A 46288-nucleotide genomic window follows, 5' to 3' on the forward strand; every position below is an offset into this window, starting at 1 on the left:
GTAACTTATTAAAGATAATATAGTTGACAAAAGTATACATAATATTTTTTTTTCATTCGAAAAATTTTCAAAAAAAGATCTAGCAAAAACAATCACTGGTTGATGCCAAAGATATAAACTAAAACTAATTAGACCAATACCAGCCAGTAATTTAATGGATAAAAATTTTTTTAGATAACAATCATTATCGGTAAATAATATTATTAATGCAGTTCCTAGAGTTGGAAATAATGTGTAAAAAGAGGGGTGAAGTGTTTCATACTCAAATAAAAATATTGAAAATAAAATTGATAAGAATCCCAAGGTAGAAAAAAAATTTTTCCAGAATTTTTTAATTGATATTTTATTATATAAAATTAAGTATGCACAAATAGATCCTAATAATAATTCCCAAGCTCTACTAAATGTGAAGTAAAAGTTTAATATACCCGATGTTTTTAATTCAGTAATATGGCAAAATAATAAGCTTGTAGTAAATAAAAATATAAAAAAAATAACAATATATTTTTTTAAATATTTATTTAATAAAATTAACACTAATGGAAATATGATATAAAACTGTTCTTCAATTGAAAGGCTCCAAGTATGGACTAAAGGTTCATTTTCATATAATTCTTTTACATATGGTGTGTGTTTCCAAAAATAAAAATTAGAATAAAATAATAATGAAGGATTTATACTTCTGAAAAAATAATACACATCATATTTTGATAAAAATATAAAAGATAATAACGAAGTAATTAATATTACGAATATTAATGTAGGTAAAATTCTTCTTGCTCTTCTCTCATAAAATTTTTTTAACGAAAAACTTTTATCATTAAGTTCATTAATAATTAAATTAGTAATTAAATATCCACTTATGACGAAAAAAATATCTACCCCTACATATCCTCCTTGAAAAATTTCAAAACCAGCATGAAAAAAAATTACAGGTAATACTGCCAATCCTCTTAAACCGTCAATTTCTTCTCTATATTTAATCATATTTTATAATATAAACACTAACCATACTCGAATTTGAAGAGACACAATAAATTAGACACTGTGAACAAAGAAAACGCAAGTAAACTCTGGAAAATTATTCAGGAAGCTGGCGATTATTTGGTGGAATAGAGGGACACCCTAGTACACACTACCTCACACTAGTAGACACTAGTTATGCAGATAATAGAAAATTGATTTAAAATAAATCGTAGAAAGACTCATCTATTTAATCAAAAAACTTGATGTCAAACTTGTAGAAAAAAAGATAAATCAAATAGTCTTTTTTTAAGCAAATAGACTCTCTGTTCAGGATTTGGTAATCTTGGATTATGAAAAAAATATTAATTGTTATCTTAACTTTATGTTTTTGTTATTCTAGTGCATTTGCTGGTCTTTTAGATATTGGATTTAGCGATAAATTAAAAAAAATATCGCCGGGTGATAATATTTCTATTGTAGAAAAGAAACTTGGAAAACCTGATGGTTTTAAGGTTAGAGGTGAATTTACAGTATACCACTATAACCACAAACTTATAAGTAAATGGGCTTGGGACAGAGCAGACTTTCATGTAATTTTTAAAAATAGTAAAGTTACTGAGTATGGAATGGGAGAGGTTAGAGAAAAAGATGTTGGAGGAGTTCAAACTCTATTCATCTACGCTTACTAAATTGTTTGAGATATTGATTGCCTTGGAGCTTGCATTTTTAACTTATAAACTTTTATATGATTAATTTAAAAAAAATCTTCCTCACTATTCTGTTCACCTTGGTTCTAAGTGGGGGTGCTTTTGCTGAAGAGCTAACATTAAATTGCAAATTTATTTCAGGTGAAGAAACAAATGAACGATATCAGAGTCAAAAAAAATTAAATAATGAAATGGATGTTACATTAATTTTGAATACAAAGTTAAAAAGAGTTCTTAAGGCGCCATATCATTATGGAGCCAAAAGTGGTATGTGGTCAGATGATTTGTCTCATGGAAAAGACAATTGGAGTGATACAGAAATTTCTTGGCAACATTTTAGTAGATTAAAAAAAGATGAGAAAATACAATTATTTTATTCGGCAAAATTAAACAGATATAGCGGTCAAATGGAAACTAAAAAGCTATTAAGATATCCAAATAGTGATGACCATATTGGAACTGATAGTATGTATCAATGTTCAAAAAAAGATAAGTTATTTTGATGAAAACATTTAAGAAAACATTCAACTTTTATGTAACCGATAATGTAATTGATAATTACATACATAGTATTTTACAAGGACCTCAAGTTGATCCAGAAGATGAAATTGAAGTGGAAGTTGATAGGGATAATTATAATTGTTATGTGACTTTGAGCATTTTTGATAGAGTGTTGCATTGATAGAATTTTTAGACAGGGTTTTGAACTAAATGGTTGAAATTGCTGCGTTCATAATAGTTGCTTATGTGTTTTTAGTAATTTTAGGAGCAATGATTGAAACAGGGTGTCTTGGTGGTATATTGAGATTTTTTGGTATCATAATTATAGGGTTAATTATTTTTGTCATACTTTAGTTTAAATATTAATTAAATTATTAAATTTATGCTTGAAGTAATAATAGCCATAGAACTTGTAGCTTTGGCTTATGCAATATATTCTAGTAGCCAATGAAAAAAATTCTATCGATCTTGGTTTTAGGTTATAGGATTATATAGGACAACTTGTAGAATACTTGTAGAGAAAAAGATAAAACATAATTTAAAGCATAGTGAATAAAGAAAACGCAAGTAAACTCTGGAAAATTATTCAGGAAGCTGGCGATTATTTGGTGGGGCAATTACCTGACCATCCAAATCATCCAAAAGGAAGAAACCCCTATGCTCATGTTGCTATCTGCGTAAAAAGTAAATTCAATGCAAGTTATAGGGATATTCCAGACGAACAGTTTGATGAAGTGATAAATTATATTAAGTTTTTAAAAGAAAATCCTAGTTAGCTTCAATTGTATTTAACAATTCATTAACATCACTATCTTTAGTATTCCAAGCAGCAACCAATCTTACAGCTTTACCATCCAATTCTTCTTCATTCATTTTGTAACCATTTGAGTTTAGATGTTCTATTTTTTCTCTTGGAAATTTTGCAAAAACTTCATTTGCCTCAGTTGGGTAAGCAATTTCAATATCATTATGTTTACTTAAACCATCGCTTAATTTTTTACCCATTGCATTTGCATGCTTTGCATTTCTCAACCAAACATCATTTGAAATATAAGCATCTAACTGTGCAGATACAAAACGCATTTTAGACAATAAGTGCCCAGCTCTTTTCATTAAAAAGGCAATATCCCCTACTAATTCTTTCTTAAAAAATATGATTGCTTCAGCTGCTAAACATCCATTTTTAGTTGCTCCAAATGACAATACATCAACCCCTGACTTCCAAGTCATTTCAGCAGGAGTTACATCTAAAGATACCAATGCATTAGCAAATCTAGCACCATCCATATGTAAATTTAAATTATATTTGTGAGTGACTTCTGCAATTTTTTTGATTTCATCTAATTGATAAACCTCTCCTGTTTCACACACTTGAGTAATGCTAACTGATGAAGGTTGAGTGTGATGAACAATACCTTTTCCACCTATAGATTGATGTAATTCTTCTGCAGTTATTTTTCCCATTATTCCAGTTAAAGGGATTAATTTTCCACCTCCTGTATAAAATTCAGGTGCACCACATTCGTCAGTATTAATATGGGACATTTTATGACAATAAATATTTCCATACGAAGGTGTCATCGTAGATAAAGCCAAAGCATTAGCAGCTGTACCTGAAGCAGTTGGAAAAACAATTACCTCTTTTTCAAATATTTCTGAAAACTTATCTTGTAATTCAGTTGATAAAGGATCATTTCCATAGGGAGTACTATCTCCTTCATTTGCTTTAATGATTGCCTCTAATACTTCAGGGCAAGCACCCGCAATATTATCTGATGCGAATTTAACTCGCTCTCTTTTTGTTTTTATTTTAGCCATTGTTATTGTTTTGGAAAATAATCTTTTAAAGTGCCTTCTCTATATACATCTGCTGTACAACAATGAAGTCCTCCACCAAAAGCATAAGCATCTCTAAGCTCTACTGGTACTACTTCCATTCCTAATTTATCTAACTGCTCAGCTTGATAAGTTTCACTTTTCTCTACACAAACTGTTTTAGGATCTAAAACTAAAACATTCATTGATAACCAAGTTGAAGAATAACATAGTGGTGGTGGTTCGTTATGAGCTGGTTGAGCACTATCAACAATTTCCCAACCATTATCTTCAAAAAGTTTTCTTTGTTCTTTTGGCAATCTTCTTTGAGGATTATTGATAATTAAACCTTCTTTTATTGGGGTAAAGGTTGCATCAATGTGAATAGGATATGGATCTCCTGGAAAATTTACTGCATGTACTCTGTGATCTTTATAATGTCTCTTTAGCCAATCAATTCCTTTTAAATTAGTTGTAAATCCATGTTGAACAACCAAGTCTTTTCCAAATCTCAATACATCTGCTGCATCAAACAATGGCTCTTCTTCAGTAGTTACAAAATATTTTTTTTCAGTCCACTCTAATCTTTTTTGAACCCCAATTTTATCTGATAGATAATCTTTTCTATAATCTGCATCTGTTAGTCTTGGCTTTGGAGCAGACTCGTGTCTCATGTTAGGATCTTGATTGTAATAATCTTTAAGTAATGGTCGGTAACATAGATATTCAAACCAACGACATCGATAACTCATTGTTGCTTCTAAAATTTCATTACCAACAGTTAACAAAACATCTCTTGGAGGCATACAACCAAACATAGTTTCTGCTTCCCAATCTGGTGTTGATGTTTTTTGATTAAAATCAATTGGTGTTGGTCGATCAACTTTAATGCCTCTTTTTTGAAGCATGTTTGAAAAGTTATCTAATAATTCATTTGCCTTATCGACGGTGTCTTTGGTTCTTGGACCAAACTGTCCTCTCATATCACTATCTTCAGGAACTTTTGCATCTAATGCTGGCTCTGGTGCTGGAATACAAGTACCATCCGCTCTCCCAACTATAACGTGTTTTAACGGATCCCACTCATTCCAACTATTAACAATAGTTTTATTCTCACTCATAAAGATTAGTTTTTTATAATATTATGCTCAGGGCCGAAAGGAAATTTTGTAATATTTTCTGCTCCATCTTTACCAATCACTAATATATCGTGTTCCCTATATCCACCAGCACCAGGATTACCTTCTGGGATCATGATCATTGGCTCCATAGACACCACCATATTTTCCTCAAGAACAGTATCAATATCTTCTCTTAATTCTAAACCAGCTTCTCTTCCATAAAAGTGAGAAAGCATACCAAATGAATGACCATAACCAAATGTTCTGTACTGAAGATAACCAAGTTCTGCAAATAATTCATTTAGCTCATGACAAATGTCTGAACATTTAACACCTGGTTTGATTAATTCTAATCCTCGCTTATGCACTTTAACATTTGCTTCCCAAGCTTTAAGTGATGAATCATCTGCATGATCCAAAAACAAAGTTCGCTCTAGTGCAGTATAATATCCTGAGATCATAGGAAAAGTATTTAAAGATAAAATATCTCCTTTAACTAATTTTCTATTAGTCTTTGGATTGTGAGCTCCATCTGTGTTGATACCAGATTGAAACCATACCCAAGTGTCCATGTATTCTGCACCTGGATAACTTTTAACAATCTCTCTTTCCATTCTATCTCTTGCTGCTATTGCTACTTCGATCTCAGTGTTATCTTCTCTAATATTTTTAGCTATTTCTTCACCACCAATGTCTGCAATCCTTGCACCATTTCGAATGATCTCAATTTCTTCATCAGATTTAATCATTCTAAGTTTCATTAGATCTTTTGAAACATCACTAAATAGAGAGAAAGTAAAAATAGATCCTATTTTTTCTCTCATATCTAAAGTGACATGATCATTTTCAATTCCAATGTTTTTTGGAGGCTCATCTCTTCCAATAATTGATACAATTGCTCTTAAAAAATTATCTCTTTTCCAATCAGTATAAATTACATTATCACAATGAGATCTACGCCAAGGTTGACTTGCATCAATATTAGCTGAAATTGTTGAGATTTTATCCTGAGTAATGACACATCCGTATGGTCTACCAAAAGAACAATAAATAAAACCTGTATAATATGCAACGTTATGCATGGATGTTAAAATAATCATATCTAAATTATTTTTATCCATCACTGATCTAAGTTTACTTACTCGATCGTTATACTCTTTATCTGTAAATGGTAATTTTACTTTTTCACCATTTTTAAGTTCAAAAAAATCAGGTCGTTCCATTATAATTTAATTTAATGCTATGTAGCGTTTATTCCATCTCATAATTAAACTGTAGTAGAATAAAGATACAAACAGAAAAAAACCTCCAATAATTGTATTTGTTGATGGCACTTCGTTAATTCCTAAAATTGGTAACCAAACCCAAAATATTCCACCCACAACTTCTGTTAAAGATAACAATGTTAACTCAGCAGCTGGAATAGCTTTTGAACCAATTGAATATAAAATTAATCCTGAACAAACTAAAAATCCATGTAGTGAAAATAATGAACTATTATAACTTGTAGCAAAGAATGCTTGTCCAGTAGACAAAATCATAATTGATGCAAACACAAAACAAAAGAAACCAGCAAAAGCAACTGTTGTAAACTTAGGAGTTTCTTTTCTCCATCTTAGTGAAACTGAAAATACTGAAAAACCTATTGAAGAAGTTAATCCAAATACAAAACCAATTAAAGATTTTTCACCAGTATTACCAATTGCCATTATCAATATACCAGCTGAAGCAATTATAATTGATATCCAAACATTAAGTGAAATTCGTTCTCTAAGAAATAAAAATGCCAAAAGAGCTGTAAAAAAAGGCATTGCAGCTAAACAAAGTAAAGTAACAGCAGCGCTGGTGTTTGTTATAGAATAAATAAACGTGATCATTGCAACTCCAAGACCTGAGCCACCAACAATTCCTGATAATCCTATTTTATAGTAATTTTTGTAGAAGTTTTTTCCTTCTTCAAAATACAGATAGAGATTAAGTAGAATAAAAATAGTTAAACCTCTTCCAAATATATACTGCCAAGGAACAAGATTGGGACTATCCATATACCTTACAACCAAAGGTCCAAATGACCATAATATGCCAGCAAACAGTACAATTGGGACAGCAAGTTTTGGATTTCTTAACTCTAACATTTGTAGAAATCTAATTCTAAAAAGATTTTTCTACAACAAAAATACGTTTCTAAATCAAAGATTGATTAGAATGGTTGGGGAAAAAACAATCTAAGATATCCCCTTTTTTAAATTTTGATTTCCCCGCTGGCAACAAAGACCAAATGTTTGATTTAACAAAAGACTTTACTCTAAAAGACTCTTGCCCTTGCAAAATCTCAACTTCTATTTTTCCATTTTTAGTTGTGCTTAATTTGCTTTTTGCAAACCTTGTAAAATTCTGCTTTTTTGAAAAGCTGTTTTTTAAAGTTGCCCTAATAGGATGTTCTTCACTTAGCCCTAAAATGTTTTCCATAAAAGGAATAACAAAAAATCTAAAGCAAGCAGATGACGACATTGGATTACCTGGAAGTCCAAAGATTGCCTTTTGTTTTCCTTTAATTTTTGCAAATAAAATTGGTTTTCCTGGTCTGATTGCTACACTTTTAAAATAATTGGATAATTTAAATGTTCTAACAATACTTGGAATATAGTCATATTTTCCAGCAGAAACAGCGCCTGAAGTTATCAATATATCAGTATCACTATTTATAAGTTTCTTAATTTGTGATTTATAAATATTTAGATGATTGTCTCTAAGTATTCCACCATTTTTAAAATTGAATAAAAAATTTTCTTTAAGATTTTTTATATAATGACTATTAGAGTTTCTAACTTTCCAGTTTGGTATATTGTCTTGGTCAGTAATTTCATTTCCTGTTGAAAAAAATAAAATATTAATTTTCTTTTTAACTTTAATCTTTTTTATCCCCAAAGTTTTAAAAGCTAAAATATGATTTGGTTGAATAATTGTATTTTTTTTGACAACCATCTCACCTTTTTTAAAATCTGAACCTGTGAATCTTACATGGTTAAATTTTTTAATTTTTTGATTAACTAATATGTATTTTTTATTATTTTTATTTGGATAAAAAACGATTTGTTCTATTGGAATAATTGTATCAAAACCTTTTGGAATTATACCACCTGTCATTATTTCAACAGCATCATATTTTTTAATTTTTTTATTTAATGATTTTGTTCCTGCTGCAATAGATCCAATTATTTTAAATTGTTTTGGTGAATTTTTCTTAATTCCATTAGTATCTTTTGATTTAACTGCAAATCCATCAAATGCAGCGTTATCTCCTGATGGATAATTGATCTTTGAATAAATATTATCTGAAATCACTCTGTTAAGAGAATTTTCACTTAATATAGTTTCATCTTTAATTTTAATTTTTGCTTTTTTTAAAATTTTTCTAGATTGATCGTAACTAATCATTTTTTTAATAATTCTTTAGCTTGTTCTAAATCTTCTTTTGTATTGATATTAAAGAAAGGATCTTGATTTGGAAACTCCATATTAATTGTTTTAACTCCAATACTATTAGCCCACAATTCAACTTTTCTAGCTCCTTTTTCTAGATCATTTTCTAATTGATCTAATAAATTCATCGACCATAAACCAAAGATGTTATGCCTGGTATTTTTTGATTTTATAAAAAATAAACTACTTTCATTTTCATCAATTTGATTAATGAATTGCTCTAAAATTTCTTTTTTAAAAAAAGGAGTATCTACTGGAAAAGTTGCTATCCATTGATAGTTTTTATTATGATCTGTTGCCCATTTCATTGCTGAAAGAACTCCGCCTAGAGGACCAAGATCTTTTTTAATATCTCCAATTAGTGAAATTTTATCTGAATTAATAAACTTAATTGAATTATTAGATACTATTAATACTTCCTTAAATTCATCAATTATTTCTGCCAAAATGTAATCAATTAATATTTTGTCAGCTAACAATATCTGAGATTTGTCTTCACCAAACCTTTGTGACTTCCCGCCTGCTAGCACTGTTCCTAAAATATTGTTATGTTCCATTAATAAAATATAAAACATTCAAAGTTGAATTAAAGAAATTAAATGGATTTAAGAATTTTAGAAATCGCGTCTCACACAGAAAATAACAAAGTATTAGAAAACTTTACTCACAAATCAAAAAACAAAAATCCTATTTGTGGAGATGAAATGGAAATAAGCTTAATTGTCAAAGATGATGTTGTAAAAGATATGGGTTATCAGTGTAAATCTTGTATTTATTGCCAAGCATCTGTCAGCTTATTATCTAGAAAAATTAAGGATAAAAACTTAAATGAAATAAAAGATTTTGTTACAGCTGGTGAAAAATTGTTTGAAGATGTTAAAGTTAGTCTAGAAAAACACTGGAAAGATTTTAAAGAAATTTTAGATAAAAAAAATCTTTCAAGGAAAGAATGTTTGCTTTTACCTTTAAGAACAATTGTTAAAGCATTAAAAATTTAAATGATCAAAATCACAAAACCATTATTACAAAAAGCATTGATTGCAGGTTTTTTTTCAACAATCACTATAGGGGTACTTACAGTATTAACTTACAAAAGTACTCTTGGATATTTTATTGCAGCATCATTTGGCTCATCTATGGTTTTATTGTTTGGATTTCCTGAAAGTCCTTTTGCTCAACCAAAAAATGTTTTCTTTGGACATTTGTTAACTGCTTTAGTGGGGGTGTTATTTGTTAATTTTATTTCACTTCCAATTTATATGAGTATTGCATTTGCAGTAGGTATAGGAGTTTTCTTAATGATTTTATTAAATGTTGTTCATCCACCTGCAGGAGGAAACCCAATAATTGTAATTATTGGTAGTGCTTCTTATGATTATTTAATTAATCCAATTATTTTTGGATGCATCATAATTTTATTACTAGCGATCATAATCAATAAATATTTATTGCAAAGAAACTATCCTTTAAAATAATTATGAATTCAAAATATAAAGTTTTAAAGTATTCATCTAATAATTTTAAAGACGTTGAAGATTTAGTTTCAATTGAAGAACCATTAGAGATTTCTTTAAAGTATAAAGAAAATGATAATTGGGTTGAACAAACTTTATCTATTACAATGAGAACTCCTGGTAATGATGAAGATCTTGTAAGAGGATTTTTATTTAATGAACAAATTGTAAAAAGTTTAAATGATATTGATAGTATTGAAAGTTATGGAGACAAAGTTGGTCAATATAAAATTCAAAATAAAATACTAGCAACACTCAATAATTCAGAAAATGTAAATATATCAAAAATCAAAAGAGATTTTTTAACCAACTCCTCTTGTGGTGTTTGTGGCAAATCTTCATTGGATGCACTAGAGATAATTAAAACTACAAAGACAAATTCCTCGGAACCTAAAATTTCAAAAGATGTAATTATACAATCTCCGGATATTTTAAGAGAAGGTCAGTCTGAATTTAGCAAAACTGGTGGTATCCATGCGAGTGGTCTATTTAATAGTGATGGAAAATTGATAGCTCTAAGAGAGGATGTTGGAAGACACAACGCTTTAGACAAACTTATCGGTTGTGCTTTGGAGAAAAACCAATTTGATCCAAAAGACCAATTTATTACGTGTTCTGGGAGACTTAATTTTGAGCTAGTTCAGAAGGTTTTAATGACAGATATTGGTATTATGATTGGGGTTGGTGCGCCAACAAGTCTTGCTATCGATTTAGCTAATAAGTTTGACATTACCCTCATAGGTTTCGTAAAGAGGGACAGTTTTAATATTTACACAAATAACAAAAAAGTTAAGGTGGAATAATAAAAAAAGGGTAATTGTGTCAAAAAATATAAGTAATTTATCTGGAAGAATAGGCCTAAAAGACAATCTATTTAAGCAGATTTCAGAGAACACATTAAGTGAAAACCCTCAAGATATTAAAGAAATTGCAAAAAAACATAACCTTGGAGTTTCAACACTTCACGGTGCTGAATCTTTTTATGAATTTTTAAGACCTTCACACAGAGAAAAAAAAGCTTTCGTATGTAATGGTAGTGCATGCATGTGTGCTGGTACTCAAGACAAACTAAAAGATAAATTAAAAGAAAAATTAGGTGATGACAAAGTCGGAGAGATGTTTTGTCTAGGTCATTGTTATGAAAATCATGCATTTCACTATGATGGTGAAAATTATGCTGGAAAAGATATTGAAAAGATTGATCAAATTTTAAAAGGTGAAGAAATCAAACAAGAAAAATTTTTCTCTAAGAGCTATGCTACAACAAGTTTTTTAATGGATGATAAATTATCATCAACAGATCAATTTAAAGAACAACTAAGTAAATTTTTAAAAACAGATAAAAAAGAAATAGTAAAATCATTATTAGACTCAAACCTTACAGGAAGAGGTGGTGCAGGTTTTCCAACAGGAATGAAATGGGATTTCTGTAGTAAAGCAAAAGGTGATAAGAAATATGTTATCTGCAATGCAGATGAAGGTGACTCAGGAGCTTTTTCAGATAGATACCTGTTAGAAGATCAACCATTGAAAGTTATTTTTGGAATGGTGCTTTGTGGATTTGTAATAGGAAGTGATGAAGGAGTTTTATACATCAGAGGTGAGTATCCAAAATCTATTGAAGCGATCAATGGATGTATTAATGAACTTAAAAAATTAAATTTACTTGGTGAAAATATTTTAGGAACAGATTTTTCTTTTGATCTTGGAATTTGTATCGGTCAAGGTGCATATATTTGTGGAGAAGAAACAGCTTTGATAGCTTCTATTGAAGGAAGAAGAGCTGAAGTAGATGTAAGACCTCCCTTCCCGGTAACAGAAGGGTTATATAAAAAACCAACTGTAGTTAACAATGTTGAAACTTTAGCTGCAGCAACTGGAATTCTATTAAACGGATCGGAAAAATTTTCTTCAGTTGGAAATAAAAAGTCAGCTGGAACAAAATTAGTTTGCTTAGATAGTTTTTTTAACAATCCTGGTGTTTATGAAATTGATATGGGAACACCAATGAAAAAAATATTTAATGAAATTGGTGGTGGATACAAAGAACCTGTTAAAGCTTTTCAAATAGGTGGCCCTTTAGGTGGGGTTGTTCCTTTAAGTGAAATAGAGAATTTAAATCTAGATTTTCAAGAGTTTACTGGAAAAGGTTTTATGTTAGGTCACGCAAGTGTAGTTAGTATTCCAAAAGATTTTCCAATGGCTGAATATATTCATCATTTATTTGAATTTTCTGCAGAAGAGTCTTGTGGGAAATGTTTTCCTGGAAGACTTGGATCTTACAGAGGAAAAGAAATGTTTGATCAAGCTAAGAAGAAAACAGCTAAAATTCCTCTAAAATTACTAGAAGAGTTGTTGGTTACTATGCAAAAAGGCTGCTTATGTGCTCTATGTGGAGCAATCCCAACTCCTATTCAAAACATCCTAAAATACTTTGGTGATGAAATGAAAAATGATATGGTGAAAGATAATTAATGAGCTCTGAGAAAAGAAAAATTGCTTATATTGATGGAAAACCTTACGAAATAGGTCCCAATCATACATCTATTTTAAAATTTGTTAAAAGCTATGTTGGTGAAAAAAAAGTGCCAACTTTATGTGATGACCCTAACTTAGCGCCATATGGAGCTTGTAGAGTTTGTTCAGTTGAAGTTGCTTTAGAAAAAGATGGTCCAACTAGAGTAGTTGCATCTTGTCATACACCAGTTGCAGAAAACCAGCACATATTTACTTCAAACGAAGCATTAACAAGTCTTAGAAAAAATATTGTTGAGTTGGTTTTAACTGATCACCCTATGGAATGTGATACTTGTGAAGTAAACAATAACTGTGAACTTCAAACGGTTGCAAATGATTTAGGTGTTGCTGATCATAGATACAATAGTCCTAAGCAACATAAAGGAATTCCAAGAGATACTTCTCATGATTATATGAGAATGAATTTAGATAACTGTATTAACTGTGGAAGATGTGTCAGAGCATGTGATGAAATTCAAGGATCATTTGTTTTAACAATGAGTGGTAGAGGATTTGAATCTAGAATTACAACTGATAACGATATGATGTTTGGAGATAGTTCTTGTGTATCATGTGGAGCTTGTGCTCATACATGTCCAACGGATGCAATTTCAGATGTATTCCAATCTAAATCTGCAGCTGTAGACAAAAAAGTTAGAACAACTTGCTCGTACTGTGGTGTTGGTTGTAACTTAGAAGCATCTATTAAAGATGACAAGGTGGTTGCAATAGATACTCCTAAACAAACAGAAGTAAACGCTGGTCATACTTGTATTAAAGGAAGATACGCATTTAGTTTTTATGAACACCCTGACAGATTAAAAACACCGTTAATTAAAAGAAATGGAAAGTTTGAAGAAGCAAGTTGGGATGAAGCATATGACTTTATCAAAAAAGAAATGAATAGAATTACAAAAGAAAACGGACCAGATGCTTTTGCTGGAATTTCTTCTGCAAGATGTACAAACGAAGAAAACTATGTTTTCCAAAAAATGATTAGAGCAGCTGTTGGAACTAACAGTGTCGATTGTTGTGCAAGAATTTGTCATTCACCTACAGCTTGGGGTATGCAGCAAACATTTGGAACAGGTGCTGCAACTAATTCAACAGAAGATATTTATCATGCAGATTTATTTTTAGTTATTGGTGCAAACCCAACTAATGCTCACCCGGTAACAGGAGCAAAAATTAAACAGCAAGTGATGAAAGGTAAAAAATTAATTGTCCTTGATCCAGTAACAACTGAATTAGCTAAACTTGCAGATTATCATATCAAACTTAGACCTGGAACTAATGTTGCGGTTCTGAATATGATGTTACACTTTATTATTAAATCTAAACTTTATAATGCTGACTTTGTAAGAGATAGAACAGAAGGTTTTGATAATTTCTTAAAAGAAATTGAAAGACAAGATGTTGATCAGTTAGCAAAAGTTGCTGGTGTAGACAAACAATTAGTTAAAGAAGCTGCAATTGCTTATGCAACAGCTAGAAATTCAATGGAGTTCCACGGATTAGGAGTTACTGAACACGAACAAGGTTCTAAAACAGTGATGTTAATTGCTGATTTAGCAATGATTACAGGAAATATTGGAAGAAAAGGTGTTGGTGTAAATCCACTTAGAGGCCAAAATAATGTACAAGGTGCTGCGGATATGGGATGTCAGCCTCACCAAGGTGCAGGTTATTTTGAAGTAGCAGATGAAAACAATCAAAAATTTTATACTGAAAAATATGGTGTAACTCACCCTACTAAACCGGGTTTAAAAATCCCTCAAATGTTTGAGGCTGCAATCAGTAAAGAACTAAAAGGTTTATGGATTATTGGTGAAGATATAGTTCAAACAGATCCAAATAGTGCACATGTTATTGAGGCAATGAACTCATTAGAGCTATTGGTAGTTCAAGAAATATTTATGAGTGAAACTGCAAAACTTGCAACTGTAGTTTTACCTGGAACTACTTTCCTGGAAAAAGATGGAACTTTTACAAATACTGAAAGAAGAATTCAAAGAGTTAATAGAGCAGTTCCTCCATTACCAGGTACAAAACCAGATGGACTAATTGTAACTGAGATGATGCAAAAATTAGGTTTTGATCAACCATCTTATGATGCAGATCAAGTATTAGCAGAGATTGCTGATGTGGTACCATTCTTTAAAGGTGTTACTAGAGAGAGACTTGGTAAATTAGGATTACAATGGCCTGTAAAAGAAGATGGAACAGATACACAAATTCTACACACAGAAACATTTAAACTTGGAAAAGGAAGATTGAAAAACTTTGATTGGAAAGAATCTAGTGAGATAGAAGCTAATCAAAAAGATTATCCATTAATTTTAACTACAAGTAGAGTATTACAACACTACAATGCAGCAACAATGACAAGAAGAACAAAAAATATAAACATTGTTGATGAGGATGTATTACTAATTCATCCAAAAGATGCAGCTCATAGAGATTTAAATACGGGTGATATTGGAAGATTATATTCTGGAAGAGGAGAAGTTGCTTTAAAAGTTGAAGTAACAGACAAAGTTAAAGAAGGAATTGTATTTACAACATTCCACTTCCCAGAACATATGGTCAATATGGTTACTGGTCATGGAAAAGATGAAGAAACAATGTGTGCTGAATACAAAGTTTCATCTGTTGAAGTTCAAAAAATTTCTAATCAATTTAAAACAGAAGTTAAGCCAAAAGAACATCAAGCTGAAGTTAGTTAATTAAAATGACCATCGGTTGGCATTTTGATAATTCATATTCAAAACTATCAAAAACATTTAAAGAAGATATTAAGCCTACTCCAGTTCATGAACCTGAACTTGTTATTTTAAACGAAGAACTTGCTAAAAATTTAAATTTAAATTTTTCAGGTATAGATAAAAAAAAATTAGCTGAAATATTTTCAGGAAATAGTTTGCCTGATGGAACTAATTCAATTGCACAAGCATATGCTGGTCATCAATTTGGTCATTTCACGATGCTTGGGGATGGAAGAGCAGTTTTATTAGGAGAGCATATAGATAACAAAAATCAACGTTTCGATATACAATTTAAAGGTTCAGGAAGAACCTCTTTTTCTAGAGGTGGTGATGGAAGAGCAGCCTTAGGTCCAATGCTAAGAGAATACATAATTAGTGAGGCAATTAACGCTTTAAATATTCCAACAACTAGAAGTCTTGCGGTTGTTAAAACTGGAGAAAAAGTTGTTAGAGAAAATTTGTTAAATGGAGCAATTTTAACAAGAGTTGCATCCAGTCATATTCGAGTTGGCACTTTTCAATACATTGCAGCCACTCAAAATCTTGAGGATCTTAATACATTGGTCGATTACACAATTGATAGACACTATCCAGAAATTAAATCCTCTAAAAATAAAGCTTTAGATTTATTAAGTCTTGTAATGGAAAGACAATGTCAATTAGTAATCAACTGGATGAGGGTGGGATTTATTCATGGAGTGATGAACACTGATAATATGGCTATTTCTGGCGAAACAATTGATTATGGTCCGTGTGCTTTCATGGATCAATATGATCCAAAAACTGTATTTAGCTCTATAGATAAATTTGGAAGATATGCTTTTTCAAATCAACCACCAATTACAAAATGGAATTTAGCAAGATTTGCAGAATGTCTCATCCCACTAATTGATAAAGATGAGGATGCAGCAATTAAAATTGCAACAGAGTTAATTGATAACTTTCAAAATATTTATGAAGAAAAATGGTTAAATATGATGAGAGATAAACTTGGTTTATTTGGTGAAGATAAAAATGATCTAACATTAATTAATAAACTTTTAGATTGGATGAAAAATAATAATGCAGATTATACAAACACCTTCTGTCATTTAATGGGTGTTGGGTTTGATGATGAAGTTTACAAAAATGATGATTTTAAAAATTGGACCAATGAATGGGAGAAAAGATTAAAACTAAATAATTCATCTGATAAATACTTAGAACTGATGAAAAAAACTAATCCTGTTGTTATACCAAGAAATCAAAAAGTAGAAGAAGCTCTAGCAGACGCAGACAAAGGAAATCTAGAAACAATGAATAAGCTTTTAAAAGTTTTAACTAATCCTTATTCTGATCAAGAAAATATTATTGAATTTCAAAAACCTGCACAATTAGGCAATGAAAAATATCAAACTTTTTGTGGAACCTAATTATAAAACGTATGGCTCAGGCCTAGCGCTTTTTCCTAATACTCTTTCAACTGAAAAATCACTAATATCAATTGTCTGATACGAACCAGTTGTAATCAATTCAGTTAATGCCCTTCCAATCCCTGGGGCTTGCATTAATCCTCTTCCTGTAAAACCAGTGGCCATATAAACATTATCGTACTTAGGATGTTTTCCAACAACAGCATTATTATCTAATCTGTTACAATCGTAGTAACCTGCCCATCCTCCAGTTAATTTTAATTCTTCAAAAGCTGGTATTCTTTTTGCAAGTGCTGGCCAGACTAATTCTTCAAAATCATTCCATGCTGGTTCTAAATCTTTTGCATCAAATACTGATAATGGTGATCCTGCTAAATACTCTCCACCCTCAGGTCTCCAATAAACACCCGTAGTTAAATCACCAGTTAGAGGCATTTCTTTTATATATGTTGGACATTTTACTCTGAACACTGTGTGTTTTTGAGGTTCAACAGGAATGTCTTCTAATAATTCTTTCGTCCAGCAACCAGCTGCAGAAACAATTGTTTTAGCATTTATCTCTGAAAGACTTTTAACCTCTCCTTTTATAAATTCTGCTCCAAGTTCTATTGCCTTACTTTTCAGTGCACTATGAAACATAAAAGGATCAATCCATCCTTCACTTTGATTATCTGTGTAAGTAGCAGTCTCAACACCTTCATCATTTATATATGGAAATACTTTCGATAGCTCTGAGCCTTTAATATTTTTTGTACCTGCATCACATTCCTTATGATTTTCTAAAGCTTTATATTGTTCTTCAGCATGTTCGGGACCAAACATCAAAAGATAACCATTGGTTACCATACTTGCTGTTGGATTAGGATTTTTTTCAGTTTTTAACAATTCTGGTATTTGAAAAATAAATTCTCTTGCAAATTTACCAAGTAAGATATTTTCTTTTTGAAAAAATTGTCTTCTAAAACCTCCTAAAGACAAAGGAAATGAAGCTGTTTTGTATGTTGGATCTCTTTCAATAACATTAACTTTTCTTCCTTCTTTTGAGAGAAAATAAGCAGTTGCTGCCCCAATTATTCCACCGCCAACTACAACAACATCATCCATAATTAATTCAATATAATCAAACTAGTATTTAAAATTAGAGCAAAGCAACACCAAAGTAAATATGGAATCATTAAATACGAGCTCACCATTGTGACGCGTCTATATCTTATGATTAGATTGATAATAAATGCAATTAACACAACTAATACTAATAAAGCTAAAACCATATTGTGAAATACAAAGAAAACTATACTCCAAGTTGCATTGAAAACTAAATGAATAAAATAAATATAAACTGTATTCATCTCTTTACTTTTGGAATGCCAATACATCCAAATAGAAATTGTCATCAATAAATATAAAATTGTCCATACTGGACCAAACACCCAGTCTGGTGGATTAAAAACAGGTTTATTTAATAGAGAATACCAAGGCTCCTTGAAAGTAACTGTAGCTAATCCTCCAATTAATGAAGCTGAAAATGTAATGATAAGAAATAATATAAATGTTACAATTTTATTTTTTAACATAATGTTTATACATAACAAAAAATGAGCAAAAAAACTATTTGGATAACTGGTGGCAGCACAGGAATAGGTAAAGCCTTAGCAATTAAATTTGCAAACAAAGGATGGAATGTTGCGGTATCTGCGAGAAGAGTTGAACTTTTAGATGAACTTTCAAAAAATTATGAAAATATTTCATCATTTCCATTAGATGTTACTGACAAAGCAAAATGTATAGAAGTTTTCAATCAGATTAAAAATAAGTTTGAAAATATTGATATATGTTTTTTTTCAACTGGTACATGGAATCCAAAAAAAGAAAAAGAAATCGATGTTGAGCAAATGGAAGATGTTTTTAAAGTAAATTTTTTTGGAACAGTGAACTCCATTAAAGCAGTGGAACAATATTATAGAGAAAGAAAAAGTGGTATAATCACTATAGTTTCATCTATTGCTGGTTATAGAGGATTGCCTAATTCAACTGGTTATGGACCATCAAAATCTGCACTAAATAATTTAGCAGAAAGTTTATATTTTGATTTTAAAAGGTACAATGTTCGTGTTTGTTTAGTTTCTCCTGGTTTTATTAAAACACCTATGACTGATAAAAACGATTTTAAAATGCCATTTCTAAAAACACCTGAATTTGCTGCTGATCAAATCTATGATGGCTTGATTAATAAAAATGTTTTTGAAATACATTTTCCAAAAGCACTTACTTTAACTTTAAAGTTCTTTAGTTTTCTTCCGAGTAAACTTTATTTTAAATTAGTAGGAAAGATGACTAAGCATCAAAAGAAATAATTAATCTTTAACGAATACAACCGTTAACTCTGCTACCTTAAATCCAAACTTAGTCATTGTAGCTCTGTTGATTGCAACTCTTTCATCTTGCTTAAAGATCCAATCATCAAAAGTAATTTTTAATTCTTTTCCTTTAACTGGAACTAATAAAACATACTCAAATTTGAATGCTGGTCCGTAAGAATATCCTATTGCTTTTCCAACAACGTCCCCTGCTGTACCTTCATAATTATGTTCATCTATTTTAGTAATTGTCCACTCTCGGTCTTGAACCTCACCATCGTCCCAATTAAATTTTTCTTTTAAAATTAGTTGTTTGCCATCCCATGTTCCGTCTAAATCGGCTGAGAATTGTCTTGTAACTTTTCCTGATCGATTTTGCAAAACACCCCAAGCTTTAACGTTTCCTGTAAGGTATTCTTCAATAATTAACCTAGGTTCTTTATTTTTAAAATCTTCTGGTTTCATGGCACTATTATTTGAGCAACTTGTAATTAAGAAAGCCAGAATTATCAACGAAATTGATTTAATTATTTTCATATTATTGGTGTTATTTATTCTGCATTGAAAATTGAATCAAATCAATATTTTTAGATTTAAATCCAGCTTCACAATAAGATAGGTAAAATTCCCACATTCTTTTAAAAGTCAGATCAAATCCTTGATTTTTAATTTGATCCCATTTTCTCAAAAACTCTTCTCTCCAGATAGCTAACGTTTCTGCATAATGATCTGCATAAGAAATGTACGAATTAATTGTTAAGCCGTTATCTGAAACGTATCTATTAATGCTATTTTTGTTAGGAAGAAATCCTCCTGGGAAAATGTATTTTTGAATAAAATCCTGTTTATTTTTGTATCTATCAAACAAACTATCATCAATGGTTATTGCTTGAATTGCAGCCTTCCCACCATTCGATAAATTATCTTTTATTGTTTTAAAATAACTCTCTAAATAATTTTGCCCAACTGCTTCGATCATTTCAATTGAAGCGATCGAATTATATTTTCCTTGAAGATCTCGGTAATCTTTAATCTCAATATTTACTTTTTCATTTAGACCACATTTATGAATTCTCTCTTTTGCGTAATCGAATTGTTTTTTAGAAATAGTAATACAGTCTAATTTCACATCATATTTCTTACCTAAATATTCTGCAAAACCACCCCACCCACATCCAATCTCTAAAACCTTGTCACCAGAACTAGGTTTGATTAGATCAATTAATTTTTGGTATTTATTATTTTGCGCAACACTTAAATTTTTTGAACTATCATCAAAGATTGCACTTGAATAAGTTAAAGTATCATCTAGCCACAATGAAAAGAAATCATTTCCAAGATCATAATGTTTTGCAATATTTTCCTTACTTCGACTTTTTGTATTTTTGATTATTTTATTTTTTATGAAATTGATTACAGGCAGATCAAGCAAACCTGAGAATTTATATATCACTTGAATATTTCTAGCTGTTAACTCAATTAGATCTGAAAGATTATCAGTTTCAAATTCACCTCTCATATAACTTTCAGCAAAACCAATGCTTCCACCTCTAATTAAATTATAATTAAAATTTGGATTTTTTATCTTAATATTTGCCTTTAAAGATTGATCAGGGTTACCAAACTTTAATATCTCATCTTCATAGGTAGTTATTTCAAGGTATCCATTTTTAATTTTACTTAAAAATTTAAAAACCAATTTATCTGCAGCTCTATTTAATAACATTAATTTTCAATCGTTAAATTGTTTCTTATTTTTATTTTTTTTTTAATAATCTTAATTCCTTTCATCCATAATTTAAAGGCCTCAAAATGGATTGCTGATATTATTTTTATAGTCATCAGGGGGTGCTTTAAATATGATTTTAATAATTGACTGCTATTTAAGTTTGTTCTTTTTCCATCTTGAGATGCAAATAAAATTTTTCCTTCTTGATCGTATTGATCAATGATTACAGAAAGTTTTTCATCAGGATTAAGAATTCTAAAAAAATACTTACAATTCATTTCTATAAAAGGTGAAACATGAAATTTTTTAGAACAATTATTCTGAATTAATTTATTTTCACTATCTACTCTAAAAACATAAGTATGTTGCTCACCAAATGTATTTTTCACCTCATATAATATAGATATTAATTTATCATTTTGGTTATAAACAAAAAAGATACTTAGAGGATTAAACACATATCCAAAAATCCTTGGATAACAGAGAAGCTTAATTTTAATATCTACAGTCTCTATTTTATTTTGTTCTAAATTTTTTTTTACCCACTCTTCAAGAGAAGATCCGTCACGTTCACCATGATCCTTTTCATGAAAACTAATTAAATTGAACTTATTCAATGAGAAGAAGCTTATTTCTTGATCTATTTTTCTTAATTCTGATAAATCAATTAAAAGTGAGAAGACGCTATACTTAAAATAGTGCTCTTTTGGTTTGAAACGTTTATGGATTACTTTTCCGTTATATATACATGAGTTAGTCATTTAGGTATTTTAGCATTTCAATAGATGATTTTATTCCATCTTCATGAAAACCATAACCAAAATAACTCCCACAAAAAAGCAAATCTTTTTTATTTTGTAAACTAGATAGTTCTGATTGAGCATCTAGTGCTTGTTGATCATAATAAGGATGAGTAAATTTAACTATTTTAAGTATTTTACTCTCATCAATTTCGAAATATGGATTAAGAGTTAAAAAAATGTCCTGATCGCATTTAAGGTTTTGTAAAAGATTTAACCAATAAGTAATAGAGTTTTTTTCTAAATCTTTATCATTGATTGATGAATTCCATGAAGACCATGCCTTTTTATTTTTTGGCATCACTCTTTTATCAGTATGAATATATGCAATATTTTCTTTATAACTAAAATTAGATAAAATTTTTGTCTCTTCATTAGTAGGATTATCAATCAACTTTAAAGCTTCATCAGCGTGAGCTGCTATTACAACTTTATCATAATCAAAAAATTCACTTTCGCCACCATAATATAAATCTAACCCTTTTGACTTTCTTATAATTTTTTTAATTTTATAATTTTTAAAGTATTCACCACTTATCTTTGAAATTACTTTATTCACATAAGTTCTACTTCTATTGGTTACGGTATACCACTGAGGTCTATTTTTTAGTTTAAAGAGTCCATGATTTTGAAAAAATTTTAAAAAAAATGTTATTGGCATCTTACTTGCTTCATAAGGTGGCATAGACCAGATTGCAGATACCATTGGAATGATATGGTAATCAATAAACGTTTTTGATAGTTTATTATTTTCCAAATATTCACCTAAAGTTAGTTTTTGATCTCTAACATTTATTTGATCACTATTTTTATAAAATTTAATAATATCAAAAAACATTTTTAAAAAATTAGGATTAAACAAATTAGATCTATTTGAAAAAATTCCATTTAAACCTTTTCCACAATATTCAAAGTTTGTATTTTCTACTGATACAGAAAATGACATGTCACTTTTTTCAATCTGAACATCATTTTCTTTAAAGAAATTAATTAAATTTGGATAGGTTTGAAAATTAAATACAATAAAACCAATATCTACAGATACTTTCTTTTCATCAAAAATTAAATCTATTGTATGAGAATGACCACCAAAATGATCTTCTTTCTCAAAAAGATCTACATGATGTTTTTTTGATAAATAATAAGCAGCACTTAAGCCTGATATACCAGAACCGACTACGGCAATTTTCATTAATGGTTAAGCCGCGTCTTCTTTAAACTCATCCATACTTGGACAAGTACAAAAGATATTCTTGTCTCCATAAACATTGTCCACTCTTGCAACTGGTGGCCAAAATTTATTTGTTTTTAAGAACTTAGCAGGATAAGCAGCTTGCTCTCTTGAATATTTATGATCCCATTCATCTGATGCAAGTTCTATATCTGTATGAGGAGCGTTCTTAATAGGATTGTCTACTTTATCAAACTCACCAGAATTGATCTTATCTATTTCAGATTTGATATTAATTAAAGTATCACAAAATCTATCAAGCTCAGATAAACTTTCACTCTCTGTTGGCTCTATCATCATAGTTCCTGCAACTGGCCAAGACATTGTTGGTGCGTGGAAACCATAATCGATCAATCTTTTAGCGATATCTTCCTCAGTGATACCTGTCTCACTCTTAATTGATCGAATATCTATAATACATTCATGAGCAACATTGCCATTAGAACCTTTGTACAAAATTGGGAAATGATCTTTAAGTCTATGGGCTATATAATTTGCGTTTAATATCGCAACTTGAGTAGCTAATTTTAAACCTTCAGAACCCATCATTTTAATATACATCCAAGAAATTGATAAAATACTTGAGCTTCCCCAAGGGGCTGCTGAAACTGCTCCTATTCCTGTAGCAGGTCCACAATCTTTAACAACTGGATGATTAGGTAAATAAACTTGCAAATGTCTTTTACATGCAATTGGTCCCATTCCTGGTCCTCCACCACCATGTGGAATACAGAATGTTTTGTGTAAGTTTATATGACAAACATCTGGACCAAAATTTCCAGGTCTTGCTATTCCAACAAGTGCATTTAAATTTGCACCATCCATATAAACTTGACCACCGTGTTTGTGTATCAGTTCACAGATATCTGTAATTTTTTCTTCAAATACTCCGTGAGTAGAAGGATATGTAACCATTAATGCTCCAAGATTTTCAGAATGTGCTTCTGCTTTTTTCTTCAAATCTTCAAAATCAACATTTCCTTCTTTATCACAATCAACAACTACAACTTTCATTCCAACCATTTGTGCACTAGCAGGATTTGTTCCATGTGCTGAGCTTGGAATTAAACATATATTCCTGTTTTCTTCTCCTCTGTCTAAATGATATTTTCTAATTACCATCAAGCCAGCATATTCTCCTTGAGCACCTGCATTTGGTTGAAGTGAAACTCCAGAAAAACCTGTAATGGATCTTAACCAATTTTTTAGATCAGTGAATAAAGCTCTATAACCTTCCATCTGCTCTACTGGTACAAACGGATGAGGCTCAGCTAACTCTCTCCATGAAATAGGAATCATTTCTGCAGTAGCATTTAATTTCATAGTACATGAGCCAAGTGCAATCATAGTTCTATTAAGAGCTATATCTTTATCCTCTAATTTTTTTAAATATCTAAGCATCTCTGTTTCTGAATGATATGAATTAAAAACAGGATGTTCTAAGTATTTAGAAGTTCTCAGTAAATTTTTTGGTAAATTAGGTAAACTTACGGTTGGATCTTCTTTTTTAATCGATTCAGCTGCGTTAAAAATTTTCAACAATTGATTTACTCTATAAACATTTTTCTTTTCATCAAAAGAAACAGCCAACATTTCAGAATTTACTCTTCTAATATTTACTTTTTGATCTAAAGCATTTTTATAGATTTGATCAGTCTTATCTTTTGTTACAATTGTAACTGTATCAAAGAAATGATCTGAATAAATTTCATATCCAGATTGTTTTAATTTATCTGCAAAATTTTTAGCTAATTGAGAAACTCTTTCTGCAATAGTTTTTATTCCATCTGGACCGTGGTAAATAGCATATGCAGCTGAAACAATTGCTAACAATGCTTGAGCAGTACAAATGTTACTTGTCGCTTTATCTCTTCTAATATGTTGCTCTCTTGTTTGAAGTGATAATCTGTAAGCTTTATTTCCATGTCTATCTACTGACACACCAATAATTCTTCCTGGCATAGATCTTTTGAACTCATCTTTAGTTGCAAAGAAAGCTGCATGAGGTCCACCATAACCCATTGGAATTCCAAATCTTTGAGAGCTTCCTACTGCAATATCAGCGCCTAATTCTCTTGGTGTTTTAAGTAGCGCTAAAGCTAATAAATCAGAAACTAATACAGCTTTTCCATTTTTTTTATGAATTTTGCTGATAGCTTCACTTGGATCTTTGATGTCTCCTAAAGTTCCAGGATATTGAAGAATTCCACAAACTAAATCCTCTTTAAGTTGATCCAATACTTTATCTTCATTGCCAACAAGTACTTTTAATCCCATTGGCTCTGCTCTTGTTTGAATTACATCAATCGTTTGTGGATGACAATTTTCTGATACAAAAACTAAATTACTATCCTTTTTATTTAACCTGTGACTTAATCCCATAGCTTCTGCAGCTGCTGTTCCTTCATCAAGCAAAGATGCGTTTGCAATATCCATACCTGTGAAATCAACAATCATTTGCTGAAAGTTTAGAAGCATTTCTAGTCTTCCTTGTGCTACTTCAGGCTGATAAGGAGTATATGATGTATACCAACCTGGATTTTCTAGAATATTTCTTAAAATTACATACGGAGTGTAAGTTCCATAGTAACCCATACCAATAAAATTTGAATAAATTTGATTTTTTTTTGAAATTGCTTTCAATTTTCTTAACGCTTCATACTCGGAATTAGACTCTCCTATGTTTAATCCATCTTTCAATTGTATCTTTTCTGGAACTGTGCTTTTTATTAAATCGTCTAATGAATTATAATTAAGCTCCTTCAGCATTTTATTTTGATCTTCTTCTGAAGGCCCAATGTGTCTTTTTAAAAAGTCTTTTTGTGAGTTATGTAACATTAGCTATCACTCTCCTTTGCAAATTTATCGTATTCTTCTTTGTTCATTAAGCTGTCCATTTCTGAACTATCTTTTAATTTAAGTTTAAAAAACCAAGCTGATCCCTCAGGGTCTTCATTAATTTTTGCAGGATCATCTACAATAGCTTGGTTAGTATCTACTACTTCGCCACTTACAGGAGTATAAACATCACTTGCAGCTTTAGTTGACTCAACTACTCCTGCTGTGCCATCTTTTTCAACGCTTGAACCTTTTTCAGGTAACTCAGCAAAAACAATATCTCCCAACATTTCTGTTGCATGCTTTGTAATTCCAATGGTGGCAACATCGCCCTCCACTGTAATCCACTCGTGTTCTTTTGAAAATTTAACTTCACTCATTAGTTTACTCCTTTCACATAACTTTTTTTATAAAATGGTAACCCACAAACACTTGCAGGATGTTTTTTTCCTCTTACTTCTAGTAAAATTTTTGTATCAACTTTAGAAAACTCTTTATCAATGTAGCCCATTGCTATTGGACCATTTACACTTGGGCCAAAAGTTCCGCTTGTAACCTCACCAATAAGTTTTTCTGACTCATCAAATATTTTAGTTTTTTCTCTAGCAATCAATCTTCCTTCTGGCTTAATGCCAATTCTAATTTTAGAGGTACCTTCTTGTATTTCTTTCATAATTTTGTCAGAACCAACAAATCCACCATTTGAAATTCTCTCTTTAGAAATCGCCCACTTTAAGTTTGCTTCAATTGGTGTTTTTTCAGTATCAAGTTCATGTCCATATAAGCACAATCCAGCCTCTAATCTCAAGGTATCTCTTGCCCCAAGTCCTATAAGTTGTGCTCCTTTTTCCATCAAATTCTGAGTAAATCCTTCAGCTAAATCGTTGTTAATAGATATTTCAAAACCATCCTCTCCAGTATAACCAGACCTTGTAACAAAAACTTTCTGATCTTTATAATCAAACCAGTTCCCTGTCATAAAATTAAGTTTTTCAACACCTTCTATTATGTCATTTAAAATCTCAACTGACTTTGGACCCTGGATTGCAATTAATGCTCTTTGATCATCAAGAACCATTTCATATTTACTTTTAAGTAAATCTGATAAAATTTTAAAATCATTATCTTTGCATGCTGCGTTTAAAATAATTAAATATCCTTTTTCAATTTTAGTGATTATCAAATCATCATGAATTCCAGCACTATCGTTCATTAAAAAACTATATTTAGAAAAGTTTTGTTTCAAATTTTTTAAATCAAGTGGAAAAATTTTTTCAAGATCAGCAGTTAAGTCATCTCCACCATAAATAAATAATTGACCCATATGAGACACATCAAAAATACCTGCATTTGATCTTGTGAATTTATGCTCCTCAACAATCCCTTTGCTGTATTGTATGGGCATTTCATATCCAGCGAATTCTACAAATTTAGCTTGGTTATCTCGATGAAGCTTGTTTAAAGATGTTTTTTTTCCCATACTAACTCTGTCGTACCCATCTGTATTTTTGCCTGAGAGTTTTACTCCTTCGGCGAGAACTCAATCTCTTTCCAGAGTTAATATAATACGGTCCTTTTACCTGAGAGTTTCCTGGGCGGTTGCTCCTTCGGTGTCACAAAGTTTGTGATCTCTCCCGTTAACAAATATTCTAATAAATACTGTTTAATGTCAAATGTTATTAGATCGCTTTTTTTTCTGAGGTATATAAATTGTAAAATTGAAGTAAAACTGCAAGAATAACTATTGATCCTCCAATAATTACTATGAACGGTGGCTGTTCATTTATAAACAACCATGCCCATAAGGGACCAAGTACTGCTTCTGTTAACATTATGATTCCAACCATTGCTGATGGTGTTCGTTGAGCACCGATAGTAATAAATATAAAACCTAATCCTAATTGTAAAAACCCAGCTAAAAATCCTAAAAAGATATCATTAGGAGATATCATTATTTTTTCTGACATTAGGTAACCTATTAACAAAGCAAAAACACCTGCAACAAATTGAGCAGGAACCATATCAACAGTTGGATATTTTCTTACTACTAAAATTAATGTAGCAAATGATATTGGCATTATGAAAGCTGCAATATTTCCAGACATTTGGCCTGGAGATAAAGAACTTCCAACCATTAGAAGTATTCCTGAAATTGCAAGAATTATTGAAGTAAGAGTAATTGCTGAAATTTTTTCTTTTAAAAAAAAATAACCAAATATTGCTAAGAAGATTGTTTGTGTTTGAATAATAAAATTAGCATTAGCAACAGTTGTGTTATACATTGCAAACACATAACCACTAAAACCGAGTGATAAAATAAATCCACCAAAGAAACCGGGAAATCCTAAATTATAAAAGGATCTAAATACTTGTTTTTTATAAGTTAAAGCTAAGTATAAGCTAATAACAATTAAGAAAAATACTGTTCTCCAAAATAATATTTGCCAAAGAGTTGCTCCTTCAAATGACTTAACGATCAAACCTCCAAAACTGAGACTACACGCACCTAAGAAAATTAAAAAAGGTCCTGGAAGTTTTCTAATAATATTCATTATATTTGATTGAGTAAGTTCTGAGTATCCATCTCATACAATTTAAATAAAGTTTCTGCATCAGATAAATTTATCTCTTTAAATTTAATTTTTGAGCCAGGTGATATTTGTACTAATCGATCATAATCAACGCTGGCTACCACACCAATTTTTGGATATCCTCCAATAGTACCATGGTCTGACAGCATAATAATCGGGTTTCCATCTGCAGGTACTTGGATAACTCCTTTTAACAAACCTTCTGATTTAATATTGGTATTTACAATGTTTTCAATTTTTGGACCTTCTAAACGCATCCCCATTCTGTCTGAGAGTTTTGATACAGAAAATTGTTTTTCAAAAAATATCTTTTTTCCTTCCTGAGAAAAATAATCAAAGTTTGGTCCTTTTATTACTCTGATATTTTCAACTTTAGAATTTATATAGTTAGTTTTTTTTTTACTTTGGTCTGTATTAATATTTAAGATATTTATTTTTTGACCGTTCTCTAATTTTTTTCCACCATTTGATCCGATATTTGCCTTGGTATTTATAGAGCAACTATTCCATTGAAATTTTAAATCTAATTCTCCACCAACTGCTAAATAGCCATAAACTGATTTATTTGTTGATATAAGATTGATTTCATCTCCACTTTCGATTTGATAACTCTCATAACAATTACCATCAATTTCTGTGCCATTTTTAATAATTTTAAAAACAATATCGCCAGTGACTACTATGTTAATTTTATCTCCAGAATATTTTAAATGTGGTCCTTGGTATGCAAATTCTATAACTGGAGAATTTAATTTATTACCTACCAGCTTGTTAGCTAAACTATAATTTCTATTATCCATTGCTCCGCTAAATGGAATTCCTATATGATATAAATTGTTTCTTCCTTGGTCTTGAAAGGTTGTATTTACTCCAGCTCTTATAATTTGGAAATTATTTGTCATTGTAGCTATTATATTTTTCAAGATTTATTTTTTTAAAAACTACTATATCGCCAGGATTTATTAAATTTGGCTCTTCCTCTTTTGAATTATCAAAAACATCTAAAGGTGTATTACCAAGTATGTTCCATCCACCAGGGCTTTCAAATGTATAAATATTTGCAAATTGTTCAGTTAAAGCAACTGATCCTTTGGGGACTTTTACTCTTGGTGTTTCTAGTCTTGGTACTCTCATATTTTCATCCAAATCACCTAAAAAAGGCATACCAGCAATAAATCCGGTCATATAACAAAAATATTCCTTACTAAAAAAATTTTCTAAAATTTTATCTCGATTAATATTTAATTTTTCTTCTAATCTTTTTATATCAAGAGAAAATTGATCATCACAACAAACTGGAATTTCTATTTTGGTGCTATTGTTGTCTTGAGTTTCATTAACATTTAAATTTTCAATCAATTTTTTAACTTCTTTAAAGTTTGTTTTTCTAAGGTCGTAAGAAACTATTAATTTATTATAAGAAGGAGTAAGATTATTTATACTTTCAACGTTCTCTTTTTTTAAAGCTTTAAAATATTTTATTACTTTAGAGTTAACTGATTTATTTACCTCTACACCAAAATCGCAATAAACAGCTGCGTCACCAAGATTTGATATATTTTTTATCATGGCATGTTATACTTCAACAATTAGAACTATGGAAATTAATATAAATTGTGATTTAGGTGAAAAATCAAAACACCATTCAAATAAATATGATCCAGACTTACTTGATATAGTAAATTCTGCTAACGTAGCATGTGGATTTCATGCTGGTGATGAAGAATCTATGAACCAAGTGGTTCAAATATCAAAAAAAAATGGCGTTAGTATTGGAGCCCACCCATCATTTAACGACCCAGAAAACTTTGGAAGACAAAGAATGAACCTAGCACCTGAAGAAGTTAGAAAATTAATTATTGACCAATATGAAATTTTACAAAAAATTGCTCAAGATCATGGAGAAAATGTTACTCATATAAAACCACATGGAGCGTTAAATAATATGGCGTGTGAGGATATTGATCTTGCTACTACATTAGCGAAAGCAATCAATGAAATAAGTAAAGATTTGATCTATTTAGTTCCTACTGGCTCTAAAATGGAACAAGCAGCTAAAAAATTAGATATGAAAATTGCCTGTGAAATTTTTGCAGATAGAACCTATGAAGATGATGGAAATTTAGTTTCTAGAAAAAAATCACATGCATTAATCACTGATCCTGAAGAAGCTAAAAAACATGTATTAAGCATGGTTAAAAATCAGGCACTGAATTGTCACAGCGGAAAGCAAATACCTTGTGAAATTGACTCTGTATGCATACATGGAGATAACAAGAGTTCACTTGCTACAGCAAGATCAATTAAAGAAAATTTAATTGAAAATGGACTTAACTTAAAACCTTTAAGCCAAATGGAGAAATTTTTATAATGATAAAAAAAATATTCTTAATAATTGTATTAACATTATTCTTAACAAACCTAATAGCTGCAGGTACAGACAGTACAAGCAAAGTGAAATCTGATTATGATAAGGCTGTAACACACATCAAAGTTGCAAAAAATTATGAAAAAAAAGGTAAACTAGAAAAAGCCAAAAAAAGATATGAAAAGGCTTTACCTTTACTTATTAAATCAAACAAGAAGAAACCACTTCAGGCGGATACTTTAAACTATTTAGGATTTACAACTAGAAAACTAGGTGATTATGAAAATGGAGAAAAATATTATCTTTTAGGTCTAGAAATTGATCCAAATCATAAAGGTATCAATGAATATCTTGGAGAACTTTATGTTGCTACAAATAGAATGGATTTAGCTAAAGAAAGACTTAAAGTATTAGAAACTTGTAACTGTGAAGAATATAACGAGTTAAAAGAAATAATTGAGGGAACAAAGAAATCTAAATACTAATTTAATGCTAGATATTCAAGATCCATTAGAGGCAAGAAAAGTTATCAGAGAAAATAATTATAAAGAACAGACAGCAGGTGCTGCTAACAAGTATGTTCAAGGAAATCTTTGTATCTTACCAAGCAAATATGCAATGGACTTTGCTTCTTTCTGTCAAAAAAATCCAAAACCTTGTCCATTAATTGGATTTGGTACTAAAGGAGATCCTTCATTAAAAGATCTTGGTGATATTGATATTAGAACTGATGTTCCTCAATATAGAGTATGGGAAAAAGGAAAATTAGTTGATGAGCCATATGATATTAAAAAATATTGGAATGAAGATTTAACAACTTTTGTTCTGGGATGTTCAATGTCTTTTGAGCTGCCTTTAATTGAAGCTGGTATTCCAATTCAACACATAGAAAACAATACTATTGTTCCAATGTATAAAACTTCAATAGACTGTGAACCTGCTGGACAATTTTCAGGAAAACTAGTTGTGTCTATGAGACCCTTAAGTTCAAAGGATACAATTAGATCAATTCAAATTAGTTCCAGATTTCCAGCTGTGCATGGTGCACCAGTACATGTTGGTAATCCAGACGAAATTGGAATTAAAGATATAATGAAACCTGAATATGGTGATCCACCTAGAACAATAAAGAACAACGAAATTCCTGTATTTTGGGCGTGTGGTGTTACTCCTCAATCTGTTTTAGAAAATTCAAAACCCGATTTTTGTATTACTCACAGTCCAGGTAAAATGCTTATTACTGATAAACTAAATAACGATCTTGCTGCTTTTTAATTAATTTCCTAAAAAAACTTTAGTAACTTTTTCATTATCAATTAGATCTTCTGATCTACCATCGATAACTAATCTTCCACTTTCTAAAACATATCCTCTATCTGCCATACTTAATGCAAGTCTTACGTTTTGTTCTACGAATAATATTGATATCCCTTCTGCAACTATATTTTTAAATATCTTAATTAAGTCTTTCATAACCATTGGTGATAGACCTAAAAAAGGTTCATCCACCATCAAAAGTTTTGGTAAACCCATCATTCCTCTAGCTATAGCTAACATTTGTTGCTCACCACCTGACATTGTTTTTGCTAACTGATCCGATCTAGTTTCTAGTTTTGGAAAAATTTTATAAACCTTATTTAATGAATTTGTTAACTCTTCTTTTGCTTTTGGATGCCAAGCACCCAATAAAAGATTTTGTTTAACTGTAAGATGAGGAAAAACTCTTCTTCTTTCAAGTACATGTGAAATTCCTAACTCGGTTCTTTTATAAGTTGGAATATTTGAAATTAAAGTATTATCAAAAGTAATAGAACCTTTTTTATGTTCAACAAGATTACTTATAGTATTTAAAACAGTACTTTTACCAGACCCATTTGGTCCTAAAAGTGCAACCATTTCAGCTTTATTTACATTAATAGAAACATCCCAGATAACTTGGAAATCATCATATAAAACATCAATATTTTTTACATCAAGCAGCATCAAATGTTCCTAAGTAAGCATCAATTACTTGTTTATTATTTTGAATTTCTTTTGGTTCACCAAATGCAATTCGTTTTCCTTGATCTAAAGCAAGAACATTGTCCGAAATTTCCATAATAATATTAATATTATGTTCTATTGTGATAATCGTTACACCTGTCTTTTTTAATTTTTTAACAAGTTCTACAAGTCCAGGAATAGTCTTTTGGTCCACACCACCTGTTACTTCGTCCATCAAAAGTAATTTAGGATCAATAGCCATAGCTCTAGCCATTTCTAATCTTTTCCTTTGTCCAGTTGATAACTCTTTTGCAAAGTGATGTCTTTTTTCAATCAGATCTACAAAGTCAATAATTTCTAAAGCTCTATCTCTTGCTCTTTTAATATCTTTCTCTTTAACAAACGCTCCTATCATAACATTTTCAAGTAATGTTTGATCTGCAAATGGTTTTAGTTTTTGAAAAGTTCTACCTACTCCAAGGTTACTTATTTTATCAGGGCTAATTCCAAAAATATTTTTATCAAAAAATTTAACTTTTCCGGTGTCTGGTTTTGTAAAGCCAGTAATCAAATCAAATAAAGTAGATTTACCAGCACCATTAGGTCCTATCACTCCTAAAATAGATCCTTCTTCGACATCAAAAGAAATATCTCTATTTGCATGGATTCCACCAAAAGATTTACTCAGATTTTCAACTGTTAAAATTTTCATCGTTGTTTTTTTCTTTCTAAAATATCTTTAGGAATAAATGAGATCAGACCATTTGGTCTAAAAATGCAAATAATCATTAAAATCAAACCATAAAAAATTAAATCAACAGCACCACCGGTACCTCCTAAATAAATTCTTGAATATTCTGAAATTGGTACAAGTATTGCAGCACCTATAATTGGACCCCAAACATTTCCAATTCCACCTAGTACTGTGATTAATAAAACTATAATCGATATCTCAATATTAAAAACTCTGTCTGGATCAATAATTAAAATATATTGTGCAAACAAGCTACCCATTGGAGCCATGATCATTGCTGAAATCACATAAGCTATAATTTTATAATTCGAAACGTTTATACATAAACTTAAGGCTGCTTGTGGGTCATCTCTAACTGCTCTCAATCTGTAACCCAATTTAGACCTACTCAATAACCACACTAAAAAGAATGTGATTAAAAAAAATATTAAAAAAACATAATAATAGGGAGCTTTACTGCTATGAAATTGCAATGCAGACCATGAGTCTTCTGGTGTCATTGTCACCCACAGTCCTGATGCAGCTCCTACTAAATCCCATCTTTGAAAAACTACTTGGAAACTTATACCAATTAATAAAGTAGCAATTGCAAAGTAGTGACCACTTAACCTAAGCATTGGTATACCAATTAACACAGCAAAAATTCCTGAAACAAACATACCAAAAAATATACTTATCCAAGGTGTTATTCCGTACTCCATATAAAAAAATGAGGTTGCATAAGCACCAATGCCAAAAAACGCTCCATGACCTAAACTAATTTGACCTGAAAAACCTGCAATTACATTCCAAGACTGAGCCATAACTGCATGCATGAAAATCATAATAAATAAATGGAGATAAAATGAATTCATCCCAAAAAGCGGCAGTGCAAACAAAAGTATAATTAAACCAGCAATAATTGATATTACTCTATTATTTGTATTCCAAATTGGTTCTGATTTTGCAATTGCTAACTTACTATCCATTAATACCTACCAAACAAACCTTGAGGTTTATAAATCACAACTAAAAGATAAATTGCAAATACATATAAAAGTTTAAATGATGGATCGATCAGTAATCCACCTAAAGATTCTACTAATCCGATAATTATACCAGCATATAAACATCCAATAATACTTCCAAAACCTCCTAGAGCCACAGCAACAAAAGCAAATAATGCAAAATTAATACCAACATCAGTAAAAATAAAAAAATAGTTTGCCATCATTCCACCAGCTACTCCTACACAACCAAGTCCAATCGCCCAACCAATTGCAAACATTTTGTTTGATGGAATACCTAAAATTTCTGCCGCATGTCTATCTTGAGCTGTTGCTTGCAGAGCTAATCCAGTTTCTGTTTTTGTTACAAACCAATACAAACCAAAAAATGCAACTAAACAAACAAGACTTGCATATAATTGGGGTTGACCAATAAACACAGATCCAATTTCAATACGCCCCTCTAATAAAGGTTTATCAACGTTTCTAAAATCTGGTGTCCATAATAATTGAGCGATCGATCTAATAAAAATAGACAATCCAAATGTTGCACAAATTTGGATAAGCATTTTTGCTTTTAAGATGTATCGAATTAAAAAATAATGAGTAACAATTCCACAAAATGCCAACAAAAGTATAGTAATTGGAATTGAAAACAGTGGATCTAAACCAAATAAAGACCAAAGCCAAAATGATGAAAACATAGACAACATTAAATGCTCTCCATGAGCAAAGTTAACAATTTCCATTAATCCAAAAATTAAACTTAAGCCTGCTGCGATTAATGCATAGATTAATCCCATCATTAATCCTGTGACTATAGCTTGAATTATAATTTCAGAAGTCATTTGGTTTATTTTTAAAGTATATATAAAGAATGTATATATTAAACAAATACTTCTTTAGCATTGATAAAATAAAAAAACTAAACCATTGAATTGATCAAATGAATAGTATTAAGTTAGAAATTTAAAAATTAAACAAGAGGGAAAAAAATGAGAAAATTAATTCTTACAGTATTTACTTTTTTTTCATTAGTATCTGCGCCAGCAATTAGTTACGCAGAAGATGTAAAAATTGGAGTACTTTATCCACTTACTGGACCTGTTGCACAGGTTGGTAAAGATGCTGTTGCAGCAGTTAAAACAGCTTTAGATATCATCAATAACAGTCATAACATTCCTGGCATGCCACTTGCAAAAGATGCTGGATTAAAAGGATTAGGCGGCGGTAAAATATCTATCGTTGTTGGAGACCACGGTGGAAAACCAGATATCGGTGTCGGTGAAACTGAAAAAATGTTAAATTCTGACAAAGTTCACGCAATGTTTGGAGCTTACTACTCATCAGTAACCGGTGCTGCTAGTCAAGTATCTGAGAGAGCAGGAATACCTTGGGTAAACGGTGAGTCTACTTCTCCAAAATTAACAACAAGAGGATTTAAATACTTCTTCAGAGTTACTCCACACGATGGTGAGTTCACTCAGCTTATGTTTGAATTCATGAATGACTTTAACAAAAAGAATAGCAATAAGTTAAAGACACTAGGTATTATTCATGAAGATACATTGTGGGGTGCTGACAGTGGTGGAACTCAAGACAAAATGGCTAAAGAACAAGGTTATGATGTTATAGAGAAAATTAGCTACAAAGCTAAAACAACAACTTTAAGTTCTGAAGTACAAAGATTGAAAGCAAAAAACCCAGATGTTTTATTGCCTTCATCTTATACAGCTGATGCATATTTATTTTTAAATACTGCAAAAGAACTTGATTACAATCCTAAACTTTTAGTTGCTCAAAACGCTGGTTATACAGATCCTAAATTCATAGACACAATGGGAAGCAAAGCAGAAGGTGTGATCACAAGATCACCTTTTAACACTGACTTAGCAAAAACTATTCCTATGATTGGAACTGTAAACGACTTGTTTAAAACACACTCTGGTGGAAGAGATTTATCAGATGTACCTGCAAGAGCATTTACAGGTTTTATGGCTTTAGCTAATGCAATTAATAATGCTGGATCAACAGATCCTGAGAAAATCAGACAAGCTCTAGTAAATCTAGACATGTCATCTGAGTCTTTAATTGTTCCTTACAGAGGAATTAAATTTGGTGCAGATGGTCAAAACGAAAAGACTAGAGGTATTTTAATGCAAGTTCAAAATGGAAAATACTGTACGGTATATCCATTTGAATTAGCAGCTTGTGAGTTAAAATATCCTATGCCTACTTGGTCTGAAAGATAATTTAAAAAAAATACAATTATTAAGGCGGTCAAATTTTTTGACCGCCTTTTTTTTATTCTTTTGATTGCAATCTTCTTAAATTGAAATAATAATTAGACATCTTGATTGAAGAGCTCATAATTCTAACCCAAATTATTTTTATCACTATTATCTTAACAGCAGATAATGCTGTGATAGTTGGTTCTATTGCATCAAATTTTGTACCCAAAAATAGAAAGCAAATTATCTTATGGGGAGTAATTGGAGCATTTGTATTTAAAATCTTTTTTGCAATCTTTGCTACTTTTTTATTTGAATTTTATTTTATAAAAATTTTAGGTGGGTTGTTGTTAGTGTGGATAGTTAATGATTTAAGAAAAGACCTTGTTGATATTAAAAATATAAAACCTTCAATTAAAAAAACAAAACAACCATCGTACATAAATAGTATAGGTAAAGTACTATTTGCTGATCTAATGATTAGTTTTGATAATGTAATAGGTGTTGTTGCTGCAGCTCAAGGATATTTTGGCTATATGATTTTTGGTCTTGTCCTATCGGTCATTCTTACAGGTGCATTAGCAACTTATATGGCTAACTATATTCAAAAACATATTTGGATAGCTTACATAGGCTTAATATTTATTTTAGTTGTTGGTCTACAATTAATTATAGGTGGTTTAGTAGATCTTGAGATACTCAATATTAACGAGGAATTTAAAAAATACTTTTAATTAAAAGAGTATTTTTTTGAGGGGAATTTTCTTGTTTTAACTTCACTTGCGTATTTAGAAACTGCTTTTGATATTTCTGTCTTGATATTTGCATATTTCTTAACAAATCTAAATTTAATTGGATTTAAACCTATTAAATCATCAAATACCAAAATCTGACCATCACAATTATTAGATGCGCCTATCCCAATTGTTGGAACACTAACACTTTTAGTCACTTGTTTTGCTAATGATGTTTGAACACACTCTAAAACTATGCAAAATGAGCCAGCTTCTTCAACTAACTTTGCGTCTTTCATAATATTTTCTTTTTCACTTTGTTTCTTACCTTTAAATTTAAATGTTTTATCTGATTGAGGCAAAACCCCTATGTGGCCCATTACAGGAATATTATTTTTAACTAAAGTTTTAATAGTATTTATAATTTTCTTTCCACCTTCTAATTTGACACCATCACATTTAGTTTTTTTCATTATTAATTTTGCATTTTTTAATGCCTCTTTAGGATTACGATAAGTATTATGAGGCATATCAACAATCATTAAACTTTTTTTAATACCCATACGAACACTCTTAGAGTGTTCGATCATTGTATTCAAAGTTACTTCTCTAGTAGACTTATAATTATATAAAACTGATCCAAGTGAATCTCCCACTAAAATTAGATCACAATAATTGTCTAAAACTGAAGCAATATTTTTAGAGTAAGCAGTTAAGGTTACTAATTTAGTTTTATTTTTTTTCTTAATAAAATCTGAAATCTTTTTATTCATCGACTTACCAGGAGCCGGTATTTTCCATTGACGCCCAAGGCTCTTTAGGCTCTAAGTTTCCTTCTTGTAGGATTTCTATTGAAATTTTGTCAGGTGATCTAACAAATGCCATATGACCATCTCTTGGTGGTCTATTAATAGTGTAGCCCATATCCATTAATCTTTGACATGTCTCGTAAATGTTATCTACTCTATATGCAAGATGACCAAAATTTCTAGAACCTTCGCCTAGCTCATCTCCATCCCAATTATAGGTTAACTCAATTTCTGCCTTTTCATCGTTAGGAGCTGCAAGAAAAATTAAAGTGAATCTTCCTTTTTCATTTTCCATTCTTCTTGTTTCTTTTAAACCAAGGCCTTCACAGAAGAATCTTAAAGATTCATCTACATCTTTAATTCTGATCATTGTATGTAAATATTTCATAAGGTGTTTTTATAATTAAAATTACTCTAATTCAATAGTACTTGGTGGTTTAGATGTAACATCGTAAACAACTCTATTAATGCCTCTTATGCTATTAACAATTTTATTGGAAATAGTTTGCATAAAAGATTTTTTAAACTCATAAAAATCTGCAGTCATTCCATCTTCAGAGGTAATTGCTCTTAGTAAACATAAATATTCATATGTTCGATTATCACCCATAACTCCAACTGTTTTAACAGGAAGTAATGCTGCATAAGCTTGCCAAATTTTGTGGTATAGCCCATGATCTCTTAAAGCCTGAATAAAATAATGATCAGCTTCTTTTAGAATTTTTATCTTTTCATTAGTAATAATACCTGGCATCCTGATTGCTAAACCTGGGCCAGGAAATGGATGTCTTGAAATTATTTCATGACTTAAATTTAACTCTAGGCCTAATTTTCTCACCTCATCTTTAAATAGAAATTTTAATGGCTCTACTAACTTTAAGTTCATTTTTTTAGGTAAACCACCCACATTATGATGTGATTTTATTTTAGAAGTTTGACTTCCAGTAACAGACTTACTTTCAATTAAATCTGGATACAAAGTCCCTTGTGCCAAAAATTTTACATTTTTTATTTTCTTTGCATATCTCTCAAATATTTTAATGAATAGATTTCCTATAATTTTTCTTTTTTTCTCTGGATCGGATACATTTTTTAATTTACTTAAAAATTCCTTTTCAGCGTTCACGTAGATTAAATTCATTTTTAGTCGTTTTTTAAAAGTTTGAACAACCTGAACTTCTTCATTTTTTCTAAGCAATCCAGTGTTAACAAAAATACAATATAGTTTTTTTCCTATTGCTTTATTCAATAATTGAGCCACCACACTACTATCTACACCACCTGATAATGCACAAATTACTTTATTATCTCCAACTTGAGCTCTGACATCTTTAATTAATTGTACCTTTTGATCTTTTGATGACCAATTTTTCTTAATTTTACAAATAAGAAAAATAAAATTACTAATTAGTTTTTTTCCGTTCTCTGTATGAGTTACCTCTGGGTGAAACTGAACACCATAAAAATTTTTAATTTTATTTTCTACAATTGCAAATTTAGAATTTGAGCTTGATGCAATTACTTTAAAATTTTTAGGTAATTTAGATACTTGATCAGCGTGGCTCATCCAGACTACTTTAGATTTTTTTGTACCAAAAAAATTATTAGTTAAGAGACTATTATTTTTTTTAATTACATTTGCTAAACCAAATTCACGGTGCTTTGATTGTTTTACTCTTCCTCCATTAAGTTTTGACAATATTTGGTGTCCAAAACAAATACCAAGAACAGGAATATTTAGTTCTAAAATTTTTTTATCAAATGAGTACTTATTAATTTGATAAACATTCAGAGGACCTCCTGATAAAATTACACCTTTTACACTTTGATTAATTTGATTAAGTTTAATTTTTTTATGACTTACAATATCAGAGAAAACTCCAAGCTCTCTAATTCTCCTTGCTATTAATTGAGTAAATTGTGAACCAAAATCTACAATTAAGATTTTGTTAAGGCTATTATCAAGACTCATTACTTGGTTCTAGATTTTTTAAAGACTCTAAAATTTCATTATTTTCATCACATAATGACTTACATACTTGAACAAATGTTTCAGATAATTCTTTAACTTTATCGTAATTGGATTTTTCAAGTGCAATTTTCATTAGCATTAAAATAGCTTCTTCATTTTGAGGATCAATTAATAAAGTGGTTTCTAAGTTGTATTCTTCTTTTCTTTGATCTTCCTCGTGATTATAAATTTTTGCTAAATACAAATATGAATTTGCATCCTTTGGATTAAATACAATATTTCTCTCAAATAAGAATCTCGCATCCTCATATTTTTCTTTTTCATATAATTTAATTGCTTCATTAAAAAAATTTTCCTTTGAAAAAGAATTAGATTGAAACGAAACAATTAAAACAACCAGTGAAATAAATTTCAAAATTTTATTCATTAATATTTACTATCATTTTTGATTACGTCTACATTATGAACCATACTTTCGTAAAATCCAGCTTTAGTAATTTTAACAAATTGTGGTTTATTTCTCAATTTCACAATTTCTTTTGAACCAAGATAACCCATAGATGATTTAAGGCCACCAATTAATTTAAATATAATGCTGCCAACATCTCCTTTGTATTTTACAAAACCTTCTACTCCTTCTGGAACATACTTTGATGTATCTTTTTGCTTAGTTTGAAAATATCTATCTGCTGAACCTTTGTTCATTGCACCTACTGACCCCATCCCTCTAAAGCTTTTAAATAATTTTCCATTTTTTTTAATTAGTTTGCCTGGTGTTTCATCTGTACCTGCAAATAAAGAACCTATCATTACAGCGTCTGCCCCTGCTGCAAAAGCTTTTGCCAAATCTCCTGAATATTTAATTCCACCATCAGAAATTATTTTTACATTTTTATTTTTAAGTCCATTTCTTACAGATAAGATTGCACTTAACTGTGGAACACCAATTCCAGCAACTAACCTTGTTGTGCAGATTGATCCTGGTCCAATACCAACTTTAATAATATCCACTCCTAATTTAATTAAAAATTTTGCTGCTTCAGGTGTTGCGATATTTCCAGCACATAAAGCGATGTTCTTACTTTTAATTTTTTTTATATATTTAACTATTTCTCCCACTTTTTTGGTATGTCCGTGAGCAGTATCTACTACAATTAAATCGACACCTTCTTTAAGAATGGCTTTTGATCTATCAAATTCAGCAATTGATGCTCCAACAGCTGCACCAACTAATAATTTTTGTTTTTTAACTTTTTTAATTTCTAAGATTTGTTTTTTGATATCTAAATTTCTATGAATAACCCCTATTCCCCCAGCTTTACCAATTGCTATAGCCATATTGCTTTCTGTTACAGTATCCATAGCAGAAGACAAAAGTGGGATTTTAAGTTTTAAATTTTTCGTTAAATTTATTGATGTATTTACTTCAGATGGCAATATCTCCGAGTACTTCGGGACTAATGTAACATCATCAAAGGTAAGTGCTTCTTTTATAGGAACCATAATCTTTTATATACGATTCCTTTTAATTTTAAAGTCTCTATCTAAGTTTTTTACAAATTATAAAACTTTCTTTTGAATCTTTTCTACTCGATTTAGGTTTAAAAACCTTAACTTCTTTAAAATATTTTTTACCTTCTGCGACTATTTCGTTGAAAGTTCCCCCCATAAAGATTTTAGAAATAAAGTAACCATTTTCATTTAGCAAGTCTTTCGCAAATACCATTGCCTCTTTACAAAGTTCTCCTGTTTGAATTGAATCAATATTTTTAATTCCTGTGGTATTTACAGCCATGTCTGACATCACAACATCTACTTTAGAGGTTGTGTTTTTTTTTATCTCTCGCTGAACTCCTTCTTCAGTGAAATCACCTTGTATTTGGATACTTGATCCAATTGGCTCCATTTTTTTTAAATCAATTGAAATTAATTTCCCATTCTTAGATACTTTATTTGCATATTGTGACCAACTTCCAGGGGCAGCTCCAATATCAATAACGGTTAATCCGCCTTTAAAAATTTTAAATTTTTCATTAATTTCTATAAGTTTGTAAGCAGATCTAGCTCTATAACCATCAACTTTTGATTGTCTAACGTATGTATCTCTTCGCTGTTTGTTAACCCAATTTTTTGAAATTTTATTTTTTTTCAATTAATTTTCAAATCTTAAGCTTTTATTTAATATTTTGCCATCAAGAGTTTTGATTTCAATTTTAATATCTTTATTTACTCTCATGTCTAGATTGTCTTTCCAAATGCCAGCAGCAAGATGCATTATTCCAATTTTGTAATTAGGTAAATAAGGTTCAACAAATGTATTATTTACCTCATCAAATTTTGGTAAAAGATTGCTTGTTATCCAATTACAATTTAAAGGTAAAAATTCTGTTTCAATATTGTCGTGATAAACAGAAATGTTCATTGCAAGTTGTTCAGAGCCAAAAATATCTCCATGTTTTAAAGTTTCTCTAAGATTATTTTGCCAAATTTCCCAAGATTTAGAATTTTTTTCTAAAGAAAAAACACCTATATTTATATGAGGTGCAAAAGCTAATTTCCTAGCTTTGTCCAAATTAATTTTAGATTTTACTGCATGTTTAAAATTTTGAGATTTAATTATTGCGAGTTTTCCAAAAACCCAATTTACTTTTGAGGTAATTTTATAACCTGGTCCAATAGTTTGAGTTATTCCCAATTTATTGTCATCACATGCTTTAAAATATAATTCTATTGTTTGCCAGTCATTGACCCAAGCATCACAATCAATCCATAGATATTTTTCATAATTAGGAAAATATTTTGGAAGAAATGCCCTTGAAACTTGACTTTTTAACCACTCTCTTGCTTTAATTTTGCTTTCAGGAACTTTAATATCCCACTCTGCAGATTTAATTTCATCTACTTTAGGTATCAATTTATTTTTTTGTTCTTCTGATAATCCAGCATCCAAAACACATATTGCTGTATCTTTGCTCGTTTCAAACTGTTTGATAGAGTCTATTAATTCGTCCAACAAAGGGAAATAATTAGAGTCTGCTAAAGAAACAATGGTATTTTTTTTCATTACAATACATCTTCAAGATTGTCATCTTCATCGTCATAATTCTGACCTTCGTTTTCTTTTTTAAGTTTTTGATAATGAAAAAAACTTATTGGAAGCATAGCTAGATAAATTAAAGCACTCACAGAAATTACATTAAATGGATAAATTAATAATAATCCAAAAAATAAAACAATTCCGAATAATAAGAATATTGTTGCTTTTCTTTGAATTACAATTTTTTTAAATGAATAACTTGGAAACTTACTGATCAATAAAAAAGAAGTAACAATGAAAAATATTGGCACAATAATTGCATAATCTATTTTAAATAACTTGATACTTGACATGCTAAAAATCAGTGGTGTTAATATTAAAATTCCACCAGCTGGAGATGGGACGCCCTCAAAAAAATTATCTCTCCAAGATGGTTCACCTCCAGTATTTACATTGAAACGTGCTAATCTTAATGCAACGCAAATTACATATATTAAACAAACTAACCATCCAAACCTTCCAAGTTCATTTAATTTCCAAAAATACATTATGAATGCTGGAGCAACACCAAAACTTATCATATCAGTCAAAGAGTCTAATTCTTTTCCAACTTTTGATGTACCTTTGATTAATCTTGCTATTCTTCCATCTAGTCCATCAATTACAGCTGCAATAATTAATGCAATGATTGCAAACTCATATCTTTCATCCAATGCAAATCTTATAGAAGTAAGACCAATACAAACACCTATAAGTGTCAGCATGTTAGGTAAAATTACTCTAGCACTCCTTTTTTCAGGAACTATTTTAAAATTTTTTTTAGGTTGTTGCATATCTATCTTTTAGCTAATAGAGTTTCCCCTGAAATAGCTGTTTGACCAATTTTTACTAATGGTTCATAATTTTCATAGTAAACATCTGCTCTACTTCCAAATCTTATCATTCCAATTCGATCACCTTGATTAAGTGTTTGATCTTTATTGGTTTCACAAACAATTCTTCTTGCAACTAAACCTGCTATTTGAACTACAACAATATCATTTCCATGGTTATCTTTTAATTTGTAATAGTTCCTCTCATTATCTTCACTCGCTTTATCTAATGAGGCATTTAAAAACTTTCCTGGTTTATACAAAATATCTTGGACTTGTGCTGAACACGGAGCTCTATTAACATGACAATCGAATACATTCATGAAGACACTAATCTTTTTAAATTTCTTGTTTTCTAAATTTAATTCTTTTGGTCCATCTACCTCTTCAACTTTAATTATCTCTCCATCAGCTGGACTTACTAGATAATTATCGTCTCCAATGATTGCTCTTTCCGGATCTCTAAAGAAATAATAAACCCATATAGTTAATAGCAATCCAATTAATCCTAAAAATCCATTTACTAGTAATAAGATGATTGTAATGAAACCTGCGATTACAATAAACTTGTAACCCTCTGTATGTATCTTTGGAAAAATTTTGGTAAACATATTCTTCTATTTGCTAATTTTCGATTAATATGTATATAAACCAATCAAATTCAATTAATAAGATAAATTTATTTTAATGAGCAAAATCAAGGTAAATAATCCAGTTGTCGAGCTAGATGGCGATGAAATGACACGAATTATTTGGGAATTTATAAAAAATAAATTAATTCTGCCTTACCTAGACCTTGGTATCGAATACTACGACCTAGGAATGAAAAGTAGAGATAATACTGATGATCAGATCACAATAGACTCAGCAAATGCAATCAAAAGAGTTGGGGTTGGGATTAAATGCGCAACAATCACTCCTGATGAAGCAAGAGTAGAAGAATTTGATTTAAAAAAAATGTGGAGATCTCCAAATGGAACTATCAGAAACATTATTGGAGGAACAGTCTTTAGAGAACCTATCATTTGTAAAAATATTCCAAAGCTAGTCCCTTCATGGACAGATCCTGTAATCATTGGAAGACATGCTTTTGGTGATCAATATAGAGCAACTGACTTTAAAGTGCCTGGAAAAGGTAAAATGGAAGTTAAGTGGACATCTGAGGATGGAAAAGAAGAAATTAAATACGAAGTATTTAATTTTACAGGTCCAGGAGTAGCTCTATCAATGTATAATTTAGATAAATCTATTCAAGACTTTGCAAGATCATGCTTTAGCTATGGCTTAATTAAAAAATGGCCTGTGTACATGTCGACAAAAAATACAATTTTAAAACAATACGATGGAAGATTTAAAGATATTTTTCAAGAAGTTTTTGATACTGAATACAAAGAAGAGTTTGAAAAACATAAGTTAACTTATGAACACAGATTAATTGATGACATGGTTGCATGTGCAATGAAATGGAGTGGAAAATATATCTGGGCGTGTAAAAATTATGATGGTGATGTTCAATCTGATACTATGGCTCAAGGTTATGGGTCACTGGGATTAATGACAAGCACTCTATTAACTCCTGATGGAAAAGTGATGGAAGCAGAGGCTGCTCACGGAACTGTAACTAGACACTATAGAATGCACCAACAAGGTAAAGAAACTTCCACAAACCCTATTGCATCTATATTTGCATGGACAAGAGGATTAGCTCACAGAGGAAAATTAGATAATAATCAAGAATTAATTAAATTTGCTCAAGCGTTAGAAGAGGTATGTATCGAATGTGTTGAAAATGGCTCAATGACAAAAGATTTAGCAATACTAATTGGGCCTTTAAGTAAATATCTTACAACAAACCAATTTTTAGACCAAATAGATAAAAAATTAAAAGTTAAACTAAATTAATTGAAAAAAAAGTTAAATAATATCCTTTTTATAAATACTGGTGGTGGAATAGGTGATGCATTAAATTCTTTAAATATAATTAATTATTTGAACAAAAGTTTTTTAATTAAAAATATATATTACTTTTCAAATGATCTTGATAACTTTTGGTATGAAAAAAAACTTAAAGAATTTAAACCAAAAAATTTAATTACAGTCAAAAATTTTCCATCAGGGTTTGGATTTGAATTTAAACACATAAAATTCTCTAAAAAATTAATAAATTTATTTGATTTTAACAAGTTTGATTTAAT

Annotated in this window: 49 protein-coding genes, 1 pseudogene and 1 riboswitch; of the genes and pseudogenes, 18 read left to right on the forward strand and 32 right to left on the reverse strand. The window is 30.3% G+C overall.

Annotation, left to right across the window (positions count from 1 at the left end; all coding sequences use genetic code 11):
* On the reverse strand, positions 1-987 hold a 987-nt coding region (locus ACTTAY_RS03935; protein WP_440672450.1), incomplete at its 3' end, for an acyltransferase family protein.
* Positions 988-1316: 329 nt separating this feature from the next.
* Here ACTTAY_RS03935 and ACTTAY_RS03940 point away from each other — a divergent pair.
* The 4 genes from ACTTAY_RS03940 (at position 1317) to ACTTAY_RS03955 (ending at position 2950) form a co-directional block, all read left to right on the forward strand.
* Positions 1317-1655: a hypothetical protein gene (locus ACTTAY_RS03940; RefSeq protein ID WP_440672451.1), complete on the forward strand. Its 339-nt coding sequence runs from the start codon at positions 1317-1319 to the stop codon at positions 1653-1655.
* Between the two features lie 56 nt (positions 1656-1711).
* Positions 1712-2176: a hypothetical protein gene (locus tag ACTTAY_RS03945; RefSeq protein WP_440672452.1), complete on the forward strand. Its 465-nt coding sequence runs from the start codon at positions 1712-1714 to the stop codon at positions 2174-2176.
* 208 nt (positions 2177-2384) lie between these two features.
* Complete coding sequence (locus ACTTAY_RS03950) at positions 2385-2528, forward strand: hypothetical protein (RefSeq protein WP_440672453.1); 144 nt, start codon at positions 2385-2387, stop codon at positions 2526-2528.
* Positions 2529-2722: 194 nt separating this feature from the next.
* On the forward strand, positions 2723-2950 hold the full coding sequence (locus ACTTAY_RS03955; RefSeq protein WP_440672454.1) for a hypothetical protein: 228 nt from the start codon (positions 2723-2725) through the stop codon (positions 2948-2950).
* Here ACTTAY_RS03955 and ACTTAY_RS03960 read toward each other — a convergent pair.
* From ACTTAY_RS03960 to mobA, 6 genes are read right to left on the reverse strand one after another with little or no spacing between them, the layout of a single operon-like run.
* Positions 2943-3992 carry a threonine aldolase family protein gene (locus ACTTAY_RS03960; protein ID WP_440672455.1) on the reverse strand — a complete coding sequence of 350 codons (1050 nt, stop codon included), beginning with the start codon at positions 3990-3992 and terminating at the stop codon, positions 2943-2945. The genes ACTTAY_RS03955 and ACTTAY_RS03960 overlap by 8 nt on opposite strands.
* 2 nt (positions 3993-3994) lie before the next feature.
* Positions 3995-5110: a serine/threonine protein kinase gene (locus ACTTAY_RS03965; RefSeq protein WP_440614666.1), complete on the reverse strand. Its 1116-nt coding sequence runs from the start codon at positions 5108-5110 to the stop codon at positions 3995-3997.
* A gap of 5 nt (positions 5111-5115) precedes the next feature.
* Positions 5116-6333 carry an aminopeptidase P family protein gene (locus tag ACTTAY_RS03970; RefSeq protein WP_440672456.1) on the reverse strand — a complete coding sequence of 406 codons (1218 nt, stop codon included), beginning with the start codon at positions 6331-6333 and terminating at the stop codon, positions 5116-5118.
* 6 nt (positions 6334-6339) lie between these two features.
* A complete protein-coding gene (locus ACTTAY_RS03975; RefSeq protein ID WP_262589588.1) occupies positions 6340-7245 on the reverse strand; it encodes a DMT family transporter in 906 nt (301 codons plus the stop codon).
* A gap of 49 nt (positions 7246-7294) precedes the next feature.
* Positions 7295-8548: a molybdopterin molybdotransferase MoeA gene (locus ACTTAY_RS03980; RefSeq protein WP_440672457.1), complete on the reverse strand. Its 1254-nt coding sequence runs from the start codon at positions 8546-8548 to the stop codon at positions 7295-7297.
* Entirely contained in the window at positions 8545-9150 is a 606-nt protein-coding gene (mobA, locus tag ACTTAY_RS03985) for a molybdenum cofactor guanylyltransferase (RefSeq protein ID WP_440672458.1), read from the reverse strand. Before mobA ends, ACTTAY_RS03980 begins: the two co-directional genes overlap by 4 nt.
* Positions 9151-9192: 42 nt before the next feature.
* On the opposite strand from mobA, the gene ACTTAY_RS03990 reads away from it, so the two are divergent.
* From ACTTAY_RS03990 to ACTTAY_RS04015, 6 genes are read left to right on the forward strand one after another with little or no spacing between them, the layout of a single operon-like run.
* The gene (locus tag ACTTAY_RS03990; RefSeq protein ID WP_440654614.1) at positions 9193-9591 is read left to right on the forward strand and encodes an iron-sulfur cluster assembly scaffold protein; all 399 of its coding nucleotides are present in this window, start codon (positions 9193-9195) and stop codon (positions 9589-9591) included.
* Positions 9592-10068 (forward strand): HPP family protein, encoded by a 477-nt coding sequence (locus ACTTAY_RS03995; protein ID WP_440672459.1) that lies wholly within the window; start codon positions 9592-9594, stop codon positions 10066-10068. It begins immediately after the preceding gene.
* A 2-nt stretch (positions 10069-10070) separates the two neighbouring features.
* Positions 10071-10910, forward strand: a complete 840-nt coding sequence (gene fdhD, locus ACTTAY_RS04000) for a formate dehydrogenase accessory sulfurtransferase FdhD (RefSeq protein ID WP_440672460.1) — start codon at positions 10071-10073, stop codon at positions 10908-10910.
* Between the two features lie 16 nt (positions 10911-10926).
* A complete protein-coding gene (locus ACTTAY_RS04005) occupies positions 10927-12582 on the forward strand; it encodes an NADH-ubiquinone oxidoreductase-F iron-sulfur binding region domain-containing protein (RefSeq protein WP_440672461.1) in 1656 nt (551 codons plus the stop codon).
* Positions 12582-15350 carry a formate dehydrogenase subunit alpha gene (gene fdhF, locus ACTTAY_RS04010; protein WP_262589595.1) on the forward strand — a complete coding sequence of 923 codons (2769 nt, stop codon included), beginning with the start codon at positions 12582-12584 and terminating at the stop codon, positions 15348-15350. Before ACTTAY_RS04005 ends, fdhF begins: the two co-directional genes overlap by 1 nt.
* 5 nt (positions 15351-15355) lie before the next feature.
* Positions 15356-16801, forward strand: coding sequence for a protein adenylyltransferase SelO (locus ACTTAY_RS04015; RefSeq protein WP_440672462.1), 1446 nt, complete (start codon positions 15356-15358; stop codon positions 16799-16801).
* Here the strand turns inward: ACTTAY_RS04015 and ACTTAY_RS04020 are convergent, their stop codons facing one another.
* Together ACTTAY_RS04020 and ACTTAY_RS04025 are read right to left on the reverse strand one after the other, a co-directional pair.
* Positions 16802-17905, reverse strand: coding sequence for an NAD(P)/FAD-dependent oxidoreductase (locus tag ACTTAY_RS04020; protein WP_440672463.1), 1104 nt, complete (start codon positions 17903-17905; stop codon positions 16802-16804).
* Between the two features lie 2 nt (positions 17906-17907).
* Entirely contained in the window at positions 17908-18375 is a 468-nt protein-coding gene (locus ACTTAY_RS04025) for a TspO/MBR family protein (protein WP_440672464.1), read from the reverse strand.
* Between the two features lie 21 nt (positions 18376-18396).
* Here ACTTAY_RS04025 and ACTTAY_RS04030 point away from each other — a divergent pair, with 21 nt between their 5' ends.
* Positions 18397-19155: an SDR family NAD(P)-dependent oxidoreductase gene (locus ACTTAY_RS04030; protein WP_440672465.1), complete on the forward strand. Its 759-nt coding sequence runs from the start codon at positions 18397-18399 to the stop codon at positions 19153-19155.
* On the opposite strand, the gene ACTTAY_RS04035 is transcribed toward ACTTAY_RS04030, so the two are convergent.
* The 10 genes from ACTTAY_RS04035 to ACTTAY_RS04080 all read right to left on the reverse strand — a co-directional run bounded on the left by ACTTAY_RS04035 (position 19156) and on the right by ACTTAY_RS04080 (position 29916).
* The gene (locus ACTTAY_RS04035) at positions 19156-19695 is read right to left on the reverse strand and encodes a DUF3833 domain-containing protein (RefSeq protein ID WP_440613940.1); all 540 of its coding nucleotides are present in this window, start codon (positions 19693-19695) and stop codon (positions 19156-19158) included.
* Positions 19696-19705: 10 nt separating this feature from the next.
* Positions 19706-20884: a class I SAM-dependent methyltransferase gene (locus ACTTAY_RS04040; protein WP_440672466.1), complete on the reverse strand. Its 1179-nt coding sequence runs from the start codon at positions 20882-20884 to the stop codon at positions 19706-19708.
* Positions 20884-21648, reverse strand: coding sequence for a DUF1365 domain-containing protein (locus ACTTAY_RS04045; RefSeq protein ID WP_440672467.1), 765 nt, complete (start codon positions 21646-21648; stop codon positions 20884-20886). Before ACTTAY_RS04045 ends, ACTTAY_RS04040 begins: the two co-directional genes overlap by 1 nt.
* A complete protein-coding gene (locus ACTTAY_RS04050) occupies positions 21641-22879 on the reverse strand; it encodes an NAD(P)/FAD-dependent oxidoreductase (RefSeq protein WP_440672468.1) in 1239 nt (412 codons plus the stop codon). The genes ACTTAY_RS04045 and ACTTAY_RS04050 overlap by 8 nt, the downstream gene beginning before the upstream one ends.
* Positions 22880-22885: 6 nt before the next feature.
* Complete coding sequence (gcvP, locus tag ACTTAY_RS04055; RefSeq protein WP_440618717.1) at positions 22886-25756, reverse strand: aminomethyl-transferring glycine dehydrogenase; 2871 nt, start codon at positions 25754-25756, stop codon at positions 22886-22888.
* Entirely contained in the window at positions 25756-26136 is a 381-nt protein-coding gene (gene gcvH, locus ACTTAY_RS04060) for a glycine cleavage system protein GcvH (protein ID WP_440672469.1), read from the reverse strand. The genes gcvP and gcvH overlap by 1 nt, the downstream gene beginning before the upstream one ends.
* Positions 26136-27236 (reverse strand): glycine cleavage system aminomethyltransferase GcvT, encoded by a 1101-nt coding sequence (gcvT, locus tag ACTTAY_RS04065; RefSeq protein WP_440672470.1) that lies wholly within the window; start codon positions 27234-27236, stop codon positions 26136-26138. Before gcvT ends, gcvH begins: the two co-directional genes overlap by 1 nt.
* 78 nt (positions 27237-27314) lie before the next feature.
* Positions 27315-27404: riboswitch (glycine riboswitch) on the reverse strand.
* 31 nt (positions 27405-27435) lie between these two features.
* A complete protein-coding gene (locus ACTTAY_RS04070) occupies positions 27436-28308 on the reverse strand; it encodes a DMT family transporter (protein ID WP_440672471.1) in 873 nt (290 codons plus the stop codon).
* Positions 28308-29249, reverse strand: coding sequence for a biotin-dependent carboxyltransferase family protein (locus tag ACTTAY_RS04075; RefSeq protein WP_440672472.1), 942 nt, complete (start codon positions 29247-29249; stop codon positions 28308-28310). Before ACTTAY_RS04075 ends, ACTTAY_RS04070 begins: the two co-directional genes overlap by 1 nt.
* On the reverse strand, positions 29239-29916 hold the full coding sequence (locus ACTTAY_RS04080) for an allophanate hydrolase subunit 1 (RefSeq protein ID WP_440672473.1): 678 nt from the start codon (positions 29914-29916) through the stop codon (positions 29239-29241). Before ACTTAY_RS04080 ends, ACTTAY_RS04075 begins: the two co-directional genes overlap by 11 nt.
* Positions 29917-29944: 28 nt before the next feature.
* Between ACTTAY_RS04080 and ACTTAY_RS04085 the strand changes: the two genes are divergently transcribed.
* Genes ACTTAY_RS04085 through ACTTAY_RS04095 form a run of 3 tightly spaced genes read left to right on the forward strand, consistent with a single transcriptional unit; the run spans position 29945 to position 31990 of the window.
* Positions 29945-30718 (forward strand): 5-oxoprolinase subunit PxpA, encoded by a 774-nt coding sequence (locus ACTTAY_RS04085; protein ID WP_440672486.1) that lies wholly within the window; start codon positions 29945-29947, stop codon positions 30716-30718.
* Positions 30718-31200: a tetratricopeptide repeat protein gene (locus ACTTAY_RS04090; protein WP_440672474.1), complete on the forward strand. Its 483-nt coding sequence runs from the start codon at positions 30718-30720 to the stop codon at positions 31198-31200. The genes ACTTAY_RS04085 and ACTTAY_RS04090 overlap by 1 nt, the downstream gene beginning before the upstream one ends.
* A 4-nt stretch (positions 31201-31204) precedes the next feature.
* A complete protein-coding gene (locus ACTTAY_RS04095; RefSeq protein WP_262589614.1) occupies positions 31205-31990 on the forward strand; it encodes a putative hydro-lyase in 786 nt (261 codons plus the stop codon).
* Here ACTTAY_RS04095 and ACTTAY_RS04100 read toward each other — a convergent pair whose 3' ends face one another.
* Genes ACTTAY_RS04100 through ACTTAY_RS04115 form a run of 4 tightly spaced genes read right to left on the reverse strand, consistent with a single transcriptional unit; the run spans position 31991 to position 35286 of the window.
* The gene (locus ACTTAY_RS04100) at positions 31991-32698 is read right to left on the reverse strand and encodes an ABC transporter ATP-binding protein (protein ID WP_440672475.1); all 708 of its coding nucleotides are present in this window, start codon (positions 32696-32698) and stop codon (positions 31991-31993) included.
* Entirely contained in the window at positions 32688-33410 is a 723-nt protein-coding gene (locus ACTTAY_RS04105) for an ABC transporter ATP-binding protein (RefSeq protein ID WP_440672476.1), read from the reverse strand. The genes ACTTAY_RS04100 and ACTTAY_RS04105 overlap by 11 nt, the downstream gene beginning before the upstream one ends.
* Positions 33407-34420 (reverse strand): branched-chain amino acid ABC transporter permease, encoded by a 1014-nt coding sequence (locus ACTTAY_RS04110; RefSeq protein WP_440656334.1) that lies wholly within the window; start codon positions 34418-34420, stop codon positions 33407-33409. The genes ACTTAY_RS04105 and ACTTAY_RS04110 overlap by 4 nt, the downstream gene beginning before the upstream one ends.
* Positions 34420-35286, reverse strand: a complete 867-nt coding sequence (locus ACTTAY_RS04115; RefSeq protein WP_440635302.1) for a branched-chain amino acid ABC transporter permease — start codon at positions 35284-35286, stop codon at positions 34420-34422. Before ACTTAY_RS04115 ends, ACTTAY_RS04110 begins: the two co-directional genes overlap by 1 nt.
* 147 nt (positions 35287-35433) lie before the next feature.
* On the opposite strand from ACTTAY_RS04115, the gene ACTTAY_RS04120 reads away from it, so the two are divergent.
* Both ACTTAY_RS04120 and ACTTAY_RS04125 read left to right on the forward strand, forming a co-directional pair.
* Positions 35434-36690, forward strand: a complete 1257-nt coding sequence (locus ACTTAY_RS04120) for an ABC transporter substrate-binding protein (RefSeq protein ID WP_440651084.1) — start codon at positions 35434-35436, stop codon at positions 36688-36690.
* 101 nt (positions 36691-36791) lie between these two features.
* Positions 36792-37403 (forward strand): TerC family protein, encoded by a 612-nt coding sequence (locus ACTTAY_RS04125; RefSeq protein WP_440672477.1) that lies wholly within the window; start codon positions 36792-36794, stop codon positions 37401-37403.
* Here ACTTAY_RS04125 and panB read toward each other — a convergent pair.
* Genes panB through ACTTAY_RS04170 form a run of 9 tightly spaced genes read right to left on the reverse strand, consistent with a single transcriptional unit; the run spans position 37400 to position 44704 of the window.
* Positions 37400-38176, reverse strand: a complete 777-nt coding sequence (gene panB / locus ACTTAY_RS04130; protein ID WP_440672478.1) for a 3-methyl-2-oxobutanoate hydroxymethyltransferase — start codon at positions 38174-38176, stop codon at positions 37400-37402. The two genes, ACTTAY_RS04125 and panB, sit on opposite strands and share 4 nt — an antisense overlap.
* 4 nt (positions 38177-38180) lie before the next feature.
* Entirely contained in the window at positions 38181-38600 is a 420-nt protein-coding gene (locus tag ACTTAY_RS04135) for a VOC family protein (protein ID WP_428080744.1), read from the reverse strand.
* 21 nt (positions 38601-38621) lie between these two features.
* Positions 38622-40184 (reverse strand): glutamine-hydrolyzing GMP synthase, encoded by a 1563-nt coding sequence (guaA, locus tag ACTTAY_RS04140; RefSeq protein ID WP_440672479.1) that lies wholly within the window; start codon positions 40182-40184, stop codon positions 38622-38624.
* A complete protein-coding gene (locus ACTTAY_RS04145; RefSeq protein ID WP_440635310.1) occupies positions 40174-40611 on the reverse strand; it encodes a tetratricopeptide repeat protein in 438 nt (145 codons plus the stop codon). Before ACTTAY_RS04145 ends, guaA begins: the two co-directional genes overlap by 11 nt.
* The gene (gene guaB / locus ACTTAY_RS04150; protein WP_440672480.1) at positions 40611-41687 is read right to left on the reverse strand and encodes an IMP dehydrogenase; all 1077 of its coding nucleotides are present in this window, start codon (positions 41685-41687) and stop codon (positions 40611-40613) included. Before guaB ends, ACTTAY_RS04145 begins: the two co-directional genes overlap by 1 nt.
* Positions 41688-41724: 37 nt before the next feature.
* Positions 41725-42336 (reverse strand): RlmE family RNA methyltransferase, encoded by a 612-nt coding sequence (locus tag ACTTAY_RS04155; RefSeq protein WP_440672481.1) that lies wholly within the window; start codon positions 42334-42336, stop codon positions 41725-41727.
* Positions 42337-43248, reverse strand: a complete 912-nt coding sequence (locus tag ACTTAY_RS04160; protein ID WP_440672482.1) for a glycosyltransferase — start codon at positions 43246-43248, stop codon at positions 42337-42339.
* Positions 43248-44054, reverse strand: coding sequence for a CDP-diacylglycerol--serine O-phosphatidyltransferase (gene pssA, locus ACTTAY_RS04165; protein ID WP_440672483.1), 807 nt, complete (start codon positions 44052-44054; stop codon positions 43248-43250). Before pssA ends, ACTTAY_RS04160 begins: the two co-directional genes overlap by 1 nt.
* Before the next feature lie 2 nt (positions 44055-44056).
* On the reverse strand, positions 44057-44704 hold the full coding sequence (locus ACTTAY_RS04170) for a phosphatidylserine decarboxylase (protein WP_440672484.1): 648 nt from the start codon (positions 44702-44704) through the stop codon (positions 44057-44059).
* 76 nt (positions 44705-44780) lie between these two features.
* Between ACTTAY_RS04170 and ACTTAY_RS04175 the strand changes: the two genes are divergently transcribed.
* Together ACTTAY_RS04175 and ACTTAY_RS04180 are read left to right on the forward strand one after the other, a co-directional pair.
* A complete protein-coding gene (locus tag ACTTAY_RS04175; RefSeq protein ID WP_440672485.1) occupies positions 44781-45995 on the forward strand; it encodes an NADP-dependent isocitrate dehydrogenase in 1215 nt (404 codons plus the stop codon).
* Positions 45996-46288: pseudogene (locus ACTTAY_RS04180) on the forward strand (hypothetical protein); the annotation flags it as partial.

The organism is Candidatus Pelagibacter sp. HIMB1715 (assembly GCF_052047595.1).
GTDB lineage: Bacteria > Pseudomonadota > Alphaproteobacteria > Pelagibacterales > Pelagibacteraceae > Pelagibacter.

Excerpts from the sequence above, each read along its gene's own strand:
- ACTTAY_RS03970 (WP_440672456.1), bottom strand. The coding sequence starts at position 6,333 with ATGGAACGACCTGATTTTTTTGAACTTAAAAATGGTGAAAAAGTAAAA.
- ACTTAY_RS03950 (WP_440672453.1), top strand. The coding sequence starts at position 2,385 with ATGGTTGAAATTGCTGCGTTCATAATAGTTGCTTATGTGTTTTTAGTA.
- ACTTAY_RS04075 (WP_440672472.1), bottom strand. The coding sequence starts at position 29,249 with ATGACAAATAATTTCCAAATTATAAGAGCTGGAGTAAATACAACCTTT.
- ACTTAY_RS04105 (WP_440672476.1), bottom strand. The coding sequence starts at position 33,410 with ATGAAAATTTTAACAGTTGAAAATCTGAGTAAATCTTTTGGTGGAATC.
- ACTTAY_RS04145 (WP_440635310.1), bottom strand. The coding sequence starts at position 40,611 with ATGAATAAAATTTTGAAATTTATTTCACTGGTTGTTTTAATTGTTTCG.
- ACTTAY_RS03960 (WP_440672455.1), bottom strand. The coding sequence starts at position 3,992 with ATGGCTAAAATAAAAACAAAAAGAGAGCGAGTTAAATTCGCATCAGAT.
- ACTTAY_RS04095 (WP_262589614.1), top strand. The coding sequence starts at position 31,205 with ATGCTAGATATTCAAGATCCATTAGAGGCAAGAAAAGTTATCAGAGAA.
- fdhD (WP_440672460.1), top strand. The coding sequence starts at position 10,071 with ATGAATTCAAAATATAAAGTTTTAAAGTATTCATCTAATAATTTTAAA.
- gcvH (WP_440672469.1), bottom strand. The coding sequence starts at position 26,136 with ATGAGTGAAGTTAAATTTTCAAAAGAACACGAGTGGATTACAGTGGAG.
- ACTTAY_RS04135 (WP_428080744.1), bottom strand. The coding sequence starts at position 38,600 with ATGAAATATTTACATACAATGATCAGAATTAAAGATGTAGATGAATCT.
- ACTTAY_RS04080 (WP_440672473.1), bottom strand. The coding sequence starts at position 29,916 with ATGATAAAAAATATATCAAATCTTGGTGACGCAGCTGTTTATTGCGAT.
- gcvP (WP_440618717.1), bottom strand. The coding sequence starts at position 25,756 with ATGTTACATAACTCACAAAAAGACTTTTTAAAAAGACACATTGGGCCT.
- ACTTAY_RS03995 (WP_440672459.1), top strand. The coding sequence starts at position 9,592 with ATGATCAAAATCACAAAACCATTATTACAAAAAGCATTGATTGCAGGT.
- ACTTAY_RS04050 (WP_440672468.1), bottom strand. The coding sequence starts at position 22,879 with ATGAAAATTGCCGTAGTCGGTTCTGGTATATCAGGCTTAAGTGCTGCT.
- ACTTAY_RS04030 (WP_440672465.1), top strand. The coding sequence starts at position 18,397 with ATGAGCAAAAAAACTATTTGGATAACTGGTGGCAGCACAGGAATAGGT.
- ACTTAY_RS04070 (WP_440672471.1), bottom strand. The coding sequence starts at position 28,308 with ATGAATATTATTAGAAAACTTCCAGGACCTTTTTTAATTTTCTTAGGT.
- ACTTAY_RS04170 (WP_440672484.1), bottom strand. The coding sequence starts at position 44,704 with ATGTTTACCAAAATTTTTCCAAAGATACATACAGAGGGTTACAAGTTT.
- ACTTAY_RS04110 (WP_440656334.1), bottom strand. The coding sequence starts at position 34,420 with ATGGATAGTAAGTTAGCAATTGCAAAATCAGAACCAATTTGGAATACA.
- panB (WP_440672478.1), bottom strand. The coding sequence starts at position 38,176 with ATGAATAAAAAGATTTCAGATTTTATTAAGAAAAAAAATAAAACTAAA.
- ACTTAY_RS04085 (WP_440672486.1), top strand. The coding sequence starts at position 29,945 with ATGGAAATTAATATAAATTGTGATTTAGGTGAAAAATCAAAACACCAT.
- ACTTAY_RS04040 (WP_440672466.1), bottom strand. The coding sequence starts at position 20,884 with ATGTTATTAAATAGAGCTGCAGATAAATTGGTTTTTAAATTTTTAAGT.
- ACTTAY_RS04175 (WP_440672485.1), top strand. The coding sequence starts at position 44,781 with ATGAGCAAAATCAAGGTAAATAATCCAGTTGTCGAGCTAGATGGCGAT.
- ACTTAY_RS03945 (WP_440672452.1), top strand. The coding sequence starts at position 1,712 with ATGATTAATTTAAAAAAAATCTTCCTCACTATTCTGTTCACCTTGGTT.
- ACTTAY_RS04020 (WP_440672463.1), bottom strand. The coding sequence starts at position 17,905 with ATGGATGATGTTGTTGTAGTTGGCGGTGGAATAATTGGGGCAGCAACT.
- ACTTAY_RS04035 (WP_440613940.1), bottom strand. The coding sequence starts at position 19,695 with ATGAAAATAATTAAATCAATTTCGTTGATAATTCTGGCTTTCTTAATT.
- mobA (WP_440672458.1), bottom strand. The coding sequence starts at position 9,150 with ATGGAACATAACAATATTTTAGGAACAGTGCTAGCAGGCGGGAAGTCA.
- ACTTAY_RS04090 (WP_440672474.1), top strand. The coding sequence starts at position 30,718 with ATGATAAAAAAAATATTCTTAATAATTGTATTAACATTATTCTTAACA.
- gcvT (WP_440672470.1), bottom strand. The coding sequence starts at position 27,236 with ATGGGAAAAAAAACATCTTTAAACAAGCTTCATCGAGATAACCAAGCT.
- pssA (WP_440672483.1), bottom strand. The coding sequence starts at position 44,054 with ATGCAACAACCTAAAAAAAATTTTAAAATAGTTCCTGAAAAAAGGAGT.
- ACTTAY_RS03965 (WP_440614666.1), bottom strand. The coding sequence starts at position 5,110 with ATGAGTGAGAATAAAACTATTGTTAATAGTTGGAATGAGTGGGATCCG.
- ACTTAY_RS04100 (WP_440672475.1), bottom strand. The coding sequence starts at position 32,698 with ATGCTGCTTGATGTAAAAAATATTGATGTTTTATATGATGATTTCCAA.
- guaA (WP_440672479.1), bottom strand. The coding sequence starts at position 40,184 with ATGAGTCTTGATAATAGCCTTAACAAAATCTTAATTGTAGATTTTGGT.
- ACTTAY_RS04025 (WP_440672464.1), bottom strand. The coding sequence starts at position 18,375 with ATGTTAAAAAATAAAATTGTAACATTTATATTATTTCTTATCATTACA.
- guaB (WP_440672480.1), bottom strand. The coding sequence starts at position 41,687 with ATGGTTCCTATAAAAGAAGCACTTACCTTTGATGATGTTACATTAGTC.
- ACTTAY_RS04045 (WP_440672467.1), bottom strand. The coding sequence starts at position 21,648 with ATGACTAACTCATGTATATATAACGGAAAAGTAATCCATAAACGTTTC.
- ACTTAY_RS03940 (WP_440672451.1), top strand. The coding sequence starts at position 1,317 with ATGAAAAAAATATTAATTGTTATCTTAACTTTATGTTTTTGTTATTCT.
- ACTTAY_RS04115 (WP_440635302.1), bottom strand. The coding sequence starts at position 35,286 with ATGACTTCTGAAATTATAATTCAAGCTATAGTCACAGGATTAATGATG.
- ACTTAY_RS04160 (WP_440672482.1), bottom strand. The coding sequence starts at position 43,248 with ATGAAAAAAAATACCATTGTTTCTTTAGCAGACTCTAATTATTTCCCT.
- ACTTAY_RS03980 (WP_440672457.1), bottom strand. The coding sequence starts at position 8,548 with ATGATTAGTTACGATCAATCTAGAAAAATTTTAAAAAAAGCAAAAATT.
- ACTTAY_RS03990 (WP_440654614.1), top strand. The coding sequence starts at position 9,193 with ATGGATTTAAGAATTTTAGAAATCGCGTCTCACACAGAAAATAACAAA.
- ACTTAY_RS04015 (WP_440672462.1), top strand. The coding sequence starts at position 15,356 with ATGACCATCGGTTGGCATTTTGATAATTCATATTCAAAACTATCAAAA.
- ACTTAY_RS03975 (WP_262589588.1), bottom strand. The coding sequence starts at position 7,245 with ATGTTAGAGTTAAGAAATCCAAAACTTGCTGTCCCAATTGTACTGTTT.
- fdhF (WP_262589595.1), top strand. The coding sequence starts at position 12,582 with ATGAGCTCTGAGAAAAGAAAAATTGCTTATATTGATGGAAAACCTTAC.
- ACTTAY_RS04120 (WP_440651084.1), top strand. The coding sequence starts at position 35,434 with ATGAGAAAATTAATTCTTACAGTATTTACTTTTTTTTCATTAGTATCT.